This is a genomic window from Thioalkalivibrio sp. ALE22, assembly GCF_000381445.1.
Classification (GTDB): Bacteria; Pseudomonadota; Gammaproteobacteria; order Ectothiorhodospirales; family Ectothiorhodospiraceae; genus Thioalkalivibrio.
In genome coordinates, this window is the sequence record NZ_KB906508.1 from 1 (window position 1) to 54,746 (window position 54,746).

At 66.8% G+C, this 54,746-nt stretch carries 59 protein-coding genes, 2 tRNA genes and 2 pseudogenes (1 of these 63 running past the window's edge); 33 read left to right on the forward strand and 30 right to left on the reverse strand.

All coding sequences use genetic code 11. The features are described 5' to 3' along the window. Window positions 1-370: 370 nt before the first annotated feature. The 8 genes and pseudogenes from F793_RS0109955 (at window position 371) to F793_RS0109980 (ending at window position 5,116) form a co-directional block, all read left to right on the forward strand. Window positions 371-616 (forward strand): type II toxin-antitoxin system Phd/YefM family antitoxin, encoded by a 246-nt coding sequence (locus F793_RS0109955; RefSeq protein ID WP_018867979.1) that lies wholly within the window; start codon window positions 371-373, stop codon window positions 614-616. Window positions 617-775: 159 nt separating this feature from the next. Then, a complete protein-coding gene (locus F793_RS0109960; RefSeq protein WP_018882603.1) occupies window positions 776-1,198 on the forward strand; it encodes a putative toxin-antitoxin system toxin component, PIN family in 423 nt (140 codons plus the stop codon). A gap of 377 nt (window positions 1,199-1,575) precedes the next feature. Beyond that, on the forward strand, window positions 1,576-1,992 hold the full coding sequence (locus tag F793_RS0109965) for a pilin (RefSeq protein ID WP_018882604.1): 417 nt from the start codon (window positions 1,576-1,578) through the stop codon (window positions 1,990-1,992). A 409-nt stretch (window positions 1,993-2,401) separates the two neighbouring features. After that, window positions 2,402-2,677: pseudogene (locus F793_RS13785) on the forward strand (BrnT family toxin); the annotation flags it as partial. Then, the gene (locus F793_RS13790; protein ID WP_081619275.1) at window positions 2,655-2,960 is read left to right on the forward strand and encodes a BrnA antitoxin family protein; all 306 of its coding nucleotides are present in this window, start codon (window positions 2,655-2,657) and stop codon (window positions 2,958-2,960) included. The pseudogene F793_RS13785 and the gene F793_RS13790, both read left to right, overlap by 23 nt. Before the next feature lie 230 nt (window positions 2,961-3,190). After that, window positions 3,191-4,342 carry a transposase gene (locus tag F793_RS0109970; protein WP_018882605.1) on the forward strand — a complete coding sequence of 384 codons (1,152 nt, stop codon included), beginning with the start codon at window positions 3,191-3,193 and terminating at the stop codon, window positions 4,340-4,342. Window positions 4,343-4,541: 199 nt separating this feature from the next. Beyond that, window positions 4,542-4,790: a type II toxin-antitoxin system CcdA family antitoxin gene (locus F793_RS0109975; RefSeq protein ID WP_026280894.1), complete on the forward strand. Its 249-nt coding sequence runs from the start codon at window positions 4,542-4,544 to the stop codon at window positions 4,788-4,790. Further along, a complete protein-coding gene (locus tag F793_RS0109980) occupies window positions 4,790-5,116 on the forward strand; it encodes a CcdB family protein (protein ID WP_018882607.1) in 327 nt (108 codons plus the stop codon). Before F793_RS0109975 ends, F793_RS0109980 begins: the two co-directional genes overlap by 1 nt. 981 nt (window positions 5,117-6,097) lie before the next feature. On the opposite strand, the gene F793_RS0109985 is transcribed toward F793_RS0109980, so the two are convergent. The 7 genes from F793_RS0109985 to uvrC all read right to left on the reverse strand — a co-directional run bounded on the left by F793_RS0109985 (window position 6,098) and on the right by uvrC (window position 14,460). Further along, window positions 6,098-8,587: an EAL domain-containing protein gene (locus F793_RS0109985; RefSeq protein WP_018882608.1), complete on the reverse strand. Its 2,490-nt coding sequence runs from the start codon at window positions 8,585-8,587 to the stop codon at window positions 6,098-6,100. A gap of 200 nt (window positions 8,588-8,787) precedes the next feature. Then, window positions 8,788-9,882 (reverse strand): diguanylate cyclase, encoded by a 1,095-nt coding sequence (locus F793_RS0109990; protein WP_018882609.1) that lies wholly within the window; start codon window positions 9,880-9,882, stop codon window positions 8,788-8,790. Window positions 9,883-10,047: 165 nt separating this feature from the next. Further along, window positions 10,048-10,121, reverse strand: a tRNA-Cys gene (locus tag F793_RS0109995). A 91-nt stretch (window positions 10,122-10,212) separates the two neighbouring features. Further along, window positions 10,213-10,288 (reverse strand) — tRNA-Gly (locus F793_RS0110000). Window positions 10,289-10,330: 42 nt separating this feature from the next. After that, entirely contained in the window at window positions 10,331-11,680 is a 1,350-nt protein-coding gene (locus F793_RS0110005; protein WP_018882610.1) for a sensor domain-containing diguanylate cyclase, read from the reverse strand. 141 nt (window positions 11,681-11,821) lie between these two features. Continuing rightward, window positions 11,822-12,373: a CDP-diacylglycerol--glycerol-3-phosphate 3-phosphatidyltransferase gene (gene pgsA, locus F793_RS0110010; protein ID WP_018882611.1), complete on the reverse strand. Its 552-nt coding sequence runs from the start codon at window positions 12,371-12,373 to the stop codon at window positions 11,822-11,824. 260 nt (window positions 12,374-12,633) lie between these two features. Continuing rightward, entirely contained in the window at window positions 12,634-14,460 is a 1,827-nt protein-coding gene (uvrC, locus tag F793_RS0110015) for an excinuclease ABC subunit UvrC (protein ID WP_018866179.1), read from the reverse strand. Window positions 14,461-14,594: 134 nt separating this feature from the next. On the opposite strand from uvrC, the gene F793_RS0110020 reads away from it, so the two are divergent. After that, window positions 14,595-14,795: a DUF2281 domain-containing protein gene (locus F793_RS0110020; RefSeq protein WP_018882612.1), complete on the forward strand. Its 201-nt coding sequence runs from the start codon at window positions 14,595-14,597 to the stop codon at window positions 14,793-14,795. Beyond that, window positions 14,785-15,117 (forward strand): type II toxin-antitoxin system PemK/MazF family toxin, encoded by a 333-nt coding sequence (locus F793_RS13800; RefSeq protein ID WP_026279193.1) that lies wholly within the window; start codon window positions 14,785-14,787, stop codon window positions 15,115-15,117. Before F793_RS0110020 ends, F793_RS13800 begins: the two co-directional genes overlap by 11 nt. A gap of 172 nt (window positions 15,118-15,289) precedes the next feature. On the opposite strand, the gene F793_RS0110025 is transcribed toward F793_RS13800, so the two are convergent. The 6 genes from F793_RS0110025 to F793_RS0110050 form a co-directional block, all read right to left on the reverse strand. After that, window positions 15,290-15,931, reverse strand: a complete 642-nt coding sequence (locus F793_RS0110025; protein WP_018882613.1) for a uracil-DNA glycosylase — start codon at window positions 15,929-15,931, stop codon at window positions 15,290-15,292. Then, on the reverse strand, window positions 15,921-16,397 hold the full coding sequence (locus tag F793_RS0110030) for a CYTH domain-containing protein (RefSeq protein WP_018866175.1): 477 nt from the start codon (window positions 16,395-16,397) through the stop codon (window positions 15,921-15,923). The genes F793_RS0110025 and F793_RS0110030 overlap by 11 nt, the downstream gene beginning before the upstream one ends. A 91-nt stretch (window positions 16,398-16,488) precedes the next feature. Then, on the reverse strand, window positions 16,489-17,451 hold the full coding sequence (locus tag F793_RS0110035) for a beta-ketoacyl-ACP synthase III (protein ID WP_018866174.1): 963 nt from the start codon (window positions 17,449-17,451) through the stop codon (window positions 16,489-16,491). Beyond that, entirely contained in the window at window positions 17,448-18,476 is a 1,029-nt protein-coding gene (gene plsX / locus F793_RS0110040) for a phosphate acyltransferase PlsX (RefSeq protein ID WP_018866173.1), read from the reverse strand. Before plsX ends, F793_RS0110035 begins: the two co-directional genes overlap by 4 nt. A 99-nt stretch (window positions 18,477-18,575) precedes the next feature. Continuing rightward, window positions 18,576-18,773, reverse strand: a complete 198-nt coding sequence (gene rpmF, locus F793_RS0110045; RefSeq protein WP_017942094.1) for a 50S ribosomal protein L32 — start codon at window positions 18,771-18,773, stop codon at window positions 18,576-18,578. 109 nt (window positions 18,774-18,882) lie between these two features. Next, window positions 18,883-19,407 carry a DUF177 domain-containing protein gene (locus tag F793_RS0110050; protein WP_018877567.1) on the reverse strand — a complete coding sequence of 175 codons (525 nt, stop codon included), beginning with the start codon at window positions 19,405-19,407 and terminating at the stop codon, window positions 18,883-18,885. Between the two features lie 154 nt (window positions 19,408-19,561). Between F793_RS0110050 and F793_RS0110055 the strand changes: the two genes are divergently transcribed. From F793_RS0110055 to F793_RS0110065, 3 genes are read left to right on the forward strand one after another with little or no spacing between them, the layout of a single operon-like run. Next, window positions 19,562-20,980, forward strand: coding sequence for an acetyl-CoA carboxylase biotin carboxylase subunit (locus F793_RS0110055; RefSeq protein WP_018877568.1), 1,419 nt, complete (start codon window positions 19,562-19,564; stop codon window positions 20,978-20,980). A gap of 33 nt (window positions 20,981-21,013) precedes the next feature. After that, complete coding sequence (oadA, locus tag F793_RS0110060) at window positions 21,014-22,843, forward strand: sodium-extruding oxaloacetate decarboxylase subunit alpha (protein WP_026280895.1); 1,830 nt, start codon at window positions 21,014-21,016, stop codon at window positions 22,841-22,843. Next, window positions 22,836-23,438, forward strand: coding sequence for a nucleoside triphosphate pyrophosphatase (locus F793_RS0110065; RefSeq protein ID WP_018876404.1), 603 nt, complete (start codon window positions 22,836-22,838; stop codon window positions 23,436-23,438). Before oadA ends, F793_RS0110065 begins: the two co-directional genes overlap by 8 nt. Before the next feature lie 339 nt (window positions 23,439-23,777). Here the strand turns inward: F793_RS0110065 and F793_RS0110070 are convergent, their stop codons facing one another. Then, complete coding sequence (locus F793_RS0110070; protein WP_018882615.1) at window positions 23,778-24,362, reverse strand: bifunctional 2-polyprenyl-6-hydroxyphenol methylase/3-demethylubiquinol 3-O-methyltransferase UbiG; 585 nt, start codon at window positions 24,360-24,362, stop codon at window positions 23,778-23,780. Between the two features lie 457 nt (window positions 24,363-24,819). Between F793_RS0110070 and F793_RS0110075 the strand changes: the two genes are divergently transcribed. The 3 genes from F793_RS0110075 (at window position 24,820) to F793_RS0110085 (ending at window position 26,409) form a co-directional block, all read left to right on the forward strand. Continuing rightward, on the forward strand, window positions 24,820-25,662 hold the full coding sequence (locus tag F793_RS0110075; protein WP_018882616.1) for an ion transporter: 843 nt from the start codon (window positions 24,820-24,822) through the stop codon (window positions 25,660-25,662). A gap of 92 nt (window positions 25,663-25,754) precedes the next feature. Next, a complete protein-coding gene (locus F793_RS0110080) occupies window positions 25,755-25,982 on the forward strand; it encodes a type II toxin-antitoxin system Phd/YefM family antitoxin (RefSeq protein WP_018882617.1) in 228 nt (75 codons plus the stop codon). Next, the gene (locus tag F793_RS0110085; protein WP_017942102.1) at window positions 25,969-26,409 is read left to right on the forward strand and encodes a type II toxin-antitoxin system VapC family toxin; all 441 of its coding nucleotides are present in this window, start codon (window positions 25,969-25,971) and stop codon (window positions 26,407-26,409) included. The genes F793_RS0110080 and F793_RS0110085 overlap by 14 nt, the downstream gene beginning before the upstream one ends. A gap of 239 nt (window positions 26,410-26,648) precedes the next feature. On the opposite strand, the gene F793_RS0110090 is transcribed toward F793_RS0110085, so the two are convergent. Next, window positions 26,649-28,334, reverse strand: coding sequence for a 2-isopropylmalate synthase (locus F793_RS0110090; RefSeq protein ID WP_026280896.1), 1,686 nt, complete (start codon window positions 28,332-28,334; stop codon window positions 26,649-26,651). Between the two features lie 180 nt (window positions 28,335-28,514). On the opposite strand from F793_RS0110090, the gene F793_RS0110095 reads away from it, so the two are divergent. From F793_RS0110095 to F793_RS0110110, 4 genes are all read left to right on the forward strand, one after another. After that, a complete protein-coding gene (locus F793_RS0110095; RefSeq protein ID WP_018866164.1) occupies window positions 28,515-29,006 on the forward strand; it encodes an Lrp/AsnC family transcriptional regulator in 492 nt (163 codons plus the stop codon). Window positions 29,007-29,365: 359 nt separating this feature from the next. Beyond that, on the forward strand, window positions 29,366-29,983 hold the full coding sequence (gene lexA / locus F793_RS0110100; RefSeq protein ID WP_018877574.1) for a transcriptional repressor LexA: 618 nt from the start codon (window positions 29,366-29,368) through the stop codon (window positions 29,981-29,983). 3 nt (window positions 29,984-29,986) lie between these two features. Next, window positions 29,987-30,619 (forward strand): translesion DNA synthesis-associated protein ImuA, encoded by a 633-nt coding sequence (gene imuA / locus F793_RS0110105; RefSeq protein ID WP_018877575.1) that lies wholly within the window; start codon window positions 29,987-29,989, stop codon window positions 30,617-30,619. 157 nt (window positions 30,620-30,776) lie between these two features. Then, on the forward strand, window positions 30,777-32,210 hold the full coding sequence (locus F793_RS0110110) for a DNA polymerase Y family protein (protein WP_018882619.1): 1,434 nt from the start codon (window positions 30,777-30,779) through the stop codon (window positions 32,208-32,210). Between the two features lie 33 nt (window positions 32,211-32,243). On the opposite strand, the gene rnk is transcribed toward F793_RS0110110, so the two are convergent. From rnk to F793_RS0110135, 5 genes are all read right to left on the reverse strand, one after another. Next, entirely contained in the window at window positions 32,244-32,654 is a 411-nt protein-coding gene (rnk, locus tag F793_RS0110115; protein WP_018866160.1) for a nucleoside diphosphate kinase regulator, read from the reverse strand. Between the two features lie 163 nt (window positions 32,655-32,817). Beyond that, a complete protein-coding gene (locus F793_RS0110120) occupies window positions 32,818-33,165 on the reverse strand; it encodes a rhodanese-like domain-containing protein (protein ID WP_018882620.1) in 348 nt (115 codons plus the stop codon). Window positions 33,166-33,227: 62 nt separating this feature from the next. Next, window positions 33,228-33,896, reverse strand: coding sequence for a thioredoxin family protein (locus tag F793_RS0110125; protein WP_018882621.1), 669 nt, complete (start codon window positions 33,894-33,896; stop codon window positions 33,228-33,230). A gap of 18 nt (window positions 33,897-33,914) precedes the next feature. Further along, window positions 33,915-34,367, reverse strand: a complete 453-nt coding sequence (locus F793_RS0110130; RefSeq protein WP_017941592.1) for a glycine cleavage system protein H — start codon at window positions 34,365-34,367, stop codon at window positions 33,915-33,917. A gap of 2 nt (window positions 34,368-34,369) precedes the next feature. Next, on the reverse strand, window positions 34,370-34,768 hold the full coding sequence (locus F793_RS0110135) for a hypothetical protein (protein ID WP_038037158.1): 399 nt from the start codon (window positions 34,766-34,768) through the stop codon (window positions 34,370-34,372). Window positions 34,769-34,901: 133 nt separating this feature from the next. On the opposite strand from F793_RS0110135, the gene F793_RS0110140 reads away from it, so the two are divergent. Both F793_RS0110140 and F793_RS0110145 read left to right on the forward strand, forming a co-directional pair. Beyond that, window positions 34,902-35,444, forward strand: coding sequence for a hemerythrin domain-containing protein (locus F793_RS0110140; protein ID WP_018880366.1), 543 nt, complete (start codon window positions 34,902-34,904; stop codon window positions 35,442-35,444). Next, window positions 35,437-36,135, forward strand: coding sequence for a hemerythrin domain-containing protein (locus tag F793_RS0110145; RefSeq protein WP_018882623.1), 699 nt, complete (start codon window positions 35,437-35,439; stop codon window positions 36,133-36,135). Before F793_RS0110140 ends, F793_RS0110145 begins: the two co-directional genes overlap by 8 nt. Before the next feature lie 33 nt (window positions 36,136-36,168). Here the strand turns inward: F793_RS0110145 and F793_RS0110150 are convergent, their stop codons facing one another. The 4 genes from F793_RS0110150 to rluB all read right to left on the reverse strand — a co-directional run bounded on the left by F793_RS0110150 (window position 36,169) and on the right by rluB (window position 39,353). Further along, entirely contained in the window at window positions 36,169-37,329 is a 1,161-nt protein-coding gene (locus tag F793_RS0110150) for a nitrate/nitrite transporter (protein ID WP_018882624.1), read from the reverse strand. Window positions 37,330-37,401: 72 nt separating this feature from the next. After that, window positions 37,402-37,617, reverse strand: a complete 216-nt coding sequence (locus tag F793_RS0110155; RefSeq protein ID WP_017941597.1) for a lipopolysaccharide assembly protein LapA domain-containing protein — start codon at window positions 37,615-37,617, stop codon at window positions 37,402-37,404. Window positions 37,618-37,697: 80 nt separating this feature from the next. Continuing rightward, window positions 37,698-38,351 carry an endonuclease III domain-containing protein gene (locus F793_RS0110160; protein ID WP_018866152.1) on the reverse strand — a complete coding sequence of 218 codons (654 nt, stop codon included), beginning with the start codon at window positions 38,349-38,351 and terminating at the stop codon, window positions 37,698-37,700. Window positions 38,352-38,357: 6 nt separating this feature from the next. Then, window positions 38,358-39,353: a 23S rRNA pseudouridine(2605) synthase RluB gene (rluB, locus tag F793_RS0110165; RefSeq protein ID WP_018882625.1), complete on the reverse strand. Its 996-nt coding sequence runs from the start codon at window positions 39,351-39,353 to the stop codon at window positions 38,358-38,360. Between the two features lie 59 nt (window positions 39,354-39,412). Here rluB and moaB point away from each other — a divergent pair, with 59 nt between their 5' ends. After that, a complete protein-coding gene (gene moaB, locus F793_RS0110170; RefSeq protein ID WP_018866150.1) occupies window positions 39,413-39,949 on the forward strand; it encodes a molybdenum cofactor biosynthesis protein B in 537 nt (178 codons plus the stop codon). 439 nt (window positions 39,950-40,388) lie between these two features. Continuing rightward, entirely contained in the window at window positions 40,389-42,326 is a 1,938-nt protein-coding gene (locus F793_RS0110175) for a methyl-accepting chemotaxis protein (protein WP_018877584.1), read from the forward strand. A gap of 39 nt (window positions 42,327-42,365) precedes the next feature. Here the strand turns inward: F793_RS0110175 and F793_RS14170 are convergent. The 4 genes and pseudogenes from F793_RS14170 to F793_RS0110200 form a co-directional block, all read right to left on the reverse strand. Next, a pseudogene (locus tag F793_RS14170) lies at window positions 42,366-42,794 on the reverse strand (DUF488 domain-containing protein). Window positions 42,795-42,801: 7 nt separating this feature from the next. Next, window positions 42,802-44,586, reverse strand: a complete 1,785-nt coding sequence (locus tag F793_RS0110190; protein ID WP_018880359.1) for an N-acetylglutaminylglutamine amidotransferase — start codon at window positions 44,584-44,586, stop codon at window positions 42,802-42,804. 102 nt (window positions 44,587-44,688) lie between these two features. Continuing rightward, window positions 44,689-45,603, reverse strand: coding sequence for a LysR family transcriptional regulator (locus tag F793_RS0110195; protein ID WP_255349404.1), 915 nt, complete (start codon window positions 45,601-45,603; stop codon window positions 44,689-44,691). 40 nt (window positions 45,604-45,643) lie between these two features. Next, window positions 45,644-46,033, reverse strand: a complete 390-nt coding sequence (locus F793_RS0110200) for a hypothetical protein (RefSeq protein WP_018876388.1) — start codon at window positions 46,031-46,033, stop codon at window positions 45,644-45,646. A 64-nt stretch (window positions 46,034-46,097) separates the two neighbouring features. Here F793_RS0110200 and sohB point away from each other — a divergent pair, with 64 nt between their 5' ends. The 6 genes from sohB (at window position 46,098) to F793_RS0110230 (ending at window position 51,246) form a co-directional block, all read left to right on the forward strand. Further along, on the forward strand, window positions 46,098-47,186 hold the full coding sequence (gene sohB / locus F793_RS0110205) for a protease SohB (RefSeq protein ID WP_018882626.1): 1,089 nt from the start codon (window positions 46,098-46,100) through the stop codon (window positions 47,184-47,186). Between the two features lie 77 nt (window positions 47,187-47,263). After that, window positions 47,264-47,767: a DsrE family protein gene (locus F793_RS0110210; protein WP_018866142.1), complete on the forward strand. Its 504-nt coding sequence runs from the start codon at window positions 47,264-47,266 to the stop codon at window positions 47,765-47,767. A gap of 265 nt (window positions 47,768-48,032) precedes the next feature. Next, window positions 48,033-48,497, forward strand: coding sequence for a DUF302 domain-containing protein (locus F793_RS0110215; protein ID WP_018877588.1), 465 nt, complete (start codon window positions 48,033-48,035; stop codon window positions 48,495-48,497). Window positions 48,498-48,770: 273 nt separating this feature from the next. After that, complete coding sequence (locus tag F793_RS0110220; protein WP_018881139.1) at window positions 48,771-49,274, forward strand: ATP-dependent zinc protease; 504 nt, start codon at window positions 48,771-48,773, stop codon at window positions 49,272-49,274. Next, window positions 49,271-50,176: a 30S ribosomal protein S6--L-glutamate ligase gene (gene rimK / locus F793_RS0110225; RefSeq protein WP_018876384.1), complete on the forward strand. Its 906-nt coding sequence runs from the start codon at window positions 49,271-49,273 to the stop codon at window positions 50,174-50,176. Before F793_RS0110220 ends, rimK begins: the two co-directional genes overlap by 4 nt. Then, window positions 50,176-51,246: a succinylglutamate desuccinylase/aspartoacylase family protein gene (locus F793_RS0110230; RefSeq protein WP_018882627.1), complete on the forward strand. Its 1,071-nt coding sequence runs from the start codon at window positions 50,176-50,178 to the stop codon at window positions 51,244-51,246. Before rimK ends, F793_RS0110230 begins: the two co-directional genes overlap by 1 nt. Window positions 51,247-51,297: 51 nt before the next feature. On the opposite strand, the gene F793_RS0110235 is transcribed toward F793_RS0110230, so the two are convergent. Together F793_RS0110235 and F793_RS0110240 are read right to left on the reverse strand one after the other, a co-directional pair. Continuing rightward, window positions 51,298-51,735 (reverse strand): nucleoside deaminase, encoded by a 438-nt coding sequence (locus F793_RS0110235; RefSeq protein ID WP_026280897.1) that lies wholly within the window; start codon window positions 51,733-51,735, stop codon window positions 51,298-51,300. Between the two features lie 108 nt (window positions 51,736-51,843). Continuing rightward, window positions 51,844-52,317: an aminoacyl-tRNA deacylase gene (locus tag F793_RS0110240; protein WP_018866134.1), complete on the reverse strand. Its 474-nt coding sequence runs from the start codon at window positions 52,315-52,317 to the stop codon at window positions 51,844-51,846. Between the two features lie 93 nt (window positions 52,318-52,410). Between F793_RS0110240 and F793_RS0110245 the strand changes: the two genes are divergently transcribed. From F793_RS0110245 to F793_RS0110255, 3 genes are all read left to right on the forward strand, one after another. Continuing rightward, a complete protein-coding gene (locus F793_RS0110245; protein WP_018882629.1) occupies window positions 52,411-53,415 on the forward strand; it encodes an LLM class flavin-dependent oxidoreductase in 1,005 nt (334 codons plus the stop codon). 87 nt (window positions 53,416-53,502) lie between these two features. Beyond that, on the forward strand, window positions 53,503-54,036 hold the full coding sequence (locus F793_RS0110250) for a macro domain-containing protein (protein ID WP_018880352.1): 534 nt from the start codon (window positions 53,503-53,505) through the stop codon (window positions 54,034-54,036). Next, window positions 54,033-54,746, forward strand: the 5' portion of a protein-coding gene (locus F793_RS0110255; RefSeq protein WP_018882630.1) for a nicotinate phosphoribosyltransferase. 696 nt of this gene lie beyond the right edge of the window; only the first 714 of its 1,410 coding nucleotides appear in the window; the start codon lies at window positions 54,033-54,035; the stop codon falls past the right edge of the window. The genes F793_RS0110250 and F793_RS0110255 overlap by 4 nt, the downstream gene beginning before the upstream one ends.

Below are 54,746 nucleotides of genomic sequence, written 5' to 3' on the forward strand. Positions count from 1 at the left end.
GCCCAGGCGGCCCTCGGTGCGCTCGCCCGGTGCCGCCTGGAGCTGGTCGCTCATCTCGGCTTCCAGAACCTGCTGGACCGCCTCGCGCACCAGCGTGCGCATCAGTTCCTCGTCTGTCCCCAAAAGCGCTCGCAGTGACGTGCGATCCGCAGTAGCCTGCCTCTTGTGAGTGGTCATGGTCTCGCCCTCCTTGAGGGGTTCCGGTGGTCGCTAACCAACCCGAATACCATGGCCGCTCACCTCCTGCCAGCTTCTGCACATAACTCAGCACACTACTACGAGCCGACCGCCTGAACCCGATACCACCGGCGATAGCGCTACCCCTAGCTATTTTGTACAATCTGTACCTAATAGACAGAAGGGAACCGACATGCGTACCGTCAGCGCAAGCGAAGCCAAGCAGGGCCTGGCAGCCGTCATCGAATCCGCGCGCAAGGAGCCCGTCATCATCCAGCGCCAGAAACGCGATGTGGCCGTGGTCCTTTCGCCCGAAGAATACGAGCGCCTGGTCCACCTGAACGTGAATGAGTTCCGCCGGTTCTGCGACCAGATCGGCGGCAAGGCCGAAGCAGCCGGCCTGACCCAGGAAAAGCTCGACCAACTCCTAGGAGCCTGACGGACTTGGGACTGATCTGCTGCGCGTGCGGGAGAGCGGCCCCTTTTGCCGCTCTCTCTCGTTACATAGCCACACTATGCGCCTCGAGAGACCGGCAAAACGGACTCGCTCTCCCCACACGCTCGCGACGATCGCCCAAGTCCGACAGGCTCCTGGCCGATGACTGAATCCGACCGGCAGGGCCGCTGGGTGCTGGACACCAACCTGCTCGTCAGTCGCCTCCTGGTTCCATCCGGCCCGGCTGCTAAGGCCGTTGACCACGCACTCGACCGCGGCATCCTCCTGGTCTCGGAGGCCACCCTCGACGAGCTCGTCCAGGTTCTCTCGCGCCCCAAATTCGATCCCTACATCAGCCAGGCGGAGCGACAGCAGTTCATCCGCCTGCTGGGTGGCATTGCACGGTTCGTTACGATCACCACCCCGATCACGGCCTGTCGTGACCCGAAAGACGACAAGTTCCTCGAAGTCGCCGTCCACGGCGAGGCCCATGCCATCGTTACCGGAGACGGCGACCTGCTCGAGCTCGATCCCTTCCACGGCATCCGCATCCTCCGCCCCGCCGATCTCCTCACCCAGCGCTGAACCGCACCCGCACCAAATCCTCTTGTCGGGCAGAGCGTTGCCCACGCTGTAGGAGCCGCCTTGGCGGCGAAGCCCCCGCCAGCGCGTAATCCACCCCGTCGCACCCCCGGCCACCGCGCTGCGAAGAGCCGGGGTCCCCTCCAGTGACAAAACCCCCAAAGAAACTGACCACCCGCGTCACTTGGGGTGACCATTTTTGTCACGTGACACATCTGAACCGCCGTATGTCGTGACCCAGAGCCCAAACCGAATGGCCACACAGCGCTGTTTATCCGGGTTCTCATGTTCCTGGCACACCCATTGCTTCTACTCAGACAGCTGCCCACGGGGTGGCCGGGCCTCCGGCCCAGCTTTCATCACATCAAGGGAGTACGACCATGCAGAAGAAGACCGCCCAACAGGGCTTTACGCTTATCGAACTGATGATCGTGGTGGCGATTATTGGGATTTTGGCGGCGATTGCGTTGCCGGCTTATCAGGATTACACCGCACGTGCGCAAGTGTCCGAGGGCATCAACCTCGCCGGAGGTGCCCGCGCCACCGTGTCGGAAAACATCGTGTCCGCGACTGATCCGGACGACATTGACTATTGCGCCGGCGTAAACACCGACGGGGCAGGGGATACCACGCTGGCCTGCGATGACGATAATGGAGCAGTTACAGCGACCACTACCACGAGCCGAGGGGACGTAGCTGTCACCTTTACCCCAGACGCTACCGATGGCGGGATCGCTTGGGATTGCACGTCCGATTCGTCCGTTCACCAGTACGTTCCGTCCAATTGCCGCAACTAAACAAGTGAATAGGCAAAGGACAGCCGATTAGTTCTGAAGCCCCGGCCTTGCGTCGGGGCTTTTTCTTTGGGGCATCCTCTGGGACACCCACTTTGTCATAAGCCCGATTTGGCTGGGGCACCCCCTGGGACACCCACTTGGTCGTTTGGGACACCCACTTTGTCATAAGCTCGATAGAATCCTCTGGGACACCCACTTTGTTGTCATAAGCCCGATTCGCCGAAGCCGCCTGGCTCAGACTCCGCTGCTACATCCCGCACTCCCTCACCCCCCAATCGACCAGGATCCACCTGGGTCGCCGCCGTGGCGTGTCCAGGACCGACCGCCAGGAGACACGAATTCCGTTCCCTTCCGAGTGGATCCGGCTCTCGCGATTGCGCGCACCGATTCTTGTACATACAATAAGTCAATGGAGATCGAGTTTGACGCAGACAAGGACGCTGCGAACCTCGCGAAACACGGGGTCTCACTTGGCGATGCCCTGAGCCTCGAATGGGATACGCTCCTGGCCATGGAAGACCGTCGGAGGAGCTACGGCGAGTGCCGAATGCTCGGATATGCATTGATGGGCAACCGCTTGTATTGCGTCGTATTCACCGGTCGATCGTCCGTGCGGAGAATCATCAGCCTGCGCAAAGCCAACAACCGGGAGATTGCGCGTTATGTCGAAATCACTAACGCTACGCAGCGGTCGTCGGGTCGTCTTGAACGACTCCGACGAGGAATCGTCCATTCAGGCCGGAATCGATGCCGATTCAGAGACCCGGGAGCCTTCCGAAGACGAGACGAAAGCCCTGCGACGCGTCGGTCGCCCACCTCTGCCTGTGACTAAAGAGCGCATCACGATCCGTCTGTCGCCAGACGTCGTGGAAGCATTCCGCGCCACCGGAAAGGGTTGGCAGACGCGAATGGACTCGGCTTTGAAAGACTGGCTCAAGGACCATAGCCCGACTTCTAATAATCGTTAGTGCTCGGCTCTGCGGCAGGGGCCGGGCCTTCTGGAACGGGCCTGGTGGGACACCCACTTTCCTCGGCCGCCCAACTTCCTCGGCCGGTCCCTGCGAGGGCATACCGGAACCGCAGGCACACCCAGTTTGCTTGCCGTGCTCCTGAAAACCTTCAGGACAATGGCTATGCTATCGGCAGGAGCGCAACGGACATGCGTTCCGGCAGGCCTACTCCACGGAAGGAGTTCATCATGACCGAACCCCGCTCGACCCTCGTCTCTCTGGACGATACGCCCTGGTACCACGTGGTCTCGCGCTGCGTGCGGCGCGCCTTTCTGTGCGGCCACGATGCGCACACCGGCCGCTCCTTCGAACACCGGCGAGGCTGGATCGCCGACCGCATCAAGCAACTCGCTTCGGTATTCGCCATCGACATCGCGGCCTACGCGGTGATGAGCAACCACTTTCACATCGTCGTCCGGGTGGACGACACGCGGGTCCAGGGCCTGGGGCGGGACGAAGCCCTGAGTCGATGGACTCAACTCTTTGCCGGACCGACCCTGGTGCAGCGGTATCTGGCGGATGCGGAACGGCTCGGTCAAGCGGAAATCGAGCTCGTGGACGGTTGGGCGGAGACATATCGCTCGCGTCTGGCTGATCTTTCGTGGTTCATGCGCGTGCTGAACGAGTCGATCGCACGGCAAGCCAACGCCGAAGACGGGGTGACAGGGCGCTTCTGGGAAGGACGCTTCAAGAGCCAGGCGCTCCTCGACGAACAAGCTGTACTGACCGCCATGGCCTACGTTGACCTCAACCCCATCCGGGCCGGGATCGCGGATACACCCGAGCATTCGGATTACACATCGGTTGCCGAAAGGACCAACCTGCTCCTCAGGCCGGCCATGGACGACGACCCGCAACCCTGCGGGTCACCGAGGATCGATGCAGCCGATTCAACGAAAGAGTGCATGAGACGCTCGTACCGAATCGCCAGGGCGGTCGGGCATCAGTGGCGTGCGGATCCACAGGATGCAGAATCCCTGAACCCCGAGTGGGCCCTGAATCGTCTGCCGGGTGCCCCGCTAATGCCATTCGACGCCACTGGCCGGACGGAACCGGCGGTGCCCTTTGGGCTCGAGGACTACCTGCAGCTCGTGGAGGCAACCGGCCGCGTGATCCGCGAAGACAAGCGCGGCTTCATTGATGGCAAAACCCCACCCTTGCTGGTACGTCTGGGAATCGACCCCGACCAGTTCATCCTCACCTCCAGCCGCTTGCTGCGGCAATTTGGCAGCGTGGTGGGGACACCGGGTCGCATCACGGCCCGGTGCGACGCGCGCCAGACCCGCTATCTGCGAGGCATCGGGGCCGCCCGCAAGCTCTTCCCCACTCGCGCTGCCTGACACCGTCGACCGCCATACAGATGCCAACAACCGGGATTCGCAGACGCTCTGCCCCATCAAGATCAGGAGAGTTTTCTGCGACTGCAAATTTGTCGCCCTTGGTCATGCCATCCTCGATGGGCGCCAGTCATATCTTCTTGATGCGCATCACTGATGCGCATATTATATGCACCATTATCGGCATTATCAGGAGGCCTTCGTGCACCAGGCCCCGTACAACACAGACGCACCGCGCAAGGCCACCAACCTCAGCGTCAATACCGACCTTCTGGCCCAGGCGCGAGAGCTCGGCATCAATCTCTCGGGCCTGTTCGAGGAATCGCTGGCGCGTGCCGTGCGCGACGCCCGCCGCGAAGCATGGTTGACCGAGAATCGGGAGGCCCTTGAAGAATACAACCAGCGCGTAGCCAAACAGGGCAGCTTTGGCGACCATATGCGTCGCTTCTGATGGCGCAGTTTGCAGTACATCGCAACCCGGCCACAGCAACTGCGCGCTGGATACCCTATCTGCTCGTCCTTCAGAACGACCTGCTCTCCGAACTGGACACGGTGGTGGTCGCGCCGCTCGTCTCCGCCGAAGCATTTGGTCGCCCAGCCCGCATCCTCAACCCGACCTTCACCATCGAGGGCCAACCGGTCGTACTGTCGACTGCTGAACTGGCCGGAGTTTCCCGCGATTCCCTTGGCGCCGAGGTCGTCAGCCTGGCCCACGAGCTGGCCCACGAGCGAAATGCCATCATCGCCGCTTGCGATTTCCTGCTCACCGGCATCTGACCGCTCCGCGAGAAAAGGGGACAGATCGGGAGAAATTGGATTCGATGGTGTGCCCTGCACGCCTTCATCCGGTCCGGCGCGGGCGGGGGCTTCGCCTGCGAGCAGGCTCCTACGGTACGTCGAGGGCGAGCCATCCGCCGCGACACCCACATTGTTGGCTCAATTCGGCCCGAATGGAGATCGTAGCCTTCCTTCGGGACACGGACTTCGTGTCCGCCCATTACCGCTACGCTTCCCGGGAAGGTGCGCTCTCTCAGGACACGCACTTTGATGCTGCGTCCTTTGTTGCTGGGCCCAATTCGACCGCAGGACACTGGGCGGAAGTTTACTTTTGGTTCCCCAAGCACCGGCGCGCGGTCGGGCATCTTATTGCCAGAGGCTGGATTCGCTGATGCACCCGGCAGTTTGGGCAGGTCCGGCGCGGGCGGGGGCTTCGCCTGCAAGCAGGCTCCGACCGCCCATCGCTCGCGAACGCAGGACTCTAACGCGACCGTACGGGACAAGCGCTAGGATTACCGGAACGTCCACCGGACCCGGACGAACCTCGCGGACACCTCACCTGTTCTGCAGCACTACGGAAATGTCAGGATTGGGATCAAGAGTTACCGGGGCGTAGAACGAGAAAGGGCCGCCCCGGATTCCCTTCCTGGACGACCCTTTTGGGGCTTCCTTTCCCCGAGGCACAAGCTAACAGAACCGATGTGGATTGCCAGCCGCGTGGCGAACATTTCCATGAGCGGTCGATTTCGATCTCTGAACGGTAGTCTTTGATGGAATATTTTTCTATTTCGCCGAAATCGCGGCAACCACCCACGAGGGTCCAGCTACTCTCGATCGTGGGCCGTGGGTCGCTCCAGAGGGTCGGGGTGATGCTCACCCGGGCAGGGGCTTCGCGGCCGAGGCCGCTCCTACATGGCGTGGCGTTGCCGCTTCGGTCGGGCGGGCCAGGTGAAGCCTGTGGCTCGATGCGCAGTCCGCGCGTCAGGTCTGGAACAATTGGTCGGCGGGGGCGGGTCGGCCGAGGAGGTAGCCCTGGCCGGTGGCACAGCCTTCGCGCAGCAGGAAGCTGCGCTGGGGTTCTTCCTCCACGCCTTCGGCGATCAGGTCCAGTTCCAGGGCGGCGGCCAGTGCGATGATGGCGCGGATGATGGATTCGTTGTGGCGGGAGTGGCCTATGTCGCGCACCAGGGACTGGTCGACCTTCAGGCGATGCAGCGGCAGGCGGCGCAGGTGCGCCAGGTTGGAGTAGCCGGAGCCGAAGTCGTCCATGGCCAGTCGGACCCCCAGGCTGTCCAGGCGGCGCAGGATCGCCAGGGCCCGTTCCGGGTCCTCCATGATCATGGTCTCGGTCAGTTCAACCTCGAGACGCTCCGGGGCGATGCCGTGGCGCTCGAGGGTCTCGCGCACGGTCGCAACCAGCGCCTCGTCATGGAGCTCGCGGGCCGAGAGGTTCACGGCCATCATGGGGATGTGTCGGCCCGCCGTGTCCCAGATGGCGAGCTGGCGACAGGCCGCTTCCAGCACCCAGCGGTCGATCGATACGATCAGCCCCGTCTCCTCCGCCAGCGGGATGAACTCCGCGGGGGATACCATGCCGCGGCGCGGATGGTTCCAGCGGACCAGGCTCTCCACCCCCACACACTCGCCACTGGCGAGATCGAACTGGGGCTGGAAGTGGAGCACGAATTCCTCGTTGGCGATGGCCTGGCGCAGGTCGTTTTCCAGAAACAGTCGGTGCTCCGTCAGGGCGCCCATCTCCGGGGTGTAAGCACACCAGCCGTCACCGCCACGGGCCCGCGCCGCCTGCATGGCCAGTTCGGCCGCGGTCAGCAGCTCCTCCCGGGTCTGGCCGTCGCCCGGGAAGCAAGCCACCCCCGCGCTCACCGTGAGAACCAGGCTGCGCCCCGAGGTCTCGAAGGGGGCGCGCAGGGTATCCAGCAGGGTCTGCATGAAGGCTTCCAGACCGTCGTGTTCCGGGGTCTCCACGATCAGGCAGAATTCGTCCGCGCCGACGCGCGCGATGGTGTCCTGGGGTGTCAGCGTCTGGCCCAGGCGTTGCGCGATCCCCTGCAAGACGGTATCGCCCGCCGATGTCCCCAGGGTCTCGTTGACGTTGCGGAAGCGGTCGAGGTCCAGCAGCACCACCCAGCGCGCCTCGCCATCGGCCATCGCGCGCTCCACCGTGTGCCCGAGGCGATCCTGCAGCAGCGTTCGGTTCGGCAGCCCGGTACGGGTATCGAAGTGCGAGATCTGGCGCAGCTGCTCCTTCTGCTCGATGCTGTCGGTCAGATCGGTCCAGGCGCCGACGATTTCCTGCTCGCCCGGACCGCTCGCGCCGGGCACCAGCCGCATCTCGTCGCGCACGTGGCGCAGCTTGCCCCAGCCATCAAACAGCCGGAATTCGCGCACTAGCTCGCCGTCGGTCAGCAGCCGCTGATTCTCCTGCAGGGCACCGACCCGATCCTCGGGGTGCAGTTGCTGTTCCCACCAGCCGGGGCGCAGCGCGGCAGCCGGATCAACCCCGAACAGACGCTCAATGTTGGGACTCACCCACTGTGGAGTGAGATCCGAGGAGGAGAGCTGATAGATCACCGTCGGGCCGCTGTCGATCACATGCTCCAGCCGCTGGTTGGCGGCCGCCAGCTCCCGGGTACGTAGACGCACCTGCCAGCGCAACAGCAGTCCCGCGACCGCCAGGAGCAGCACCAGGCCCAGCGCGGAAAACAACGCCCAGCGGACCCAGCCCGGCAACCCGGGCGAATCATCCGCCAGCAGGGTCTCGGCAAGGGCCCGCTGGTAGGGTGAATCCGCCAGGGGCTTCCATTGCTCCAGATAGGCGTCGATCACGGCCAGGGACTCGCCATGCCGCTCCGGCGTGGCCGCGTAATAAAGGCCCACCTGGCCGAAGGTGATGGGGGTCTCCACCAGGCCGAAGGCCCTGGCATGCTGGCGACCGTAGAAGTTGTTGCTGACCGCCGCGACAGCCTCGCCTTCCCCAACCGCCGCGAGGACCACCGGCAGGCTGGTGAAGGTGACCAGTTCGTACTCGAGGTCCGGATCGCGCATCTGCTCCTGTCGCAGATGGCTTTCCTGCACGGAGCCTTCCAGTACGGCGAGCCGCCGCGAGCCAAGCGCTTCCAGGCTGCTGAAGCCGGATTGCGGGAAGGCGTACACCTGGCTCCAGCCCTGCACGACCGGGATCTGGTGAAAGTCGAGAAACTCGTCGCGCATCTCGGTCAGGGCCACGTCCGGCATCAGGTCCAGCCGGCCCTGGCGCAGATCCAGCAGGCACTGAGCCCACTCGCAGGGGATATACTCGATCTGCCAGTGTTCGCGTCGGGCAATGGAGTCCAGCAGGTGCACGAACAGACCACCGGCCTCGCCCTGCGCGTCCACGCTGACCTTGGGCGCGTTGTCGTACACGCCTACCCGCAGTTCCGCCTCGGCGAACGCCTGCCCGGCCGGCAGCATTGCGAGCAAGCACGCGGCCGCCGCCCCCACGAGGGCCGTCCATGGCCTACGACATTGCGCCGGTTTACGGGATCGAGTCAGACCGGCGCCCGGAGGCATTGCATACTCGTCCGACACGTTAATCGAACTCCCTGGGCGGTATAGCCTCCAGCATAGTGCCACGGCTTTGATCCTGCTGCGCGCCGGCACCGGAGTCGCGCCTATTCCACCAGCACGCGATCCCGGCCGGCTGCCTTGGCCGCGTACATCAGGTTGTCCGCGCGCCCCAGCACATCGTCCAGCGTATCCCCCGCGCGGAATACCGTGATCCCGAACGAACCGGTGACCGGTACTCCCGCAATCGGCTCGGAAGCCAGGGCCGCCCGGCAGCGCTCGGCCAGCTGCTGCGCCTCGTGTGCTGAGGTCTCCGGCGCCACGATCAGGAACTCCTCCCCGCCCCAGCGGGCGACGAAGTCCGGCTCGCGCAGGTTGGCCTCCAGTCGACGCGCCACACCCTCGATCACGGCATCGCCACAGGCGTGACCATGCGCGTCGTTCACGGCCTTGAAGTGGTCGATATCCATGCCGATCACCGCGACGGGATGCCCGTAACGCGCCACGGCCGCGGCCTGGCGGTCCAGAAAGGCCTCCGCGGCCCGGCGATTCGCAAGTCCGGTCAGGGGGTCGGTGCGCGCGGCCCGCGCCATGGCCTCGGACCGGACCAGGGCATCCTTCACCGTGTCACGCATCGAGGTGGCAATACTGGCCAGCACCAGCAGCACACCGAGGAACAGGTGCACCCGCAACAGATAGACCGCCGTCTCGGTGGCAAGCGTACCGTCCAGGGCCTCCCCGATTACCCCGGCGAGCGCGATGAGCGACGCAACGATCAGGATAGCCAGCCCCGCGCGCAGACCCGCGCGGTGATCCAGCATCACGAACGCCGCGAGGATCACAATCCCCACCGCCCAGTAATGGCCACCAGCCAGGACCAGAAGGTGGTCGTCCAGGGATCCCCCGGCATGAAAATGCCAGCCCAGCCGCGCGAGGACGATCGCGGCGACCAGTCCCAGCATCCAGGGTTCCAGCCGCATGAGCCAGCCGGGACGACGCCACAGGGCTAGCCACAGACCGGCCAGCAGTCCGGCGAATAGTGGATAGAGGTAGGTCAGAAAGGGATCGTCAGGGCCGCGGATCGACCAGCTCAGCAGGAAGATCGCCACCCCACCCGCCAGCGCCACCAAGTATACGAGGCGCTTGCGGCCCTGCAGTTGTGCCGCTTCGGCATGAGCACCGCCGCTGGATGGATCGTCCATCGCCTGATCCCCGATCGGACGGACGGACCGCCGCTGATGAATGGCTCCCGGGCCGACCCTCGCGCACGCCCCGGGTGCCCCGAGCATGCCGGGTGTCATCACGCGGGACAATCCCGACCACGCAAAAGGCCGCCCGGAGGCGGCCTTTTGCAGGTACTGCAATGATGGAGGCTGGGGTCGGAATCGAACCGGCGTACACGGATTTGCAGTCCGCTGCATAACCACTCTGCCACCCAGCCTGTATCGGGTGGGTTCCGGTCCGCGAACGCACGGGCATCTGCGCGGGCCGAAACAGAAAACCCCGGCGGAACCGGGGTTTCAGGAATCTGTTGGAGCGGGAAACGAGATTCGAACTCGCGACCCCAACCTTGGCAAGGTTGTGCTCTACCAGCTGAGCTATTCCCGCTCTTCGTTATCGGCGCGTATTCTACCGCAGATTCCCGGCAGGTCAATACCCGCGGTAGCCGATCGCCCCGGCGCCATGCACCGCGCGGTCAAACACCACCACATGGTTGCGTCCGGCATTCTTCGCGACATACATCGCGGCGTCTGCCGCCCGCGACAAGCCCGGTCCGTCGGCAGCATCCAGCGGAAACAGCGCAATCCCGATGCTGCAGGAAATCCCCACCTCGACGCCGTCGCAGTCGAACGGCTCGGCCAGGGCGGCACGGATCTTCTCGCCGATCGCGGCGGCCTGCGCCCGGCTCTCCTGCGCCGACTGAAAGCGCGGCAGCATCACCACGAACTCGTCGCCGGCGATGCGCGCGGCGACATCGCTTTCCCGTAGCGCGCCCGTCAGGCGCCACGCCACCTCGCGCAGAAGGAGATCGCCCACCGCGTGGCCATAGCGGTCATTAACCGGCTTGAACTCGTCCAGGTCCACGAACATCAGGGCCACCTGTTGCCCCTCGCGCCGCGCGCCGGCCAGCTCGTGCTCGAGGATCTGATAGAACAGGGTGCGATTCGGCAGGTCCGTGAGCGGGTCGTAATGGGCGAGGCGCTGCATCTGCTCCTCGGTCGCCTTGCGCTCGGTGATATCCCGCGCAATGCCGAGAAACTCGGTAACCCGACCCTCGGCGTCCAGTACCGGCGAGAGGTTGCTGGTATGCCAGCGATAATGCCCGTCCTGGTGGCGGATTCGATACTCGATGCCACCGGCCTTCTGGCCGGTGCGCGCGATGTGGTCGAGGAAGGCGTAGCAGGCCGGCAGGTCCTCCGGCGCTACGTATTCGTCGATGGAGTGCTCGATCGCGGCGCTCACCGGGTACCCAAGGTTCTCGGTCCAGTTGGGCGAGACGTAGGTCAGTACCCCGTCCGGACGCAGCGAATAGATCACGTCGCTGGCCGTCTCCACGAAGGCGCGGAACTTGGCCTCGCTCTGGCGCAGCGAGGCCTCCAGTTCCTTGCGCTCCGTGATATCGGTGGCGAAGCCGGTCCAGACGATCGTCCCGTCATGCAAGCGGCGGACGGTATCGTAGGCGGACAGCCACATCTCCCCGCCCCCGTGACACCGCATGCGAAATTCCATGCTCCAGGGCTCCGCGTACTCCGCGGACTCCATGGTCGACCGCATGACCCACTCGCGATCATCCGGATGGATGCAGTCGAGCAGCGGCCCCCCGTCGGACTTCAGCGCCTCCCGGTTCACGCCGAACCAGCGCTCTACCACCTCCCCCACGTAGGGGTAAGCGAAATGCCCGTCCGGCCCCCGGCGCAACTGGTAGACGAAACCGGGAAGCAGCCCCTGAAGCGCCTCCAGCGTCTGGATGTTGTCGAGGTCTAGCTGGGGGCCGGGCATAGGCGCTCCCGCGGGCGACACGTGGTCGATCATCGCAGTGTATCGCCAAACCCCGGCGCGGCGGAACGCACCGGGTCGCCCGGTGGGCGCCGCTTGTCGCGTGGCGTCAGGGACGCCGACTAGAAGGGATTGCGCCGCGTGTCAGTTGCTTCGCGCGGCAGCCAGCATGTACTGGATCATCGAGACCAGCGTGAGCGCCGCGGCCAGATACAGCAACCACTCGCCGATCACGAAGGTGGGGAGCCCGGCGATCGGCTCCGCCCACAGCAGCAGGAAGATCGCGACCATCTGGGCCGTGGTCTTCACCTTGCCCACCCAGGACACCGCCACCTTGGCGCTGCCGCCGATCTCCGCCATCCACTCGCGCAGCGCGGAGATCGCGATCTCGCGCCCGATGATCACGATCGCGGCCAGTGCCAGGCCCAGCCCCGGGTTGTGATCGACCACCAGCACCAGCGCCGCGGCCACGATCAGCTTGTCCGCGACCGGGTCCAGGAAGGCGCCGAACCGGCTGGTCACCTTCCAGCGCCGGGCCAGATAGCCATCCAGCCAGTCGGTCAGCCCCGCCAGGGCGAAGATGATGGCGGCCAGGACGCCGCCCAGCGGCATCGCCAGGCCGTAGAACGCGGCCACCAGCAAGGGGATCATTACGATCCGCGACCAGGTCAGCCAGGTGGGCAGTTGGGGGAACATGGCAGTAGCTTAAGGAAACACTGATTAATGTGCACGCTCGCGCGCGAGTCGCTTTTGCGTGCGTTTAATGCGCAGTGACCGCCGTGCAGTCATTCTGCACAAGCGAACCGCAACGCCGGAGCCCCTTCGGGGTTGGCACCCCAGGTTCCCCGATCCTGCGTTGCGGCACTTGCCGCTAGAACCACTACCGGCTGCGCACCGCGCCTTGACTCGGAAAACCTGAGGTGCCAACGCAAGCGTGCACATTAATCAGTGTTTCCTTAACTCTCGTGAAACTGGTCGTAGATCGACTGCGCGAGGCGTCGATGGATCCCCGGCACCTTGGTCAGCTCCTCGACCCCGGCCCGGCTGACGCCCCGCAGGCCGCCGAAGTGCTTCAGCAGCGCGCTGCGCCGCTTCGGCCCCAGCCCCGGAATGGCCTCCAGGGTCGATTCCTTGCGCGCCTTCGCGCGGCGGGCGCGGTGTCCGGTGATCGCAAACCGATGGGCCTCGTCGCGGATCTGTTGGATCAGATGCAGCGCGCCGGAATGCGCGGGGAGTATAGAGGGCGCCTCTACCCCGCTCAATATCAGGGTTTCCATCCCCGGCTTGCGCTCCTCGCCCTTGGCCACGCCCACCACCTTGATGTGGTCCAGCCCAAGATCCGCCAGCACATTCAGCGCCTGCGTCACTTGGCCCTTGCCGCCATCGATGAACAGGATATCCGGTTCCTGGCCCTCGCCCTTCTTCAGCCGCGCGAAACGCCGGCTGAGCGCCTGATGCATGGCCGCATAGTCGTCGCCCGGCTCGATCCCCTCGATATTGAAGCGGCGGTAGTCCGACTTGATCGGCCCCTCCGGCCCGAACACCACGCAGGAGGCCACGGTGCCCTCGCCCCCGGTGTGCGAGATATCGAAGCACTCCATGCGCCGGGGTGCCTCCTCCAGCCCCAGCTCGGCGGTCAGGGCATCCAGCCGCGCGGTCTGCCCGGCCTGGCTGGCGATGCGGGTCTTCAGCGCCAGCTCGGCGTTGCGCCGCGCCATGTCCAGCCAGCGGGCCCGCTCGCCGCGCAGCGACCACGCCAGCGCGACCTTCCCGCCACGACGTTCCGCCAGAAAGGCCTCCAGTGCCTCCGCACCCTGCGGCTCGTGCGAAAGCAGGATGCGCGCCGGAGGCTCGCGTTCCGCGTAGTACTGCGCCAGCACCGCGGCCATGATCTCGTCCGTATCCGTGGCCTCGGGCACGTTGGGGAACAGCTCGCTGTTGCCGAGATTCTGGCCATTGCGCACGAAGAAGATCTCCACCGCGCAGGCCCCCGCCTCCTGCGCCAGCGCGAATACGTCGGCATCGCCCTCGCCGCCCGAGACGAACTGCTGCTCGGAGATCTGGCGCAACCGCGCGATCTGGTCGCGCAGGCGCGCCGCGTGCTCGAAATCCAGGCGCGCGGAGGCCGCCTCCATGCGCTCCATCAATTCCGCGACCACCGCCTCGCTCTTGCCCTCGAGGAACTTGACCGAAGCCTCCACGTCGCGGGCGTAGTCCTCCGGCTCGATGTAGCCGACACAGGGGGCGGTGCAGCGCCCGATCTGGTATTGCAGGCAGGGGCGGGAACGATGCGCGAACACACTGTCCTCGCACTGGCGCACCTGGAACAGCTTCTGCAGCAGCGCCAGACTCTCGCGCACCGCCCCGGCCGAGGGGTACGGCCCGAAGTAACGCACGCCCTTCTTGCGCGCACCGCGGTGGAACCCGAGCCGGGGATACTCCTGGTTGGACACGTAGATGTAGGGGTAGCTCTTGTCGTCCCGCAGCAGCACGTTATAGCGCGGCCGGTGGCGCTTGATCAGGTTGGCCTCCAGCAGCAGGGCCTCGGCCTCGGTGTGCGTCACCGCCACACGGATATCCGCGATCTGCCGCACCATCGAGCGGATGCGCGGGCCGCGGTCATCGCTGCCACGGAAATAGCTGGCCACCCGGCTCTTCAGGTTTCGCGCCTTGCCGACATACAGCACCGCCCCCGACGCATCCAGCATCTGATACACGCCGGGGGACTGCGTCAGCGACTGCAGAAAGGCCTTGTGATCGAATCCGGTCTCGGGGGTACTCATGGTCGCATCAGGATACCGGAACTGCCCCACCCTCCGGCATAGCCCCGTGCGCAGCCGATACCATTCGGGATATCCTTGATGCCATTACTTATAAGTCTTCGCCACTCGAGGCGACGTACCGGGAGGACCGAGCCATGGATATCGCCGAACAGATCTATGAAGAGGTCAAACGCCTGCCCGAGCCCCTTTCGCGCGAAGTTCTGGACTTCATTGGTTATCTGGAATCCAAGCACGGTCTGAGTGACACGCTTGGCGAAGACATCAAGAAGGCCCAGGAAACTGCTCTCGGATCGATATGGGACAACCCCGAGGACGAGGTCTGGGATGACCGCTGAGCCGGGAGCTATCGTTGCCATCCCCTTTCCCTTTTCGGACCTGACGACGCGAAAACGCCGGCCTGTCCTTGTCCTTTCCGCGATCGATCGATTCGGCGATTTCGCTGCGCTCGCCGTCACATCGTCGCCAAACCAGACTCATGCAATAGAAGTAAACCCAAACATGTTGCTGGAGGGTTCACTTCCCAAGACCAGCTGGGTTCGCTACGACAAGATCTTCACGCTTAGTAGCCGTCTGATCACTCGTCAATACGCGAAGCTCGACGCACAAACCGTTGATGAGATCCGGGCGCATTTCTGCCGCCATTTCCATTGCCCGTAGGCGGGGAGCTCGGCCCTGCCCGTAAACTGACCGATTGCCACCGACCCTGCGGGGCCTCGCAATGACAGGGGAAGCACAGCGTCATCGCGAGCGCCGCAGGCGCGTGGCGATCCGGGTGGCCACCCCGGACACAGGCCCTGAGGGCACCGGGCAGACCTTCCGGGCCGGAAGGCTAACCGAGGTGGCCGCGGATCCGGGCGAACAGCTCGTGGAACATCGCCGGGGTCAGGCGGCGGGTCTGCGTGTTGTAGCGCGAGCAGTGGTAGGAGTCGATCAGGCGGGTCTTCGCGTCCAGTTCGTGCTCGGCACCGTGGCCAAAGCGCAGGCTGGACAGCGGCAGGCCCTTGGCCCGGAGGATGGCATCGTGCGCGATCTTGCCCAGCGCCAGGATCACCCGCGGCTGCATGGCCGTCATCTCGGCCGCGAGGAAGCCGTTGCAGGTACGGATCTCCTCCGTGGTGGGCTTGTTCTGCGGCGGCAGGCATTTGACCGCGTTGGTGATGCGGCAGTCGATCAGCTCCAGGCCATCGTCCGCCCTGGTACTCTCCGGCGCACTGGCGAAGCCGTGCTCGTGTAGCGTCTCGTACAGCAGGACGCCGGCATAGTCGCCGGTGAACGGGCGCCCGGTGGCATTGGCGCCATGCATCCCGGGCGCCAGGCCGACAATCAGCAGCCGCGCATCCAGCGGCCCGAACGAGGGCACCGGGGCGGCATGGTAGTCGGCGTGCTTGTCGCGAACCTCCTCGAGGAAGGCCGCCAGGCGCGGACAGGCGCGGCAGTCCGCGCGAAAGATCGCGCCCGGTTCAGGAGGCATCCGGCCACTCGCGGTAGGGGTTCCGCGCCAGCTCGGTATTGTAGTAGCGCGGGTCGTGCGAGACCTCGTCGCCCAGCCACTCGGGACGCGGGAACTCGGCATCGCTGCTCGGGAGCTCCAGTTCCGCGACGATCAGCCCGGCGTTGGCGCCTTCGAACACGTCGATCTCGTACTCCCAGCCCTGGACGTCCACCCAGTACCGGGTCTTTTCCACCTGCGGTCCGGCAAGGGTATCCAGCAGGCGATGCGCCTCGTCCACCGGGATGTCGTACTGGTATTCGTCGCGCTCCACGCCGAGGGTCGCGCTCTTGATGTTGAGGTTGGCCCCCTCCTCGTCCACCCGCACGCGGATGGAGGCGCGATCGTTGCCACACAGGTAGCCCTGGCGCATGTACTGCGAGCGCACCACGCCTTCGCGCCAGGCATCACTGGCCAGCAGGAACTTGCGTTCGATCTCGCGCCCCATGTCGTCGACTCCCGTCTTGCGGCGAACCGCCGCATGAATCCTGTGGGAGCCTGCCTGCAGGCGAAGCCCCCGCCCAAGCCTGATGCGTGCGCTACATCCGGATCAGCGCGGAACCCCAGGTGAAGCCGCCGCCGAAGGCCTCGGTCAGGATCAGGTCGCCCCGCTTGATGCGGCCATCGCGTACGGCGGTGTCCAGCGCCAGCGGGATCGAGGCGGCCGAGGTATTGCCGTGGCGGTCCACCGTGACCACCACGTTGTCCATGGACATGTTCAGCTTCTTCGCGGTCGCCTGGATGATGCGGATATTCGCCTGATGCGGCACCAGCCAGTCCAGTTCGGACTTGTCGATGCCGTTGTATTCCAGGGTCTCGTCAACGATCTGGTCCAGTGTGTTCACCGCGACCCGGAAGACCGCGCGGCCCTCCATGCGGATGAATTCCAGATCGGGATTGTCATTCGGCTGGGAGACGCCACCCGGGACCTCCAGCAAGCCCTTGTGATGGCCGTCGGCATGCAGGTGGGTAGAGATAATGCCCGGGTCGGGGGAGCGCGACAGGACCACAGCCCCCGCGCCATCGCCCCACAGGATGCAATTGCCGCGGTCGGTATAGTCGGTGATGCGCGAAAGCGTCTCGGCCCCGACCACCAGCACATGCCGGATCTCGTCGCTCTGCATGAAGCGGTCGGCGGTCGCCAGCGCGTACACAAAACCGCTGCACACCGCCTGGATGTCGAACGCCGGGCAGCCGCCCACGCCCAGCTTGGCCTGCAGGATGCACGCCGTGCTGGGGAAGATCTGGTCGGGAGTCGTGGTCGCCACCAGGATCAGGTCGAGATCGGCGGCCCGAATGCCGGCGGCATCCAGCGCCCGTTCCGCGGCCTTCAGCGCCAGGTCCGAGGTGACCTCGTTCTCCGCCACGATGTGGCGCTCGCGGATGCCAGTGCGTTCGCGGATCCAGGCATCCGAGGTGTCGACCATCGCCTCCAGTTCGGCATTGGTCAGGATGCGCTCGGGCAGGTAGCTGCCGGTGCCGCTGATACGTGCATGCTTCACTCGCTGTTCTCCTGCCCGAGGAGCTGGCCCAGCTGCTTGTCGATCCGCCGCGAGATGTTCGCCTCCGCTTCGATGCGGGCGATGCGGATCGCGTGCTCGAAGGCGAGTTCGTCGGCACTGCCGTGGCTCTTGATGACCACGCCCTGCAGGCCCAGCAGCGAGGCCCCGTTGTAGCGACGGTGATCGAAGCGATGGCGCAGGCGGCGCAGCACCGGCAGGGCGAACAGTCCAGCCAGACGTGAATACAGCGAGGCGCGGAATTCGGCCTTCATGTTCGAGGAGATCATCTTGGCGACGCCCTCGCTAACCTTCAGCGCGACATTGCCGACGAACCCGTCGCAGACGACCACGTCCACATCGCCGCAGTAGACGTCGTTGCCCTCGACAAAGCCGATGTAATTGAGACTGGATGCCTCCAGCATGCGCCCGGCCTCGCGCACCCGGTCGTTGCCCTTGATCGCCTCGGAGCCGATGTTGAGCAGCCCCACGCGCGGGGCCTCCAGGCCGTCCACGGCGTTCGCCAGCACCGAGCCCATCACCGCGAACTGGTACAGATGCGCGGCCTCGACATCCACGTTCGCGCCCAGATCGAGCATGTGGGTGTGCCCTTCCATCGACGGCAATGCCGTGGCAATGGCCGGGCGGTCGATACCGGGAAGGGTCTTCAGCACATAGCGGGCAGTGGCCATCAGCCCACCGGTGTTGCCGGCGGAGACACAGGCCTGGGCCGCGCCGTTCTTGACCTGGTCGATGGCCACGCGCATGGAGGAGTCGCGTTTGGTGCGCAACGCCACCGCCGGCAGTTCCTCCATGCCTACGACCTGACTGGCGTGCACGATCTCGACGCGCTCGCGTTCGGCAGCGGACCAGCCGGAGAGGCCCGATTCGATGGTGTCCTGGTCGCCCACCAGCAGCAGGCGGAAGTCATCCGCCACCTTGAGTGCGCGACGCGCCGCTGGCAGTACGACGGGGGCGCCGTGGTCACCGCCCATCACGTCCAGTGCGATGGTGAAGCTGGCAGTCATGCTCGAGTCCGACGACCGGCCGGGACAGAGCCGGATTCAAACGCGGAAAGGCCACGGTGCAAGCGCAGCCGTGGCCCCGGGACGGTCATTACCCGGACCTTAATCTTCGTCTTCGTCGACTTCGACGTCCTGCTGGATCACCTGGCGACCGCGATAGAAGCCATCGGGGGTCACGTGGTGACGGCGGTGGATCTCGCCGGTCGTCGGATCGGTGGACAGGGTGGCGCCCGTCAGCCCGTCATGGGAGCGGCGCATGTCACGCTTGGAACGGGTCTTGCGGCGTTGCTGAACAGCCATGATGCATCTCCAGATTGATCAGATTCCCGTGGCGACGGGAGTGAGCCCGGTATCAAAACGGGCGCAAGTATAACGGTTCGGCGGGGGCAATGCCCCGACCGCGTTCGCTTCACGGGTCGTCCCGGTCCGGGCCGCCCCCCTTTTTCAGTTGTTCCAGCACGGCAAACGGGTTCTCGCCGCGTTCGCCTTCGGTGAACTCGGGCGCCGCCGCCGGCTCGCAATCCGCGTGGCGCGGCACCAGCGGCCACGCCAGCAGGATCTCTTCCTCGATCCATGCCGCGGGGCGCAGCAGGCCGTCGGCCTCGAGTTCGACAAAATCGTCGTCCTCGCTCATGCCGGCCGGCGTGCCCTCCGGCGGCAGCAGCACCGCATCCGCCTCCAGACGGAAGTCCCACGCCAGCGGCTGCAGGCAGCGCTGGCAGGTCTGCCACAGCTCGCCGCTGATCACCCCGCTCAGACGCATCTCGTCCAGTGTCCCGCGTTCCAGCAGGAACTTCGCGTGCACCCGCAGCGGGTGTCCCGGCAACGCGTCGGCGCGCAGTCGCGGCAGGTCTTCGGGACGCAGGTCGCCCTCGAATTCGAGGTGCCGGGCACGCGGTTGCCACGGGTCCAGAGAGACGGGGATACGACTCATAACAAACTCTTGGGAAAACCGTTCGGGCCTCCCCGGAACGAGGGCGCGGAATATACGCGCGCGCGGGCGATCTGTCAAAGCGAAACAGAAACTTGCAGCCACCCCGAACGACGTCGATACTCGAGAAGTCATCGACCTGTCCGGGGCCTTCCGTTTGATTCGCAAGCTGCTCATTGCCAACCGGGGCGAGATCGCCGTGCGCCTGATCCGGGCCTGCAGCGAACTGGGCATCATCTCGGTCGCCGTGTACACGGACGCCGACCGCCACGCCCTGCATGTAAAGAAGGCGGACGAGGCCTACGCCATCGGCCCCGACTCCATGGGCGGGTATCTCAGTATTCACCGTCTGATCAGCGTCGCGCGCGCCGCCAGCTGCGACGCCATCCACCCGGGCTATGGCTTCCTCTCGGAGAACCCCGACTTCGCCGCCGCCTGCGCCGCGCGTAACCTGATCTGGGTCGGCCCGGACGCCACGGTCATCCGCCGCATGGGCGACAAGGTCGCCGCACGCCGGGCGATGATCGAGGCCGGTGTGCCGGTCACGCCCGGCTCCGAGGGCAACCTGGAGGACGTCGCGGCCGCGCTCGAGGTCGCCGAGCGCATCGGCTACCCGGTCATGCTGAAGGCCACCTCCGGCGGCGGCGGACGCGGGATCCGCCTGTGCGAGGATGCGCGCGCCCTGGAGCACAACTTCGAACGCGTGCGCTCGGAGGCCACCCGCGCCTTTGGCAGCACCGAGATCTTCCTGGAGAAGGCCGTGGTCAATCCGCGGCATATCGAGGTGCAGATCCTGGGCGATACCCACGGCCAGGCGATCCACCTGTTTGAACGCGACTGCTCGGTCCAGCGGCGCCACCAGAAGCTGGTGGAGATCGCGCCCTCGCCGCAGTTGACCGACGCCCAGCGCGACCATCTGGGCGAGCTCGCCGTGCGAGCCGCGAAGGCCGTCGGCTATCAGAACGCGGGGACCGTCGAGTTCCTGATGGACTCGGACGATTCCTTTTATTTCATGGAGATGAACACCCGTCTTCAGGTAGAACATCCGGTAACCGAGATGATCACCGGGGTGGACATCGTGCAGGAGCAGCTGCGCATCGCCGCCGGCGAACCCCTGCGCTATGCCCAGTCCGACATCACCCGGCGCGGCTACGCGATGGAGTTCCGCATCAACGCGGAGGATCCGAAGAACGACTTCCTGCCGAGCTTCGGCCGCATCACCCGCTACTTCGCCCCGGGGGGACCCGGCGTGCGCACCGACGGGGCGATCTACACCGGCTACACCATCCCGCCGCATTACGACTCGATGTGCGCCAAGCTGATCTGCTGGGCCCTGGAGTGGGATGACCTGCTGGCGCGCGCCAACCGTGCGCTACGCGATATGGGCGTATTCGGCGTCAAGACGACCATCCCCTTCCACCTGGCGATCGTCGACCACCCGGTGTTCCGCAGCGGCCACTTCGACACCGGATTTGTCGCGGCGCACCCCGAGCTCACGCACTTCCCCGGCAAGCGCTCGGATCGCCAGCTCGCGGTGGCCGTCGCGGCCGCCCTCGCCGCTCACCACGGGTTGTAGACCCCAGCCCGCCGCACGGACACCGGAATGACCATGGATCGAGTTCACATCACCGATGTCACCCTGCGCGATGGCCACCAGAGCCTGATCGCCACGCGCATGCGCACCGAGGACATGCTGCCGATCTGCGAGCAGATGGACGCCATTGGCTTCCACTCGCTGGAGGTCTGGGGCGGCGCGACCTTCGATGCCTGCGTGCGCTTCTTGAAGGAAGACCCCTGGGAGCGCCTGCATCAGCTGAAGGCCGCGCTGCCGAACACCCCGCTACAGATGCTGCTGCGCGGCCAGAACCTGCTGGGCTACCGCCATTACGCCGACGACGTGGTCCGCGCCTTCGTCGAGCGCTCGGTCGCCGGCGGCATCGACATCATCCGCATCTTCGACGCGATGAACGACGCCCGGAACCTGCGCACCGCGATCGAGGCCACCCGCGAGGCCGGAGGCCATGCCCAGGGCACACTTTGCTACACCACTGGCCCGGTACATTCGGCCACACAATTCGTCGCCCTGGGACGCGAGCTGGTCGCCATGGGCGCGCAGAGCATCGCGATCAAGGACATGGCCGGGCTGCTCACGCCAACCGCCACCCGTGAGCTGGTCACCGAGCTGGTGGAGGCCCTGGACGTGCCGGTCCACCTGCATGCCCACGCCACCTCCGGTCTGTCCGAGCTGTGCCACTGGCAGGCCATCGAGGCCGGTTGCCGGCATATCGAGACCGCGATCTCCGCCTTCGCCGGCGGTACCAGCCACCCGCCGACCGAGAGCATGGTCGCCGCGCTGGCCGGCACCGGGCACGACACCGGGCTGGACCTCGTCGCGCTGCAGCGGATCGGGATGTACTTCCACGAGGTGCGCAAGAAATACCAGCGCTTCGAGAGCGAATACACCGGCATCGACACCCGCGTCCAGGTCAACCAGGTGCCCGGCGGGATGATCTCCAACCTGGCCAACCAGTTGCGCGACCAGAACGCACTGGATCGCTTCGACGCGGTACTGGAAGAGATCCCCCGGGTGCGCGAGGACCTCGGCTATCCGCCCCTGGTGACGCCCACCTCGCAGATCGTCGGCACGCAGGCGGTGATGAACGTACTGGCCGGCGAGCGCTACAAGACCATCACCAACGAGGTGAAGCAGTACCTGACCGGGCACTACGGCCGTGCACCGGGCCCCATCAACGCCGTGGTGCGGCAACAGGCCATCGGCAATGCCGAGGTCATCGACAGCCGCCCGGCCGACCTCTCGCCCCCGGAGATGGACTCGCTGGCCGCCGAGATCGGCGAACTGGCCCGCGGGCCGGAGGACGTGCTGACCTTCGCCCTGTTCCCCGAGGTGGGGCGCCAGTTCCTGCAACAGCGCCACGACGGCACGCTCGAGCCGGAACCGCTGAACCTCCCGGAGAACACCCAGGCGGGCTGCCCGGCCCCGGTGGAGTTCAACGTGACCTTCCACGGCGAGACCTACCACATCCAGGTAACCGGCTCCGGCCATCACCGGGAGGACACTCGTCCGATGTACGTGACGGTCGACGGCATGCCGGAAGAGGTCCAGATCGAGACCCTGGACACCATCGAGACCGCCAGTGGCCATGCCGCGCCGAGCGGGGGTGGGAGCCGCAAGAAGTCGCGGCGCGCGACCCGCCCCGGCGACGTCACCACGTCGATGCCCGGTACCATCATCGACGTCCTGGTGGCCGAGGGCGACCACGTGGAGGCCGGGCAGCCGGTGCTGGTGCTGGAGGCCATGAAGATGGAATCCGAGATCGCCGCCCCCGTGTCCGGCACCGTCACTGCGGTGAACGTCGCCAAGGGGGCGGCCGCCAATCCCGACGATGCGCTGATCGAGATCGACCACGCCGATGACTGAGACCGCGCGCAAACTGGTCCTCGCCTCCACCTCGCCCTACCGCGCCGAACTGCTCGGGCGCCTGCGCCTGCCGTTCGAGACCGCCCGCCCGGAGGTGGACGAGACCCCCCGGCCTCACGAGCGCCCCGACGCCATGGTGACCCGCCTCGCCGAGGCCAAGGCCCGCGCCGTGGCCGATGCCTATCCCGACCACCTCGTGATCGGCTCCGACCAGAACGCCAGCCACGCCGACAGCATCCTCGGCAAGCCGGGCGACACGGGCCGCGCGGAGGCCCAGCTCGCGGCCCTGTCGGGCAAGACGGTGACCTTCCACACGGGCCTTTGCCTGCTGGACACCGCCACCGGCCAGGCGCGGACCGGCGAAGTCCCGTTTACCGTGACCTTCCGCGAACTGACCCCGGAGGAGATCCACCACTACGTGGCACTCGAGCAGCCGCTGGACTGCGCCGGCAGCTTCAAGTCGGAAGGGCTGGGTATCAGCCTGTTCGCGCGCATGCAAGGCGACGACCCGACCGCGCTGGTCGGCCTGCCGCTGATCACCCTGGGCGGGTGGCTGCGCGAGGCGGGCATCGCCGTCCCGCCCCGGCCCGCCTGAACCGGCCGCGCGCCCCGGGGCCTATCCCCAGTCCTGCCTTGGCTTATGGCCAGGGAGACGCTGATTGAATCGCGCGTTCGCGCTCGAGTCGCTTTTGCGTGCGAACAAGGCGCGGTGACTGCCGTGCAGTCATTCTGCACAAGGGAACCGCAACGCCGTGCGCGCGCCCGTTTTTGATCAACAACGGGCGGCCGAGCCCCGTCTTTCAATAGCTTATGGGGGTTGGCACCCCAGGTTCCCCGATCCTGCGTTGAGCCACTTGCGGGTAGAACCACTACCCGCTGCGCACCGAGCCTTGTCTCGGAAAATCTGGGGTACCAACGCGCACGCGCGATTCAATCAGCGTCTCCCTAGAATCTGCACGACGGCACCGCGCCCAGTGTGGAACTGCCCCTCGAGCACGTCGCGTTCGCGCTCCACGGCTTCCTCGAATTCGAGCCCGTCCAGCTCCTCGACCAGCGCGTCCCGCGTCATCATCAGCTCGGCTGTGGGCGGCCCGCCCGTCCCCCATTCCAGCTGCGCCGGGGTGTAGGCCTCGAGGATGAACACCCCGCCGGGTCGCAGCCCGGCAACCACCCCGGCATGCAGACGACGCCGGATCGGCGGCGGCACATGGCAGAAGATGGAGGTAATCAGATCCCAGGAATCCGGCTCGATCGCGTAATCCGCGAGATCCGCCACCAGGGTGTCAATCTGTACGCCGCGGTCCTCTGCCAGGCGCTGGGCCTTCTGCAGGCCAACGGCGGAGCTGTCCACCGCCAGCACCTCGAAGCCCTGCTGCGCCAGGAAGACGGCGTTGCGGCCTTCTCCCTCGCCCAGGCACAGGGCCTTCCCAGGTGGCACGTTGGCCACCGCGGTACGCAGGAAATCATTCGGCTCGGTGCCGTAGACGTACTCATCCGCCGCGTAGCGCTCGTCCCACATTCATCGTCTCCTCACGGTTGCAGCCAGGGTTCATCGGTCCACGCGTTTTACCACGCGCGGGGCAGAGACACAGGCTCCTGGGGAAACACTGATTAATGCACGCGCTCGCGCTCGAGTCGCTTTTGCGTGCGAACAAGGCGCGGTGACTGCCGTGCAGTCATTCTGCACAAGGGAACCGAAACGCCGTGCGCGCGCCCGTTTTTGATCAACAACGGGCGGCCGAGCCCCGACTTTCACTAGCTTGTGGGGGTTGGCACCCCAGGTTCCCCGATCCTGCGTTGCGCCGCTTGCGCGGTAGAACCGCTACCCGCTGCGCCACGCGCCTTGTCTCGGAAAACCTGGGGTGCCAACGCGAGCGGGTGCATTAATCAGTGTTTCCCTAGCGGGCGCGATTGCCGGAATGCGGCCTTTACCCTACTCTTGCGCCTCCCCGAGCACTGCGACGACTCCCGACACCATGAGCGAGACCCCCACGCTGCGCACGCGCCTGGAAGGCTTCATCGAGGCCCGGCTGACCCAGCGCTTCATCATCGGCCTGATCCTGCTGAACGCCCTGACCCTGGGGCTCGAGACCTCGGATACCGTGATGGGTTGGATGGGGCCGGTCATCCTGGCCGCGGACGCGATCATCCTGTCGCTCTTCACCGCCGAGGTGCTGGCCAAGCTGTTCGTCTACCGCCTGGCTTTCTGGCGCAACCCGTGGAACGTGTTCGACTTCTTCGTGGTGGGGATCGCACTGATCCCCGCCTCCGGGCCGTTCTCGGTGCTGCGCGTGCTGCGTCTGCTGCGCCTGGTGTCCATGGTGCCGAAGCTGCGCTTCATCGTGGAGGCGCTGCTGCGGGCCATCCCCGGCATCGTCTCCATCATCGGGCTGCTGCTGCTGATCTTCTACGTGTTCGCGATCATCGCCACCGGATTGTTCAGCGAGTCGTTCCCGCAGAAGTTCGGCACCCTCGGCGCCACCATGTACAGCCTGTTCCAGGTGATGACGCTGGAAGGCTGGTCCGAGGACATCGCCCGCCCGGTGATGGAGGTCTACCCCTGGGCCTGGATGTTCTTCGTGCCGTTCATCCTGATCGCCACCTTCACCGTGCTGAACCTGTTCATCGCGATCATCGTGGACGCCATGCAGCGCATGCATGATCGCGCGATGGAGATCGAACAGCAGATGATCCACGACAGCGTGCACGAGGAGAACCAGGCCCTGCACGCGGAGATCCACGAGATCCAGCAGGAAACCGTCAAGCTGCAGGAACGCCTGATCCGCATGCAGAACATGCTGGAGAAGCGGGTGAAGTAAATGCCTTTGCGTCCCCCAATGGGCCCCGTCATTGCCGAACGCACAACCGCGTGCTTCAATATCAGAAAATGAAGCACACTTGAGGGGGCGCCATGAAAGAGCTCAACGTCCGCGAGATGCGGGCCTCCATTGGACACCTGGACGAAATCGTACAGGCGTCCGGCGAGATCACCATCACCCGCCACGGAAAACCGATTGCACGGGTTTTGCCCGTTCGTCGCGGGCGCCAGCGTCCCAATCACCACGAGCTTCGCCAGCGCACCGCGCAGCTGATTCCCTCGGAGACCCTCCTCAGGGAAGAGCGCGATGAGCGCGGATGAACGGAGCTACCTCGACACCAGTGCCCTGGCCAAGTGGTACCTGAACGAACCGGGCTCCGAGGCCTTTGTCGGCTACCTGCAAAAGGTCGACGTCGCCATCATCAGTCGTCTGGTGGCCACGGAACTGCGGTCCCTGCTCGCACGGCGCCGACGCATGGGCGAACTGCCGCAGGAGCTGGAAACGATCATCTTCGCCACCTTCCAGGACGACATCTCCAGTGCCTCGCTACAGCTCTATCCCTTCGATGACTCACTATTCGAGGAAGCGACCAACCTGATCACCCGTTACCCCGAACACCCACTGCGGACGCTGGACGCACTGCACATCGCAACTGCGCGGCATCACGAGATTCCAGTCATCGCCACCGCAGACAACGTCCTGGCGGACGCGGCTTCATCGATGGGCCTGATCGTTCGTCGATTCTGACGTCTCCGGCACCCGACGCGCCGGAGAAGTAAAGAGCCCGGGACGGAACCCGGCTGCGGCGCTCCGGCGCGGGCAGGGGCTTCGCCGCCAAGGCGGCTCCTACAAGACCACATCCCACCCCGGTAGGAGCCGCCTTGGCGGCGAAGCCCCTGCCAAAGCCAGCCCCACCTCGACGACCGGTGCTTGCGTGGCCCTCAACGCCCCCCTGCGCGCCCTCGGGCGCACTGGGGGGCGCGGGATCAGGCGTTGACGGCGGCCGGTTCGGTGGCGCGTTCGCCCAGGCGGCGGCCGGTGGCGTTCAGCACGGCCTGCAGCGTGGCAGCGGTCGTGTCCTCGCCCAGAGCGACGCCGACCGAGCGTTCGCCGTCCACCTGCACGTCCACCGCGGCCATGGCCCGCGCCTCGGTGCCGGACTCCATCGCGTGCTCGTCGAAGTGGCTGACCTTCACCTCCACTCCGCGCTCGGCCTGCATCGCGGCGGTCAGGGCCTCGACCGCACCGTGACCCTCGCCCTGCAGGCGCGACTCGCGCCCGGGCGGGCCCATGGTCGCGTCCAGGCGCACCACCGGGCCTTCCTTCTCGATCTCGTAGCGCACCAGATCCCAGCCGGCGACCGGCGTCAGGTAATGCTGCTCGAACAGCTCGTGGATGCGCTTTGACGAGACCTCGATCTGCGAGGCCTCGGCATCCTTCTGCACGATGCGGGCGAACTCGATCGCCAGCCAGCGCGGCACCTCGATACCGTAATCGCGTTCCAGCACATGCGCCACGCCGCCCTTGCCGGACTGGCTGTTGATGCGCACGACCTCCTCGTAGCGCCGGCCCAGATCGCCCGGATCGATCGGCAGGTAGGGCACGTTCCAGTGGCCGCCCTGCTCCTTGTAGTGCGCCAGGCCCTTGCGGATCGCATCCTGGTGGCTGCCGGAGAAGGCGGTATAGACCAATTCGCCCGCCCACGGATGGCGCGGGTGGATGGGCATGTCGGTGCACTCCTTGTACACCTCCATCAGCCGTTCCATATCGGACAGGTCGATGGTCGGGTCGATCCCCTGCGAATACAGGTTCATGCCGACGGTGACCAGGTCCATGTTGCCGGTGCGCTCGCCGTTGCCGAACAGCGTGCCTTCCAGGCGGTCGGCCCCGGCCAGCAGGCCCAGCTCGGCCGCGGCCACGCCGGTGCCGCGGTCGTTGTGCGTATGCAGCGACACGCAGAAGTGCTCGCGGTACTGCACGTGGTCGCAGAACCACTCGACCTGATCGGCGAAGACATTCGGCGTGGCCGACTCGACCGTGGCCGGCAGGTTGATCACCACCTTCTGGCCCTGATCCGGGCGCCAGATCGCGTTCACCGCATCCACGACCTCGACCGCGTAGTCCAGCTCGGTGGTGGAGAAGCTCTCCGGCGAGTACTGGAAGATCCAGTCCGTCTGCGGGTATTGCGCCGCATAGTCACGCACCCAGCGCGCGCCGTTCTCGGCGATGCCGCGGATGCCGGCGCGGTCCATGCGGAACACCTGCTCGCGCTGCGCCGGGTTGGTGGAGTTGTACACGTGCACCACCGCGCGCGGTGCGCCCTCCAGCGCCGCGAAGGTCTTCTGGATCAGATCCTCGCGCGCCTGCGTCAGCACCTGGATATACACGCCCTCGGGGATGCGGTCTTCGTCGATCAGGCGGCGGGTGAAGTCGTAGTCGATCTGCGAGGCAGAGGGGAACCCGATCTCAATCTCGGTCAGGCCGATATCCACCAGCACCTCGAAGAAGCGCATCTTCTGCTCGACGCTCATCGGGTGCACCAGCGCCTGGTTGCCGTCGCGCAGGTCCACCGCGCAGAAACGCGGCGCAACCGTGGTGCGCTTCGCCGGCCAGCGGCGATCCGCCTTGTCGATCGGCGGGAACGGGGCATATTTGGTGTGATCGAAGGCCATGGTGCGCATCTCCTGTAAGGGCGCGGCCCGGGCCGTACAATCGGCCGCCGCGCTGAGGATTTCTGTCTGTGCATTATCCTAACGCATTCATCCGGGCATAACCTTGCGTTTTTCCCTATCAAGGCCTTAGGAGGGATCTATCATTGCGCATTAATGCTCAATATGCGCAATAATCCACCTATGAAACCGCAACCGCACTCACTGGACCGCTATGACCGCCGCATCCTCGAAATCCTGCAGGAGGACGCGAGCCTGTCGAACCAGGCCCTGGCCGAACGCGTCGGACTCAGTCCCTCCCCCTGCCTGCGCCGCGTCCGCGCGCTGGAGCAGGCCGGTATCCTGCTGCGCCGCGTGGCGCTGCTGGACCGGCGCCGCCTGGGGCTGGAACTGACCGCCCTGATCCACATCGGCATGGACCGCCACACCCCGGAACGCTTCGCACATTTCGAGGAGACCGTGGCCGGCTACCCCGAGGTGCAGCACTGCTACCTGATCACCGGCCAGTCCGCCGACTACATGCTGCAGGTCGTGGTCCCCGACATGGACGCCTACCAGGACTTCCTGCTGCGGCGCATCACCCGCCTGGAGGGCGTGGACAGCGTGCACTCCAGCTTCGTCCTGCGCCGCGTCGTCGACCGCACCGCCCTGCCACTCGACTACACCCCCACCTGAAACGTCTTAAAACCCAGGGCAAATTCACCACGAAGCGCACGAAGGCACGAAGAAGTTCAAGGGCGATTCACAGGAAGGCTGGAAGGTTAGAAGGCTTTGATGGTGAAGCGTGATGGCAGGCAGACATATGGGGAGCGCTGACTGAATCGTACGCCCCTAAAGTGGCCGCTTCCCAGCATTGCCCTGGTAGCGCCCGTCATGGCCCCTCTATCTTCCAGCCTTCTCTTCTTCCTGTAGACCGTTTTTGACCTGGATCTTGACCTTCTTCGTGCCTTCGTGGGCTTCGTGGTGAATCCGCCCTTGCCCTGCGGCGAGCCCTCCGGATACTGTATATATAGACAGATACCGGAGGGCGCCTTGTGTCGCTTACTGAACGCCAGCAGGCCATCCTCGACTACATCACCGAGACCGTCGCCAACCAGGGCACGGCACCGACCCGCAGCGAGATCGCCCGGGCCTTCGGCTTTCGCTCACCCTACGCGGCCGAGTGCCACCTGAAGGCGCTGGCAAAAAAGGGCGCCATCGAACTGCTGGGCGGCACCTCCCGCGGCATCCGCCTGCCGGGCGCGGTGCGCAGCACACCGCGCGAGCTGCCCCTGGTCGGGCGCGTCGCCGCCGGACTGCCCATCCTTGCCACCGAACACATCGAGCGCCACTACCGGGTCGACGACGCCCTGTTCCGTGCCCACCCCGACTACCTCCTGCGCGTGCATGGCGAGAGCATGCGCGACGCCGGCATCCTCGACGGCGACCTGCTGGCCGTGCGCCAGACCCCGGAGGCCCGGCCCGGTCAGATCGTGGTTGCCCGCATCGAGGACGAGGTCACCGTAAAGCGCTTCGCGCAGGACGGCCCGCGGGTGCGCCTGCTCCCGGAGAACCCCGACTTCGCCCCCATCGAGATCGACCTGGAGCGCCAGGAACTGGCCATCGAGGGGGTCGGCGTGGGCGTTCTGCGCGATCTCGACCCCCAGGCCTGAGTTATGGGCGCGCTGGATACCCTGCTCGACCATCCGGCCCTCTGGCGCGGACGCAGCGCCACCCCGGCCCCGGATGCCCCGGTCTGGCCCAGCGGCCACGCGGAACTCGACCGGGCCCTGGGCGGGGGCTGGCCACGCGGCCAGCTGGTCGAACTGCTGGGCGCCCCGTTCGGCTGCGGCGAGACCCGGCTGCTGGTCCCCATGCTGACCGCCTGCGGCCAGGACGACTACTGGATCGCGGTGATCGCGCCACCGGCTACCCCCTGGCTGCCGGGCTGGCAGACCCTGGGCATCCCGCCGGAGCGGGTACTGCTGATCCACACCGAGCACGATCGCGACACCCTTTGGGCCGGCGAGCAGTGTCTGCGCGACCCGGCCTTCGGCGTGCTGCTCGCCTGGCTGCGCCGTCCCGTGGAGACAGCCCTGCTGCGCCGGCTACGCCTGGCCGCCAGCGAGAGCCGGGCCTGCGCCGTCCTGTACCGGCCGCCGGACGCCGCGGCCCAGCCCTCGCCGGCCCATCAGCGCCTGCGCTGGCAGGCCGCGGCCACCGGCCTGGAACTGCACTGCCTGAAGGGGGCCGGCCACTGGGCCCGCTCCGGCCAGCCTCTGTGGATTCCCGAAGCACCGGGGGCCTGAAATGGGCCAGCCCGCCCGCCCCGCGCGCGCAGCCACACCCCCCGAACCTGCCCGGCAGCAACTGAGCCTGCTGCCGGCGGCGCCCGCCCCCGCGCCCACTCCCCGGCCACCGGAGGCACGCCCCGCCAGTGCCACCCGGGCGCGGCGGGAACACTGGATGGCCATCGAGCTGCCGCACCTCGCGCTGGAGTCCCTGGCCCGGGCGGGACCGGAGCCGGAGCGATTGCAGCGCCCCCTGCTGGTGGTGACGTCCCGCGCGGCACCCCGGGTGCACACCGCCAACCGTGCGGCGCGGCGCGCCGGTGCGCGACCCGGCATGGCGCTGGGGGATGCGCTGGCCGTGCTGGATACCCCGGAACTGGTCGAACATGACCCGGACGCCCTGCGGACCCAGCTGGAGATGCTGGCCGGCGTACTGCTGCGGTTCTCCGACCATGTGCACCCGGAACCGGAGGTCCACCGTATCCTGGTGGAGGTCGGACGCAGCCGCCGCCTGTTCGGCGGCCTGGAGGCGTTGCGCCAGCAGGCGCAGGACACCCTGGCCGGCCTGGGTTTCCATCCCCGCATCGGGCTGGGGCGCAGCCCCGCCGCCGCGCGCCTGCTGGCGCACCTGCGCAACCCCGCGATCGCGGAGGACCCCGAGAGCCTGCGCCGACTGCTGACACCCGTGCCGCTGGAGGCCCTGCCGCTGGCCGACGCCACCCGCGAAGGCCTGCGCGCCTTGGGCCTGCGCCAGCTGGGCGACCTGCTGCGCCTGTCACGCGCCGAGCTGGCCCGGCGCCACGGACCGGAACTGCTGGACCTGCTGGATCACCTGCTGGCCCGACGCGTGGAGACCCTGCCCCGCTTTGCGCCACCTCCGGTGCTGGATTTGCCCCTGCGCCTGGAGCACGAGATCCACGCCACCACGGCCCTGGCCTTCCCGCTCAAACGGCTGCTGCGCCAGGCCGAGGCCCAGTTGCGCGGCCTGAACCGCAGCCTGCAGGGGATGACCCTGGAACTGACACATCGCGAGGCGCGCACCCGGCTGACGCTGGAACGCGGACAGCCGGGCATGCGCGCCGACGAATGGCTACCCCTGTGGCAGACTCGTCTGGAGCGCGAAACCCTGCCGGAGGCCGTCATCGGCCTGCGCCTGCGGGCATCCCGCCTGCTGGATCCCCCGGACCGGGGCGACAGCCTGCTGGCCGGGGACCCGGCGAGCACGCCACCGGCGGATCAGCTGCCCGCGGTCCTGGCCCGACTGCGCGCCCGCCTGGGCGAGCCGGCGGTCACCCGCCTGGTCAACCGCCGCACCCCAAGGCCGGAGGAGGCCCAGGGATCACGCCACGATCTCGCCGTTACTCCGGCCCCGGTCGCCCCGACACCGGGCCAGCGCACCGTCGGGGCGGCCCTGTGGCTGCAGGGCCCCGACCCCGCCACCCCGCCCGACCAGCCGCAATGGCTGGGGCGGCTGGAAGACGGCTGGTGGGACCATGGCCAGGATGCACGGCGCGACTACGCCCGGGCACTCGATCGCCAGGGCCGCCGGCTCTGGCTGTATCGCTGCCTGCGCAGTGGCCAGTGGTATCGCCAGGGTTACTGGGGCTGAATCCGCGCCGGATACGCCCACCGCCCCCGTCCGTCAGCGGTGGTACTCGCCCGCCCGCTCCGGCTGGTACTCGACCTCCACGATGCGCACATGCATCTGCCCGCCACCCGGGCGCGGCCACTCGATCTCGTCCCCCTCGGAAAGCCCCAGCAGGGCGCTGCCCACCGGCGCCAGGATCGACAGCGTGCCGCCGCTTTCATCCACGTCCCGCGGGTACACCAGCGTCATCGAGAATTCCTCGCCGGACTCGGTCACCCGGAACCGGACCTTCGAGTTCATCGTCACCACCGCACCCGGGATCTCGTGCGAATCCACCACATCCGCGCGGTCCAGCTCGGCCTCCAGATCGGCCTTGCCCGGAAAGGCATCCTCCGGCAGCGATTCCAGCAGCTTGTCCAGACGCTCCATGTCCGTGGTGGAGACGATGATCTTCGGCTTGTTCACGTTCACACTCCAAATACACGACGCGCCCCAGAGAGACGCGCCAGAGAAGAAAATTCAGGGATTTTCCGGAAACCGGGAAACGAAATTCGAGATTAGCCAAGTCTCGACGAAAAAGCGATCCAGCCAATCACGGCACTGCAATACCGATCCGCCCGCACGCTCCCTACCGGCCCTCGCCGTCCCGCCAGGCCGCATAGCCGCCGCGCAGCACATGCGCCTCGATCCCCATCGCCCGCAGGCTGTCCGCCACCAGCTGTGAACGCCCGCGGCCTCCGCAGAACACCACCACGGGCTGCTGGGGGTCCTGCATGTGGGATTCGATACTGGCCTCCAGCTTGGGCCGGGGGATATTCACCGCGCCTTCGATACTGCCCTCGGCCGTCTCCTCCTGCTGGCGCACATCCACCAGCAGAAAGGACCGCCCCGCCTGGCGCCAGTCTTCCAGTTCCGCGGGGTCCAGATGCGGCAGCTTTGCTTCCAGTTCGGCGATGCGTTTGTCGAAAAGACTCACTGTCAGCGGCTCCGATGAATACCCATGCACAGCATTCTACCGCCTCGGCAGAAGCAGGACCCTCACAGGGACGGGCGCAGCAGGAGCGGGGCGATACGCAGCGAAAACAACGCAAGCCCGACAAATGCGGCCACAGCACCGACTGCAGTCAGCATCGCAACCCCCAGAATCCAGCCCAGGCCCATGCCCAGCACGGCCAGATGCACCAGGACCTGCGGTGCCCAGGCCCACAGCCAGCCGCTGGCGATCGGGTGCCCGGTGAAGCGCGGCAGCATGTGCTCGCCCAGCCCCATGATCAGCAGCAGCAGAAAGCCCAGGGTAAAGCCGTGCAGCGCCGCCGGGCGAGCCGCGCCCTCCAGGAAGAAGCCCCCCAGCGGCAGGGCCGCCCCCGCGATCAGCAGCCAGGCCATCGCCCCCAGCACCGAGGCCCGGCTGGAGGCCGACAGCCCAAGCCCCACATGCCGCGCCGCCTTCTGCGTACGCTCCGGCGCCGCGCCCACCAGTTCGGTGGCGGACGTGCGATCCAGCAGACCGATGTGCTTGAGCTCGCCATCGACCACCACGGCCGGGATGGAGCGAACACGCAGCCGCGTGGCCAGCTCGCGGCCTTCCGGCTGACCCATGTCGACCACCGCAAAGTCGATCTGTTTGTCCTCGGCCACCTGACGCCAGATGCGCTCGGCATCGTGGCAGGAGGCACACCATTCGGATACCAGCAGTTCCACCTTCATGAATCCGTCTCCCCCGGTTCAGTCCGCGCAGCGCATGCAGTGGATGTCGTAGCGGTCGATCCATTGCTTCAGACCGGTGATCGCCTCGGGCCCGGTGTGCAGCCGCTCCAGCGCCTTTTCCGGGTCGTCGGGACGCATCACGACCACCCAGGCATCCGTGTAGGGCGCCACGTTCACCAGCCCCGGGTCCGCCTCCACGGCCGGATTGATGCGCTCGATGGTGCCGTCGAACGGGGTCGGGATGCCGCCCGCCCACTTGCCCGACTCCAGCCGCGCCACCGGCTTGCCCGCGGCACGGTGCGAACCCGGCTTGCGAAAGCGGAAGTACTGCACACGGCCCGCCATGGTCTGCGCCGGATCGGTAATCCCGAGGGTAAAGGTCCCGTCGTCCTCCGGCCGCACCCAGACGTAGTCCAGGTCGTAGAACAGGTCGTCGGGCAATTCGCAACCGTTGTATTCCTCCCGTGCCATGGTTATGCCCCCTTCGGACCGTAGTGGCGCACGGTCAGTGCGATATTCACGGCGAACAGGATCATCGCCCCCCAGGCCATCGCGCCACCCACCGCGACCGTCGCGTTATGGAAGACCAGCCAGCCGGCGACCATCACCCACAGCCCGATGTTGGCCAGCAGGAACTGCGCATGCCCCAGGCGTTCGGAGAACAGGGACCGCCCGGAAAAGCGCGGCAGCACATGCAGCCCCACGCCATAGATCATCATGGTCACGAAGCCCAGCAGCATCAGGTGGCCGTGGATGCGCGGCACGTTGCCCGGGATCAGGCCGGGATGCACCAGCCAGAGGATGCCGAGCAGCCCGCCCAGCAGGGCATAGACCAGGGCCGCGAGGATGAACATCCGGTTTCGAGGGTGCATGCAATGCTCCTTGGCAGGTTTTACCCAGCATACTTTAAGCTATATTCAGTATACATTGATCGAGATCAACACCCGCTCGCGTCCGATCGGTAACAGTCACCCTTCAGGAAAACCCGCCAAGGCCGCAACTGCCATGCATCTGCAACTCCACGAGACCGTCCCCGGATTCCAGCAGCCTGTCGAGCTGCTGCGCGCCTGTCATCGGCGCATCCTCAACTCCCTGGACATCCTCGAGCGTCTGCCCGCCCACCTCGCCGCAAAGGGCGCTGACGAGGAGGCGCGCACCGCGGCGGCTCGGGTCCTGAAATACTTTCACGAGGCTGCCCCCAATCACCACGCGGACGAGGACGAGGATCTGTTCCCCCTCCTCCAGCGGCACTGCGACCACCCCGACAGCCACCCCCAACTGTGCGAATGGCTGGAGCGCCTGAGCGCGGAACATGCCGAGATCGAGGCCGGCTGGGACCGGCTGGAACCGGCCCTGCAGCGAATTGCCGACGGCTCGACCGCGGAACTGACCGGCGCAGAGGCCTGGATCCGGCAATACCGCGTGCATCTCGACCTGGAAGAGCGGGCCGTGCTGCCGTTCGCCGAGCACCTGCTGAGCCCGGAGGAGCGCCACACCATCGGTGCCCGCATGGCCGCAAGGCGCGGGATCGGGAGCGACGATGGCTGACTTCCTGCTCGATCTGCGCGGCTTGGGCGACCATGCCCATACGCGGGCCTATTACACCCTTCGCGAACTGCGGCCGGGCCAGGTCTTCGAGGTCTGGCTGGACCAGGAACCGAAGCTCCTGATGGACGCCGTCGGCCTGCAGCTGCGGCATGCCATCCACTGGCGGGGTCTCGAAAACGGGCCACCGCTGTGGAAGCTCGCGGTGCAGCGCCGCGAGGATGTCGCCCCGGTGGATCTGGTCGACCTGCTGGAGCGCGACCACCTGCGCATCGACCGCCTGTTCGCCAGCGCCCTGCACAAGGTGAACGCCGGCGATCTCGAGGGGGCCGCACCGGATTTCCACGCCTACGTGGATGGCCTGCGCCGCCACGTGGAGGTGGAAAACGAACTGATCGTGCCGCTGCTGGACCTGCCGCGCAGCCCGAACGGCCAGGACCCGACCTCGATCATGCTGCGCGAGCACGACGAGATCCTGGAACAGACCGCGATGCTCGAGCATGAATTCAGCGAAGGGGTCGACGAGGCCTGGGCCGTGGCCCCGTTCTTCGCCCTGATCTCCGGCGCGCTCGCCAAGCACGAGGGCCGCGAGGAGCAGAATCTGTTCCCGCACTGGAGTCGCGCCCTGCGCGAACAACCGGACGCCGCCGCCGAACTGCTGGCGCGGGCGCAGGCCGAACTCGCGAGCCCCTGACCGCTGCATCGCAAGCCCCGCGACACGATCGCTTCAGCGCGCCACAGCGGAGCGATGCGGCGGCGACAGGCGGGCCAGCGCCCAGAGCCCCAGCAACGGGCCAGGCAGCAGCAGCCACAGGACCCACACCCCGCCGTCCGCCCACAGCCAGCTGGTCAGCCAGATCCCCGGCAGGGTCAGGGCAAAGCCAATCGCATTCATCACGCTCAGCGCGGACCCCACCGCGTCCGCCGGCGCACTGTCCGCGGCCAGGGCCGAGAACTGCGGCGAGTCCGCGATCACCGTCAGGCCCCACAGGGCCAGCAGGCCGAACAGCAGCCAGGGCGACTGCCCGGCCAGCAGCGGATACAGCAGGCAGGCCAGGCCCGACGTCGCCAGGGCCACCCGCGCCACGCGCAGACTCCCCAGGCTCCGGCTCAGGCGGCCGCCCCAGACGCAGCCGGCCAACCCCAGCGCGATCACGCCGAAAGCGAGCCAGGGGATCAGCCCGGCATCGGCCTCCAGACGCGACAGCTCGCGCGCCACCAGCAGCGGGACCAGCGTCCAGAAGGCGTACAGTTCCCAGCAATGCCCGAAGTAGCCTCCGGCCACGGCCCGGAAGTCCCGCCGCCGCAATGCACGAAAACCCTTGCCCAGACCCGGTGTGCGCCCCGGAGGTGGCAGGTGGGGCCCATCCCCCAGGCGCACGATCAGCAGTGCCGCCAGCACCGCCAGGAAAGACGCCAGCAGCACCGGGATCGCCCAGGGGAAATCGAGCGTGGCGCCGCGCAGCAGATGCGGCAGCGCGGTGCCCAGAGTCAGCATGCCCAACAGCCAGGACAGGGCCCAGCCCTTGTACTCGGGCGTCCAGGCAATCACCAGCTTCATGCCCAGGGGGTAAACCCCGGCCAGCGCCAGTCCGACCAGGAACCGCGTGAGCAGGGCCATCTCCCAGACACCGGCCAGCAGGATAAACATGGCGTTCAGTCCGGCCCCGGCAACGGCAGAGATCGCGAACAGCCGGCTGGCACGAAAACGGTCCGCCAGGCCGGTCGCGGCCACCGCCAGCGTTCCGGTGATGAAGCCCGTCTGGGTCGCCATGGTCAGCCAGCCAATCTCGGACGGCGACCAGCCAAGCGCCTGCTGCAGCGACAGCCCGACCCCGTTGACCGAAAACCACAGCGACGTGCCGAACAGCTGTGCCGCCACGATCACCAGCAGGGGGTGACGACGAATCCAGTGCGCCGTCACCGTACGCGACCGGTCACAGGCATCGAACCGCCCCGATCAGCGACTCGCGCCACGGATCCAGCGCTTGAGCAGGGCCACCAGCGCGCCCCCGGAGACGAGCCCCAGCAGGTAGATCCCGACGATCAGCAACGCCAGTGGCAGCGTCACATGCAGGGTCAGGAAATTCAGGGTCACCAGTCGCAGGTTCTGGATTGCAAAGATCGCGACCACCGCGACGAACACGATGATCAGCAGGGAGTAGACGTACCGCATGCGACCTCCCGGGTCAGTCGGGCCAAACGCTCAGGTTCGGGCGCCCCGGGGTCAGCGTCAACCGGCACGAGGCGGCGACCTCAAGGGTTTCCCCGAGTGTCGGGATGGCTGCAGTGGTCGCGCAGCGGGCAGCCTTCGCACCGCGGTCGCGGGCGGCAGCGCTCCTTGCCGTGCTCCACGATCAGCGCATGCAGGTCGTTCAGGGCGGCCACATCCGGTCCCAACTCCGTCTCGACGTGGCCACGTAGCTGATCATAGGGGGCCTGCGCCTGCGGGACCTCCAGGCGCTCGAACAGACGCCGCGTGTAGGCATCCACCACGAAGACCGGGCGGTCGAAGGCATACAGCACGATATCGTCGGCCGTCTCCGGGCCCACGCCCTTGACGCCCAGCAACGCCGAGCGCAACTCGGCCGTTTCCAGCGCGGTCAGTCCCTCGACACCGCCGGATGCCTCGAGGAAGCGCAGCAGATGCCGCAGCCGGTCGGCCTTCACGTTGAAGTAGCCACTGGGACGAATCCGCTCGGCCAGTTCTTCCGGGTCAAGCGCCATCAGTCCTTCGGGCGAGAGGGCATCGATGGCGCGCAGGTTGTCCAGGGCCTTCTCGACGTTGGTCCAGCTGGTGTTCTGGGTCAGTACCGCACCGACCATCACCTCGAAGGCGGTATCGGCCGGCCACCATTGCAGGTCACCGTACTCCGCGCGCAGGGCCTCCAGAAGGTCGGGAATCCGCACGTGGCGTTACCGCTGGCGACGCCCGCCCGATTTGCCACCGCCCGCCGGGCGCCCGCCGGAACGACCGCCCGAGGGCTTCGCGCCCCGGCCACCACCGCGACCACCGGGGGATGCCGGCTTGCCCGACTTCTTCGGCGGCGAGGAACTCCAGCCGTCCTCGCGCGCCGCCCGACTGTTGCGCGACTTGCCGGCCGCCGCCGGCTTGCCGGGCCGCGGCTTGCTCCGAGGGTCGCGGCGCGGTCCGCCCCGCCCGCGCGGGCGCGCCGATTCCGGGATCGGCAGGTCCACCGCCGCGTACAGCCCGGCCACCTCGCGGCTCTCCAGGTCGCGGACCGCGCCGGTCTTCAGACCCCGCCCCAGGACGACCGGCCCGTAGCGCACCCGGATCAGGCGGCTGACCGTGACCCCGACGGCATCCCACAACCGCCGCACCAGGCGGTTACGGCCCTCGCTGACGATCACGTGATACCAGTGATTGGCGCCGTCCCCGCCCTGCTCCTCCAGGCTGTCGAAACGCGCCGGGCCGTCCTCGAGCTCCACACCCTCGCGCAGCATGTCCAGCGTGGCCGGCGGCACCTCGCCGAGTACCCGCACGGCATACTCGCGTTCCAGCGCCATGCTCGGGTGCATCAGCCGGTTGGCCAGCTCACCGTCGGTGGTAAACAGCAGCAGGCCCGAAGTATTCAGGTCCAGCCGGCCTACCGCCACCCAGCGCTGCCCCTTCAGACGCGGCAGGCTGGCAAACACCGGTCGCCGACCCTCGGGATCGGAGCGGCTGCAGATCTCGCCCACCGGCTTGTGATACACGATCCACCGATGTGGATGCTCCGAGCGCCGCACGATACGGCCGCGCACACGGATCACGTCGTGCTCGTCGACCTGATCCCCCAGCTGCGCGGTCCGGTTGTTCACCTGCACCTCGCCACGCTCGATCCAGCCCTCGATCTCGCGCCGCGAACCCAGCCCGCGCGCCGCCAGGACCTTCTGTACCCGCTCCGACATTCCCGGAACTCCAGCAACTCATTAAGATGGGCGCCACGATACACCAACAGGACGTTGCCATGACCGATTCCACGCCGGAGACCACCCCCGTCCGGACGCCGCTGAACATCGCCGTGCTCACCGTCTCCGACAGCCGCGAACTGGCGGAGGACCGCTCCGGCGATGCCCTCGTGGAACGCCTCGAAGGCGCCGGCCACCGCCTGGCCGATCGCGGGATCGTGAAGGACGACATCTACGCCATCCGCGCGGAACTCTCGCGCTGGATCGCCGACCCCGAGATCGATGCGGTGCTCACCACCGGCGGCACTGGAATCACCGGCCGTGACGGCACACCCGAGGCCGCCTCGGTACTGCTGGACAAGACCATCGAGGGCTTCGGCGAGCTGTTCCGCATGCTCTCTTATGAAGAGATCGGCACATCCAGCCTGCAGTCCCGCGCCCTTTCAGGGGTCGCGAACGGCACCTACCTCTTCGTACTGCCCGGCTCCACCGGCGCCTGCCGCACCGCCTGGGACCGCATCATCCAGGCCCAGCTCGACGACCGCACCATGCCCTGCAACCTCACCATGCTGATGCCGCGCCTGACGGAGTCCTGAGGGAAATACGGATTTCACCACGAAGAGCACGAAGGCACGAACAAGGCCAAGCTCGAAAGCGGACCTGATTAGCAACGAGAGTCGGCCAGTCACGGAGATCCTCCGGAGGCGGCATAGCCAGCCGCAGGTCGCTGTAATCCGCGCCTTTCCTGGAATATCACCAGCGCCGCCCTTTACCCCTGCATCGTCATCCCGGCCGGAGCGTAGCGAAAAGCCGGGATCTCCCCCGTCGGGGCAACCCCTGCCGCCAGGATCCCGGATAACGATTACCGGGAAATCCGTCCGTACCGAAACGCGATACACCGTTCCCACAAGAAAAATGCCCAAAATGCTCTAAAAAAGCCTTTGGGCGTGCCGCTACCCCCTGTATCGGGTGCGGCGCTCACACGGATCTGCTTGTCGCCCTCCGACTAGAACAACGAAATGGAAGGACAACGCGATGACATCCCTGAACCCCCTCTCCAGTGTCGGCTTCGGTACCCGCCTGACGCTGATGATCCTGTCTCTCATCGTGGGCGCGATCCTCATCGTTGCCACCCTCATCTTCTTGCAGTACCGCGCCTCCTACACCGACGCGACCATCGACCGGCTTCACGCAATGGGCGAATCCAACGCCCAGTCCTTCAACGAATGGCTCCTGGGGCGGCAGGATGAAATGCGCTACCTCGCAGGCCTCGATGCAGCTCGCGGCATGGACCTCGATGAACTCGAGCACCTGATCGAGCAGATCGCGTCGCTGCGCGGTGAATACGACACGATCTTTGTCGTGAATGCCGACGGCATGGGCGAGGTCGGAGTGGCCTTCGACGGACAGGCGCGCGTCCTCAGCCGCGAGGAGGCGAACGATTTCAATGTGCCCGACCGGGCATGGTTCCAGAGCGCGATCAGTGGGGAGGACACCTTCTCGCGGCCGGTGGTTTCCCGCGCGACGGGCAATCGGGTCAGCACCGTCGCAATTCCGATCGAAGGACCGGATGGCGAACCAATCGCCGTGATGCGCGGGGCGGTGCAACTCGACACGATCTTTGATCGGGTCAACGCGATCGATCTCGGCGAAGGATCCGAGATCTACCTCGTAGACCGCGACCGGCATCCCGTGACACCGGTTGAATCGGCCCCCGATACGGACCAGCCAATCGACACCCGGGCTGCACAGGCGATCGCCGCGGGTGACAGTGGGGTCGGACGCTACCAAAACGCAATCGGGACTGCGGTGATCGGTAGCTTTACCGACATCCCCCTGCTTGGCTGGGGCCTGCTGATGGAGCTCGACGAAGGGGTCGCACTGGCCGAGCTGCAACGCGCGCTTTGGTGGGTCGTCGGCCTCACCATCGCCATCCTGATCGCGGCCTCGCTGATCAGCCTCGGGGTAATCCGCAACGTCCTGCGCACACTAGGGGGCGATCCTGCCTACGCATCGGACGTCGTCCGCCAGGTGTCGGAGGGCGACATGACCGTCCCGATCCAGCTGCGCAAGGGCGATGACTCGTCGTTGCTCGCGGCCATCGCCACCATGCAGTCCCGCCTGCGCGAACTGATCGGCAGCGTTCGCGGCCATGCCGAGGAAGTCGCCTCGGCCGCTACCGAGCTTTCACACATCAACGAAGAGACCGACAAGGGTGTAAATCGCCAGAACGCCCAGCTCAGTGACGCGGCCGCAGCGATCAACGAGATGACCGCGACCGTCGAGGAGGTCGCCCGCAACAGCCAGAGCACGGCAGATGTCGTGCGAGAAACCACGGAACAGGCCCAGAGTGGCCGCAACGTGGTCAGCGCATCGGTCACCTCGATCAACAAGCTCTCGAACGAGATCCAGAGCACCGCCGAGGTCATCACGGCGCTCAAGGGTGACAGCGACAATATCGGCGACATCCTGCAGGTCATCAACAACGTCGCCGACCAGACCAACCTGCTGGCTCTGAACGCCGCAATCGAGGCAGCGCGCGCAGGGGAAGACGGTCGTGGGTTCGCGGTGGTCGCCGAGGAGGTTCGCAACCTCGCCGTCCGCACGCAGGAGTCAATCACCGAGATTCAGCAGATGATCGAGGCGGTGCAGAAGCGTGCGGATCAGGCCGTAACGGCGATGGCCGCCAGCCAGACCCAGGCCCAGGATGGCGTGGATCAGGTCAACCAGGCGGGCACGTCGCTCGAACAGATTGTCGCCGCGGTCGAAAAGATCGAGGACATGACGCGGCAAATCGCGAGCGCAGCCGAAGAGCAGTCGGCTACCTCCAACGAGATCAACCGCAATATCCACTCGGTCAGCGAAGTCTCGGAGCACAACGCCACCAATGTCGTACAAATGGGTCAGGCTAGCGAGACCCTGGCCGGGTTGTCCGAGCAACTGCGCGAGATCGTCAACCGCTTCAAGGTCTGACGCCGATCAGGACGCGTGGGGGACATGGGGCCAGACGGTCTACCCCGCGCGCCCCCCGCTTTCGGGTCCGAAACACACCGGCGAGGCCCGCTCGTCGTTCGTCGCCTCCTCGGCGAGTTCGGCGTCGAGGAGTTCCCGCAGGACCGCCGCATCGCTGTGCTCCTCGTTTCGGGTGGCCGTCAGCGGGGTCAGGCGGCTACGCCGGGCATACCCCAGCAATCAGGCCCATGCATCGTCGGGAGCGGCCGCCAGTTCCGCCCGATACCGGCGACAGAATTCGGGCCAGCACGCCACGTTGTGGCCAAACCAGCGGCGCAGATCCGCGGACGGGGCGAGCGACTTTTCCCAGGCATCCAGCGCGAGCGCCGATTTCTTCACCCCGCGGGGCCAGAGGCGGTCGACCAGCACACGGGCCCCACCCTCGGGATCGACCGGATCGTAGACGCGCCGGATCCGCACCCGCTCCATGCCGCGATTACCGGTCCACGTGGGTCTGCAGCCAGTATTCGAGCAGGGCTGCGTGCCAGAGCTTGGAGCCCTGGATGCGGGTGAAGTACTGGTCCGGGGCATCCAGCAGCCTGTCGATGTAGGCCGGCTGATAGAGGCCGCGCTCGCGCGAGGCGCGCGAGGTCAGGATGTCGCGCATGAACTCGAGGAAGTCCCCGCGCACGTATTTGAGTGCCGGCACCGGGAAGTAGCCCTTGGGCCGGTCCAGCACCGCGTCCGGCAGGCGCCCGCGGGCGATGCGGCGCAGCACGTCCTTGCCGCCGTCGCCCAGCTTCAGGTGCGGCGGCATCGCGGCGGCCGTCTCCACCAGTTCGTGATCCAGGAACGGGACCCGCGCCTCCAGGCCGAAGGCCATCGTCATGTTGTCCACGCGCTTGACCGGATCGTCCACGATCAGCGTGGTCACATCCAGCGCCAGCACCGCGTCGATGAAGGAATCCGCGCGGTCGGTCTCGAGTTCGGCAAACTGCTCGCGCAGCCAGTCGCCGGTCACGTCGTTCGCCGGCGGGTGGCGCAGCATCTCGGCCATCTCGGGGTGGTCGCGGTCGAAGTAGTGGCGGCGGAAACGTTCCACCCAGTCGCCGTGACGGTCCTCGGCCATCTGCGGGTACCAGAAGTAGCCGCCGAAGACCTCGTCCGCGCCCTGGCCGGACTGCACCACCTTCACATGCTGCGAGACCTGCTCGGACAGCAGGTAGAAGGCCACCGCGTCCTGGCCGAACATCGGCTCGGCCATCGCCCCGACCGCCTCCGGCAATCGGGCCAGCACCTGGTCGTTGGGGATCAGCGTGGCCTGATGGTCGGTGGCGTAGCGCTCGGCGACCGGATCGGAGTATTCAAACTCCGAGCCCTTCTCCTCCGGCTGGTCCTCGAAGCCGACGGTAAAGGTGCGCAGGTCCTGCGCCCCCTCCTCCATCGCCAGCGCGACCAGCAGGGAGGAGTCCAGCCCGCCGGAGAGCAGCACGCCGACCGGCACGTCGGCCACCTCCAGGCGCCTGCGCACGGCGCTGCGCAGACTGTGCTCGATACGCTCCTGCCATTCGGCGTCGGACACGGCCGCGTCCGGGCGGTGGGCATGCAGCGTCCAGTAGCGCTGCAGACGTTCCTGGCCGCGCGCATCGATGCTCAGGTAATGCCCCGGCTCCAGCTTGCGGATGCCACGCAGCACGGTGCGCGGCGCGGGCACCACCGCGTGCAGCGAGAACAGCATGTGCAGTGCCTCGGCATCCAGTTCGGTATCCACGTCGCCCGCCGCCAGCAGCGCCTGGGTGTTGGAGGCGAAGCGGATGCCGTCGCCCGTGCGCGCCAGGTACAGCGGCTTGATGCCCATGCGGTCGCGCGCCAGCAGCAGGCGCTGGGCGTGGCCGTCATACAGGGCAAAGGCGAACATGCCGTGCAGCCGGGCCACGATGCCCTCGCCCCACTCGGCATAGCCGCGCAGGATGACCTCGGTATCGCCGGTGGAGAAGAAACGATGGCCGCGGCCCTCCAGCTCGCTGCGCAGGGCGCGGAAGTTGTAGATCGCGCCGTTGAACACCAGCGCGAGCCCGGTCTCCGGGTCGAACATCGGCTGGTGCGCGCGCTGCGACAGATCCAGGATCGAAAGGCGCCGGTGCCCCAACGCGACCCGCCCGGAGGCCCACAGCCCGTCGGCATCCGGGCCGCGCCGTTCCAGGCAGGGCAGCATGCGTGCGACCGCCTCGCCGCTCGCACGCCGCTCGCCCCAGACGAATTCTCCTGCGATCCCGCACATCGATTCTTTCCTTGCTGGTTGGATTGGGGTCGGATTGCCACCCTGCCCGACACGGACCGGGCTTCGCCTGCAAGCAGGCTTGTATGTTTACCCGTGGCAGGCCTAGAAAGGGTCTGTCGGGGTGGAGGCCTCTGTCGAGGCTGCGCCGAAGGCGGCCTCCAAGGCCGCCATCAGGGCCTGGCTGGCCACACCGGCGCGATCCCGGTCCGCGTGCACGATGTAGAACGGCACCCGGTGGCGCGCCCCGGCCTCCAGATCCAATTCGACCAGGCGGCCGTCGGCAAGATCCCCCGCGATGCGATCCTCCGGCACCCAGGCGAACCCGATGCCCGAACGCAGGATCTCGCAGGCCGTGCCCATGTGCGAGACCGTCCAGCGCTGGTCCGCCTCGACCCAGCCGCCCTGGCCACCTCCCTGGTCGCCGGAATCGCGCACCACCACCTGGCGGTGTGCCTGCAGATCGCGCCGGGTCAGGGCCGCTTCCGCCTGGGCGAGGGGATGCGAGGGATGCGCGACGCAGACCATCGACAACTCGCCCAGACAGCTCCCGAGATAACCGGAAGGCAGTTCCGGCCCCAGCAGAATGTCCACGGCCGCTTCCCGGAGCATGTCCGGCCCCCCGCTCAGCACCACCTCGTGCAGCTGGATCCGGGTGGCCGGGTAGGCCTTCGAGAAGGTCTCCAGCGCCCGGATCACCGGCTCGCGCGGCAGCAGCTGATCCACTGCCAGCCGGATCTCGGATTCCACCCCTGCCGCCAGCGCGCCGGCCAGGTTCTCGATCTCCGCCGCCTCTTCGAGCAGATGCCCGGCCCGGCGCAAAAGCGCCTCGCCCGCCGGGGTGAGTACGGCCTTGCGGCCCTGCACCTCGAAGACATCCACCCCCAGCTGCTCTTCCAGCTTCTGCACCGCATGGTTGATGCTCGACGGACTCTTGTGCACCCGTTCGGCGGCACGCGCAAAGCCGCCGGCCTCCACCACCGCCTGCAGCATCCGCCACTGTTCAAGGGTGACACGCATCAATCGGCCCGCTCGGACAGGCCCATGGGGCCGCGCCCTGTCAGTGTTCGTCGGGGCATCCGCAACCCGGCTTGTGAGTGCGCGCATGCCACTCCTCGCGCAGGCGGGCATAGGCGGCGCCGGTCAGCAGTACCAGGTGTACGGTGGAGGGATAGATTCGGCCATCCAGGCGCAGGGTCTCGGTCAGTTCGGGGTGGCTGCCTTCGGGGATGTAGAAGAAATCCACGCCCTCGCGCAGCTGGTCCTTGCGTGCCTTGAACAGGCGAAAGGCCGTGCCCTTGGGCACCCCGTTCCAGTCGTCGATCTGGCGCAGGCTCAGCGTGGCATACCCGGCGTGAATGATCGGCTCGGGAACCGGACCGGCCGCGGAACCTTCCTGGCCGTGAAACCGTCCCGCGCTCCGGGGGTCTTCAACTGTATCGGTATCCATGCTGGCATTATGCACACACCGCCTTCGCGGCTCACCACGCAACCCCATTCAACCGGGACACGAAATGGAATTTCTGCAGGAATACGGACTCTTCCTCGCCAAGGCCGCCACGGCCGTAATCGCCGCGCTCATCGTGCTGAGTGCGTTCGCCGGCCTGCTCGCCCGCTCGCGCGAGCGACGGCCGGACCGCCTGCAGGTCAAGCGCCTGAACGACCGCTTCGAGCGCATGGAGAAAACCGTGCGCCGAGCCGTTGAACGCCGCCGTGGTCGGCTCGAGCGCCTGCGCGCCTGGAGCCGTCGCAAGCTGGGGCGAGCCCACGATGCCCCGTCGCAGGCGGAAGGATCGGGGAGCGCGGACATGACGCAATCCGGCGATGCGCCTCCGGACGACGGTTCGACGACCGAACGCCCCCGCGTGTACGTGCTGCGTTTCGACGGCGACATCCGCGCCTCCAGTGTCGAAAGCCTGCGCGAGGAAGTCACCGCGATCCTCACGATGGCGCGGCCGGACCAGGACCGGGCGATTGTCTGCCTGGAAAGTCCAGGGGGCCTGGTCCCCTCCTACGGGCTGGCCGCCGCCCAGCTGGCCCGCCTGCGCGAAGGGGGTCTGGACCTGACCGTGGCCGTGGACCGCGTGGCCGCCAGCGGCGGCTACATGATGGCGGCGGTCGGTCACCGCATCGTGGCCGCTCCCTTCGCGGTGCTGGGCTCGATCGGCGTGGTCGCGCAGATTCCCAATTTTCACCGCTGGCTGTCACGCAACGACATCGACATCGAGCTGCTGACCGCCGGCGAGTACAAGCGCACCCTGACCATGCTGGGCGAGAACACCGACGAGGGCCGCAAGAAGTTCCGCGAGCAACTGGAAGAGGCGCATGAGCTGTTCAAGACCTTCCTGGCCCGCTACCGCCCGCAACTGGACCTCGAGCAGGTCGCCACCGGGGAACACTGGTACGGCGAACAGGCCCGCGAGATGGGGCTGGCCGACGAACTGCGCACCAGCGATGACCTGCTGCTGGAACTGACCCGCGAGGCGGACGTATTCGAACTGACCTATCACCGTCCCCAGACGCTGGGCCGGCGCATCACCTTCGCGATGGAATCGGTCCTCGAGCGCGTACTGCGGAATCAGGGGCCCGAGACCCGCATGTAGCGTCCCGCGTCGCAAGGAACGTTTCGCTACGGCAAAGCGTCCACCCTCCACGAGGCAAAGCAACCAAGGAGCCACTCATGAACCGGAAAAACCGTCCCGTAACCCGACTGCTGCTGATCCTGCTGGCCGCCGTCAGCCTGCTGGCCCTCCCCCTCGTCGCCGGCGCGGATGACAACCTGCCGTGGGGTTCCGCCGAGAAGATGGATCGCCCCTACGAGCCCCGCAAGGTGGTCTATGACGTCTACACCAGCAGCCCGCGCGAGCTGGAAATGGTGCTGGATCGGGTGAGCATGCTGAACAATGTCTACGAGGCCGACCCGTTCGAATCGCACATCGTGATGGTGCTGCACGGGCAGGAAGTGCCTTACTTCACCCGCGACGAATTCGACGAGCACGAAGAACTGATGCGCCGCGCCCGGTCGCTGACACAGGCCGGCAATATCGAGTTCCGCATGTGCGAAGCCTCCGCCCGCCTGCGCGGGATCGAGCTCGAGGACATCCACGGCTTCGTGAACGTCGTGCCGATGGCCGACGCCGAGATCATCGAACTGCAGCATGAAGGCTACCTGCTGATGCAGTGACGCAGGCCTCGGCACCTGCCGCCCTCTGGCGGACGCCGGAGCCTTTTTTCCGGCCGCTCGAACATAGCCGGCGTCCGCCCGCCCCGGCAGACTGCCCCCCCGAATTCAGGCCCCGAACCGACCATCGTCGCGAGGGGCCCTGCAAAATCTGTATCGATCGTCTACCTTCCCCGCCTTGGGTTTTCCACGCAGGTGCAACCCGGGGCAACGCCCCACCGCTCTCCGGCCCGACCTGTTCGATTCTCCCCGAGACAAGGACCTCGTCATGAAAAAGACTCTGCTCACTGCCCTGCTGCCCCTGGCCCTGACCGCGACACCGGCGCTGGCCGTCGACGTCCCCGGCATGATCGCCAAGGCCAGCCCGCATTCGGCCTCCGAGACCCTGGATCGGCTGGAGAACGCGCTCGCAGCCAACGACGTCGGCGTCGCCCTGCGCTGGGACCATGCGGCAAAGGCCGACGGTGTGGACATCGACCTCGGTCCTACCGAACTCCTGCTGTTCGGCAACCCGGCACTGGGCAGCCACATGTTCACCAGCCAGCAGACCGCGGGCATCGACCTGCCGATGAAGGCGCTGGCCTGGACCGATGACGACGGCCAGACCTGGCTGGCCTACAACGACCCGGAATGGATGGCCGAACGCCACGGAATCGACGACCGGGACGACATCCTGGACACCATGAGCAATGCGCTGGACAACCTGACCAACGCGGCCATCGCGGAGGACTGAGCCCTCCTCGGGGTCACATGCAACCAAGTGTCCCCGGCCGCTCGCAGCGGGCGGCTAATTCGCTGGGGAAGCACTGATTCATGTACACACTCGCGCTCGAGTCGCTTTGGCTCGCGAACAAGGCGCGGTGCGCGGCCGGTAGTGGTTCTACCGGCCCGTTGTTGGCGGATTCGGGCCGCAACGCAGGATCGGGGAACCCGGGGTGCCGACACGAGCGTGTACATGAATTAGTGTTTCCCTATAGTGGGGCTTCCACCCGCACCGGGAGCCGACGTGGATCACCCGTCCCCTTCCAGCCAAACCACACCGCAAACCCGCGAGGCGCCCATCCTCGGCTGGCGCGAATGGGTCGGGCTCCCCGATCTCGGGATCCCCGCCATCAAGTGCAAGGTCGATACCGGCGCGCGCAGCTCTGCGCTCCACACCTTCCACATCGAGCCGTTCACCCGGGACAGTCACGAATGGGTGCGTTTCGGCATTCACCCTCACCAGCACGACGCCACGACCGAGGTCTGGTGCGAGGCCCCGGTACTGGACATCCGCCGCGTCACCGACTCCGGCGGGCACAGCGGCGATCGCTATTTCATCGCCACCCGCGTGCAACTGGGCCCTCTGCTGTTGCCCGTTGAGCTTTCCCTGACCAGCCGCGATAACATGCTCTTTCGCATGTTGCTTGGCCGCGAGGCCATGCGGGGTCGCTTCCTGGTCGACCCCCAAGCCTCGTTCATTGCCAGCCATCGTCCGTCCACCCCGACAGCCCAGCAGGCGCCTGAATGAAACTCGGCATCCTCTCGCGTAACAGCAAGCTCTACTCCACCCGACGCCTGGTCGAGGCCGCCGACCAGCGCGGCCACGAGGTCCGTGTGGTGGACCCGCTGCGCTGCTACATGAACATCACCGCGCACAACCCGCAGATCCACTACAAGGGTGACATCCTCGACCAGTTCAACGCGGTTATCCCGCGCATCGGGGCCTCCATCACGTTCTACGGCACCGCCGTGCTGCGCCAGTTCGAGATGATGAACGTCTATCCGCTGAACGAGTCCGTCGGCATCTCGCGCTCGCGCGACAAGCTGCGCAGCCTGCAGCTCCTGTCGCGCCGCGGTATCGGCCTGCCGGTCACCGGGTTTGCACACTCGCCGGACGACATCGACGACCTGCTGGCCACCGTGGGCGGCGCGCCCTGCGTGATCAAGCTGCTGGAAGGCACCCAGGGCCTTGGGGTGGTACTGGCCGAGACCAAGCAGGCGGCCGAGAGCGTCATCCAGGCCTTCATGGGTCTGAAGCAGCACATCCTGGTGCAGGAATACATCAAGGAGGCCAAGGGCTCGGACATCCGCTGCTTCGTGATCGGCGACAAGGTCGTCGCCGCCATGAAGCGCCAGGCGAAGGAAGGCGAGTTCCGCTCCAACCTGCACCGTGGCGGCAGCGCCACGCTGTGCCGCATCACCCCGGAAGAACGCGCCACCGCCGTGCGCGCGGCCAAGGTGATGGGGCTGAACGTCTGCGGTGTGGACCTGCTGCGCTCCAACCACGGCGCCGTGGTCATGGAGGTCAATTCGTCGCCCGGCCTGGAAGGCATCGAGAACGCCTCCGGCAAGGACGTGGCGGGCATGATCATCGACTTCATCGAGAAGAACGCCAAGCCCAACCGGACCAAGACCAAGGGCCGCGGCTAATGGCGACTCCGCGGGCCGTTCGCAACGACCCGATCACGATCGGCGGCACCACGGTCCGCCCGGGCGAACGCCGCACGGTGGAATTGCAGCTGAGCGCGCTTTACACGCACACCCCGACACACATGCCGGTGCAGGTCCTGTGCGGCCGGCGCAAGGGGCCGGTGCTGTTCGTCAGTGCCGCCATCCACGGCGACGAGATCAACGGCGTCGAGATCATCCGCCGCCTGCTCAAGGTGCCCGCCCTGCGGCGCATGAAGGGCACCCTGATCGCCGTGCCCGTGGTGAACATGCACGGCTTCATCAACCAGAGCCGCTACCTGCCCGATCGGCGCGACCTGAACCGCTGTTTTCCGGGATCACAGAAGGGCTCGCTGGGCGCCCGGGTCGCGCGGCTGTTCATGCGCGAGATCGTCCAGCGTTGCACGCACGGAATCGACCTGCATACCGGCGCCATCCACCGATCCAACCTGCCACAGATCCGCGCCAATCTGGACCATACGGAAACCCGCGAGCTCGCCCGTGCCTTCGGCGCACCGGTGATCCTCAACTCCGCGCTGCGCGACGGTTCCCTGCGCGAGGCGGCCGCGGAACGCCAGATCCCGATCCTGCTCTACGAGGCCGGCGAGGCCCTGCGCTTCGACGAGCTCTCCATCCGCGGCGGGGTACACGGCATCATCGAGGTCATGCGCCACCTGGAGATGCTCCCGGCCGTGCGCCGGCGTCCGCGCAAGGAGCCCATCATGGCCCGCACCAGCGGCTGGGTCCGAGCGCCGCAAAGCGGCATCCTGCGGACCTTCGTGCGCCAGGGCGATCGCGTCGTCCGCGACCAAACCCGGCTGGCCATCGTCTCCGACCCCTTCGGCGAGACCGAGACCGAGATCCTCGCCCCCGCCTCCGGCATCATCATCGGCGAACTCAACCTGCCGCTGATCAACGAGGGCGATGCCCTGTTCCACATCGCCCAGTTCAACCGCACCGATCTGGCCGTAGAGCGCCTCGAGAGCTTCCAGGAAAACCTGGAGGCGAGCGACTATCCCTACGCCGATCCGCCCCCGCGCGAAAGCCCCTGATCCCATCGACTCGATCTTCGAGCGACAGGCCATGCTCCCCGGAGACGTCCCTCAGTGGCCGATATCCTCATGCCACAGTTCCGGGTGCGTAGCGATAAACGACCGCATCAGTTCGCGGCAGCCCGGGTCCTGCACCACATCCACCTGAATGCCGTGCCCGCGCAGCCAGTCCTCCTCACCGAGAAAGGACTCATTCTCGCCAATGATCACGTGCGGAATACCGTAGAGAACGATGGCCCCGCTGCACATCGCGCAGGGCGACAGCGTCGTGTAGAGCGTGCACTCGCGGTATACCTGCGCGGGCTGTCGCCCGGCGTTCTCCAGCGCATCCATCTCGGCATGCAGGATGGCACTGCCCTGCTGCACGCGCCGATTGTGCCCGCGCCCGATCACCTCGCCACGGTGCACCAGCACCGACCCGATGGGGATTCCGGCCTCGCCCAGCCCCTCGCGCGCCTCGTCCAGCGCCATTTCCAGGAACGGATCCATCGTCGTCATCCAGCCACCTCCTCCTGCAGGACAGCCACCGACGATAGACGAAGTGGCCGCGCGACACCGAATTCGCTCGGGGGACGGAGTGTCGTCAGGGCCGGAAACTCAGACGTGGGCGCTGAAGTCGCCGCGGCGGGGCTGGCCGAGGAGGTAGAGGAAATCCGCCTCGCGCAGGTGCACGAGGGATTCGTGGTCGCCGGCCTCGAGATACACGTCGCGCTGCTCCAGCAGGCTTTCGTCCACCAGGGTCTCCAGCCCGAAGGCCGGCCCCAGGGCGGGGATGGCGCCGCGTTCGCAGTCGGCAAACACGCGGGCCACCTCGTCCTCGGTGGCCAGGCCCACATGCTCGCCCAGCAGCCGGTGCAGGCGTCCCAGTTTCACGCGGCGCGTGGCCGGCACGATGGCCAGGCGGTACTGCCCGTCCTCCTCGACCAGCAGCACCGCCTTGGCCACGGCGTCACCCGGCACATGGGCCGCTTCGGCCGTGCGGCTGGCCGAGTCGGAGTGCGGATGGTGCACGATCTGGTAGGTCACCGCATGCTCGTCGAGAAAGTTGTTCAGGGTCCTGGAAATACTCATGGCGCGCCCTCCGGCAAGGCCTTAACCCGACTATAGACCCCACCGGCAACGCCGGCGGCTGCGCCCGACACCTGCGCCGGTACAATCGCACCCATGACCGCATTCTCCGTCCTCGACCTGGCCCCGATCTCCGCCGATGGCGACGCCGGCCGGGCGCTGCACAACACCCTGGATCTGGCGCGCCACGCCGAGACGCTGGGCTTCCGGCGCTACTGGCTGGCGGAGCACCACAACATGCCCGGCATCGCGAGCGCCGCCACCGCCGTCGTGATCGGCCAGGTCGCGGCCGCCACCGAACAGATCCGGGTGGGTGCCGGCGGCATCATGCTGCCGAACCATGCACCCCTGGTGGTCGCCGAACAGTTCGGCACCCTGAACGCCCTGTACCCCGGCCGCATCGACCTGGGACTGAGCCGGGCACCCGGGACCGATCCGACCACGGCCCGCGCCCTGCGCCGTGCCCCGGACATCGACCCCGAGGAATTCCCCCGGGACGTCGCCGAGGTGCTCGGCTACCTGGACGATCCGCAGCCCGACCAGGTGATCCGCGCCATCCCCGGCGCCGGCCAGCAGGTGCCCGTCTGGATCCTGGGTTCCAGCCTGTTCGGCGCCCAGCTGGCGGCCCGCATGGGACTGCCCTACGCATTCGCCTCGCACTTCGCTCCCGGGCAACTGATGGACGCACTGGCGCTGTACCGGAATCAGTTCCGACCGTCCGCATGGCTGGACCGCCCCTACGCGATGCTCGGCTACAACGTGTACGCCGCCGACACCGACGACGCGGCCCGAACCCTGGCCAGCTCCATGGAACAGGCGTTCATCAGCCTGCGTCGCGGGCGCCCGGAACCGATCCAGCCCCCCGTCGAGGGCTACCGCGAGCGGCTCAACCGCGCCGAACGCGCGATCGTCGAGCAGACCATGGCCTGCTCCGCGATCGGCGCACCGGACACGGTGGAGACCGAGATCCGCCGGTTTCTCGAGCAGACCGGCGCTGACGAACTGATCGTCACCACCTCCACCTTCGATCACGCGGCGCGACGGCGCTCGCTGGAACTGACCGCGGCGGTACGCGACCGGCTCGCCGGGGACGCTCGCTAAGACGCGGTTCACCCGATTGGGACGAGTGCCCTATGCTTGGAACAAGGGGGCCGGCCAGGCCACGGGAATTCCGGACAAGGGGAACACATGCGGGTCAAGGTTCACGGCGTCACCATCGAATGCACCACCGGCGACATCGCCGCGCAACGCGACATGGATGCGGTGGTCAACGCCGCCAATGCCTGGCTGCGTCCGGGCGGTGGTGTGGCCGGAGCCATCCACCGTGCCGCCGGCCCGGGGCTGGAGCGTGAATGCCAGCCGCTGGCACCGATCGAACCGGGTCAGGCCGTTCTGACCGACGGCCACAACCTGCCCAACCGCTTCGTGATCCACTGCCTCGGGCCGGTCTACGGGCATGACGAGCCGGCCAGCCGACTGCTGGCCGACTGCTACCGCAATGCCCTGCTCCGGGCGGAAGAGGCCGGGGTCTACGGCATCGCCTTTCCGGCCTTGTCCACCGGGGCGTTCGGCTATCCCGTCGAGGAGGCCGCCCGGATCGCTCTGCAGACGGTCATTGGCGCCACCCCGCGTCTGGACGCCGTCGGCCACATCCGCTTCGTCCTGCACACCGAGGCCGATCGCGAGATCCACGCGCAGATCCTGGAAGAGCTGACGGCATGACCGGCGCCGGGCACGCAACCGCCCCGTACACCCCTGGCCTGGCGCTGTTCACGGACCTCTACGAACTCACCATGCTTCAGGCCTACTACGAGGAGAACCTGCACGAACCCGCAGTCTTCAGCCTGTTCGTGCGCCGCCTGCCGCAGCGCCGCAACTATCTGCTGGCCTGCGGGCTGGACACCGTCCTGCAACAGCTCGAAGACCTGCGCTTCGAATTGTCGGATCTCGACTATCTGGCCGGCCTCGACCGCTTCTCCGACCGGTTCCTGCGCTGGCTGGAGGCCTTCCGTTTCACCGGGTCGGTCCGCGCCGTGCCCGAGGGCACCCCGGTGTTCGCCAACGAACCGATCCTGGAGGTCACCGCGCCGCTCCCCGAGGCCCAGCTGATCGAGACCCTGGTGATGAACCAGACCCACCTGCAGACGGTACAGGCGAGCAAGGCCGCGCGCCTGGTGACCGCGGCCGGGGAGCGGCAGGTCGTGGACTTCGGCGCCCGCCGCATGCACGGGCTGGACGCCGCCCTGAAGGGCGCGCGCGCCTTCCATATCGCCGGCGTCGCCAGCACCTCCAATGTCCTGGCGGGCAAGCGCTACGGTGTGCCGGTGAGCGGCACCATGGCCCACAGCTACATCCAGGCGCACGAGGACGAAGCCGAGGCCTTCGCCGCCTTTGCCCGCCTCTATCCGGACACGGTGCTGCTGGTGGACACC

Excerpts from the sequence above, each read along its gene's own strand:
- F793_RS0109990 (WP_018882609.1), bottom strand. The coding sequence starts at position 9,882 with ATGGACGATCCATCCAGCGGCGGTGCTCATGCCGAAGCGGCACAACTG.
- oadA (WP_026280895.1), top strand. The coding sequence starts at position 21,014 with ATGGATCGAGTTCACATCACCGATGTCACCCTGCGCGATGGCCACCAG.
- F793_RS0109955 (WP_018867979.1), top strand. The coding sequence starts at position 371 with ATGCGTACCGTCAGCGCAAGCGAAGCCAAGCAGGGCCTGGCAGCCGTC.
- F793_RS0110235 (WP_026280897.1), bottom strand. The coding sequence starts at position 51,735 with ATGGATCCGTTCCTGGAAATGGCGCTGGACGAGGCGCGCGAGGGGCTG.
- F793_RS0110065 (WP_018876404.1), top strand. The coding sequence starts at position 22,836 with ATGACTGAGACCGCGCGCAAACTGGTCCTCGCCTCCACCTCGCCCTAC.
- F793_RS0110030 (WP_018866175.1), bottom strand. The coding sequence starts at position 16,397 with ATGGGGCGCGAGATCGAACGCAAGTTCCTGCTGGCCAGTGATGCCTGG.
- F793_RS0110155 (WP_017941597.1), bottom strand. The coding sequence starts at position 37,617 with ATGCGGTACGTCTACTCCCTGCTGATCATCGTGTTCGTCGCGGTGGTC.
- imuA (WP_018877575.1), top strand. The coding sequence starts at position 29,987 with ATGGGCGCGCTGGATACCCTGCTCGACCATCCGGCCCTCTGGCGCGGA.
- F793_RS0109980 (WP_018882607.1), top strand. The coding sequence starts at position 4,790 with ATGGCGCAGTTTGCAGTACATCGCAACCCGGCCACAGCAACTGCGCGC.
- uvrC (WP_018866179.1), bottom strand. The coding sequence starts at position 14,460 with ATGAGTACCCCCGAGACCGGATTCGATCACAAGGCCTTTCTGCAGTCG.
- pgsA (WP_018882611.1), bottom strand. The coding sequence starts at position 12,373 with ATGTTCCCCCAACTGCCCACCTGGCTGACCTGGTCGCGGATCGTAATG.
- F793_RS0110125 (WP_018882621.1), bottom strand. The coding sequence starts at position 33,896 with ATGAAGGTGGAACTGCTGGTATCCGAATGGTGTGCCTCCTGCCACGAT.
- F793_RS0110200 (WP_018876388.1), bottom strand. The coding sequence starts at position 46,033 with ATGGATACCGATACAGTTGAAGACCCCCGGAGCGCGGGACGGTTTCAC.
- F793_RS0110240 (WP_018866134.1), bottom strand. The coding sequence starts at position 52,317 with ATGAGTATTTCCAGGACCCTGAACAACTTTCTCGACGAGCATGCGGTG.
- F793_RS0110135 (WP_038037158.1), bottom strand. The coding sequence starts at position 34,768 with ATGCACCCTCGAAACCGGATGTTCATCCTCGCGGCCCTGGTCTATGCC.
- F793_RS0110020 (WP_018882612.1), top strand. The coding sequence starts at position 14,595 with ATGGATATCGCCGAACAGATCTATGAAGAGGTCAAACGCCTGCCCGAG.
- F793_RS0110130 (WP_017941592.1), bottom strand. The coding sequence starts at position 34,367 with ATGGCACGGGAGGAATACAACGGTTGCGAATTGCCCGACGACCTGTTC.
- F793_RS0110195 (WP_255349404.1), bottom strand. The coding sequence starts at position 45,603 with ATGCGTGTCACCCTTGAACAGTGGCGGATGCTGCAGGCGGTGGTGGAG.
- F793_RS0110145 (WP_018882623.1), top strand. The coding sequence starts at position 35,437 with ATGGCTGACTTCCTGCTCGATCTGCGCGGCTTGGGCGACCATGCCCAT.
- plsX (WP_018866173.1), bottom strand. The coding sequence starts at position 18,476 with ATGACTGCCAGCTTCACCATCGCACTGGACGTGATGGGCGGTGACCAC.
- F793_RS0109965 (WP_018882604.1), top strand. The coding sequence starts at position 1,576 with ATGCAGAAGAAGACCGCCCAACAGGGCTTTACGCTTATCGAACTGATG.
- F793_RS0110050 (WP_018877567.1), bottom strand. The coding sequence starts at position 19,407 with ATGAGTCGTATCCCCGTCTCTCTGGACCCGTGGCAACCGCGTGCCCGG.
- F793_RS0110210 (WP_018866142.1), top strand. The coding sequence starts at position 47,264 with ATGAACCGGAAAAACCGTCCCGTAACCCGACTGCTGCTGATCCTGCTG.
- F793_RS0110190 (WP_018880359.1), bottom strand. The coding sequence starts at position 44,586 with ATGTGCGGGATCGCAGGAGAATTCGTCTGGGGCGAGCGGCGTGCGAGC.
- F793_RS0110140 (WP_018880366.1), top strand. The coding sequence starts at position 34,902 with ATGCATCTGCAACTCCACGAGACCGTCCCCGGATTCCAGCAGCCTGTC.
- F793_RS0109960 (WP_018882603.1), top strand. The coding sequence starts at position 776 with ATGACTGAATCCGACCGGCAGGGCCGCTGGGTGCTGGACACCAACCTG.
- F793_RS0110175 (WP_018877584.1), top strand. The coding sequence starts at position 40,389 with ATGACATCCCTGAACCCCCTCTCCAGTGTCGGCTTCGGTACCCGCCTG.
- F793_RS13800 (WP_026279193.1), top strand. The coding sequence starts at position 14,785 with ATGACCGCTGAGCCGGGAGCTATCGTTGCCATCCCCTTTCCCTTTTCG.
- F793_RS0110230 (WP_018882627.1), top strand. The coding sequence starts at position 50,176 with ATGGCGACTCCGCGGGCCGTTCGCAACGACCCGATCACGATCGGCGGC.
- rimK (WP_018876384.1), top strand. The coding sequence starts at position 49,271 with ATGAAACTCGGCATCCTCTCGCGTAACAGCAAGCTCTACTCCACCCGA.
- F793_RS0110085 (WP_017942102.1), top strand. The coding sequence starts at position 25,969 with ATGAGCGCGGATGAACGGAGCTACCTCGACACCAGTGCCCTGGCCAAG.
- moaB (WP_018866150.1), top strand. The coding sequence starts at position 39,413 with ATGACCGATTCCACGCCGGAGACCACCCCCGTCCGGACGCCGCTGAAC.
- F793_RS0110005 (WP_018882610.1), bottom strand. The coding sequence starts at position 11,680 with ATGCCCGGCCCCCAGCTAGACCTCGACAACATCCAGACGCTGGAGGCG.
- rpmF (WP_017942094.1), bottom strand. The coding sequence starts at position 18,773 with ATGGCTGTTCAGCAACGCCGCAAGACCCGTTCCAAGCGTGACATGCGC.
- F793_RS0110025 (WP_018882613.1), bottom strand. The coding sequence starts at position 15,931 with ATGCCTCCTGAACCGGGCGCGATCTTTCGCGCGGACTGCCGCGCCTGT.
- F793_RS0110095 (WP_018866164.1), top strand. The coding sequence starts at position 28,515 with ATGAAACCGCAACCGCACTCACTGGACCGCTATGACCGCCGCATCCTC.
- F793_RS0110250 (WP_018880352.1), top strand. The coding sequence starts at position 53,503 with ATGCGGGTCAAGGTTCACGGCGTCACCATCGAATGCACCACCGGCGAC.
- F793_RS0110070 (WP_018882615.1), bottom strand. The coding sequence starts at position 24,362 with ATGTGGGACGAGCGCTACGCGGCGGATGAGTACGTCTACGGCACCGAG.
- F793_RS0110080 (WP_018882617.1), top strand. The coding sequence starts at position 25,755 with ATGAAAGAGCTCAACGTCCGCGAGATGCGGGCCTCCATTGGACACCTG.
- F793_RS0110110 (WP_018882619.1), top strand. The coding sequence starts at position 30,777 with ATGGCCATCGAGCTGCCGCACCTCGCGCTGGAGTCCCTGGCCCGGGCG.
- F793_RS0110215 (WP_018877588.1), top strand. The coding sequence starts at position 48,033 with ATGAAAAAGACTCTGCTCACTGCCCTGCTGCCCCTGGCCCTGACCGCG.
- F793_RS13790 (WP_081619275.1), top strand. The coding sequence starts at position 2,655 with ATGTCGAAATCACTAACGCTACGCAGCGGTCGTCGGGTCGTCTTGAAC.
- F793_RS0109970 (WP_018882605.1), top strand. The coding sequence starts at position 3,191 with ATGACCGAACCCCGCTCGACCCTCGTCTCTCTGGACGATACGCCCTGG.
- F793_RS0110245 (WP_018882629.1), top strand. The coding sequence starts at position 52,411 with ATGACCGCATTCTCCGTCCTCGACCTGGCCCCGATCTCCGCCGATGGC.
- F793_RS0110075 (WP_018882616.1), top strand. The coding sequence starts at position 24,820 with ATGAGCGAGACCCCCACGCTGCGCACGCGCCTGGAAGGCTTCATCGAG.
- sohB (WP_018882626.1), top strand. The coding sequence starts at position 46,098 with ATGGAATTTCTGCAGGAATACGGACTCTTCCTCGCCAAGGCCGCCACG.
- F793_RS0109985 (WP_018882608.1), bottom strand. The coding sequence starts at position 8,587 with ATGCTGCCGGCCGGGCAGGCGTTCGCCGAGGCGGAACTGCGGGTAGGC.
- rluB (WP_018882625.1), bottom strand. The coding sequence starts at position 39,353 with ATGTCGGAGCGGGTACAGAAGGTCCTGGCGGCGCGCGGGCTGGGTTCG.
- F793_RS0110090 (WP_026280896.1), bottom strand. The coding sequence starts at position 28,334 with ATGGCCTTCGATCACACCAAATATGCCCCGTTCCCGCCGATCGACAAG.